We start from the raw sequence: 54200 nt of genomic DNA on the forward strand, positions 1-54200 counted from the left end.
CCAAGGTAGACAATAGGATAAGGTGTGACGCATGCGCCAGGAAATGTCTCATTGGTGAAGGACAAATAGGTTTCTGCGGAGTCAGGTCAGTCTCCAACGGCAAACTTTACCTGAACGTCTACGGAAAGGTTGCAGCGGCTCATATTGACCCCATAGAGAAGAAACCCTTGGTTCACTTCTATCCCGGCTCCAGGGTTCTATCCTTCTCCACATTTGGATGCAATTGGATGTGTATGTACTGCCAGAACTACGATATAAGTCAGAGGAGAGTCGTGGATGGAGCTGATTTAATGCCCGAGGACATTGTGGATATGGCAAGGGCGTATGAGGTTGAGGGGATAACCTATACATATAATGAGCCGGCAATATTTGCTGAGTTCGCCCATGACACTGGGGTGCTTGCCAGAAGGTATGGATTGCTTAACACCATGGTCACCAACGGATACTGGAGCGAGGAGCTTGTGGAATACGTTAAGGACTTTCTGGACGCGGTTACTGTTGATTTCAAGGGTAATGGGGAGCCAAAGTTTATGAGAAGGTATACTGGCGCCTCCGGTCCTGATCCCATTTTTCAGACCATATCGGAGCTGATTCGCAGGAGGATTCATGTGGAGATTACAGATCTAATCATCCCTGAGATAGGGGATAGCCTAGAGTACGCAAGGGGATTTCTTAAGAGGCTATACGACATCGTGGGACCTGACGTGCCGATACATTTCCTTAGGTTCCACCCGGACTACAAGCTGAACAACCTTCCCTTGACTCCTGTAGAGACCCTTGAGGCGCACTACAAGATTGCCAAAGAAGTGGGATTTAGATTCGCATATGTTGGGAACGTACCTGGCCATCCTCTAGAAAACACATACTGCCCCCAGTGCGGTAATGTGGCCATAAGGCGGTACGGCTTTAGAATACTGGAGTGGAATTTGACGGAGGACATGAGATGTGTGCGATGCGGTTACAAACTTCCAATAGAGGGTAAAAGATCCAAACATTATCGCGAGGACAGATTTGAATCAATTTATATTTGACTTTTTGCTATACAGTGACGGAACCCCCATCATAAGTGATAGAAACTCCTCTCAGTAAACTCCTCTCCGTATAGAACATAGCACCAGCCCTGGAAAAGGGAATAAAATAGAACATCAGTATGAAATTGAGAGCTTCATATCGGCAGTATCGTTATTGGATATTATTACCTCCACTATGATGTCGCCACATCTCCTCCTCATAGTTATTTTGTTTTCTGAAAGGGATACCTTGAGGTTGGAACAGTTATTGAGGGATTTTAGCTTGAAGTTATAGTAAGGATTTCTCACTCTTCTAATAGCCTTGCTCACCACTCTCTCAAAAAGCGAGTTGGGATCTATAACCTGGTCACTCAACAGCGGAACCTTAAGCTTAACCTCTATGTAGTACTCGTTCACGTTAATTTCCATGGAGTCAAACTTCTTTGAGAAAGCGTAGGCGAAAAGCAGTGGAGAAACCAAGGAGTAGATAGTTGCTATCAGCAGGAAATGTTTCATGTACTCAAAGGTGAAAAGTACGGTTGAGGCGAAGGAGAGAGGGGTTATGTAGAGTAGGTACGGAAGAGAGTTCCAAAAGTCCCTCATTCTCCTCGCTACGAGTAAGGTTGAGACCGCAGGACCTGCCCACGGAATTATTACGGAAAAAGACTGCAGTAACGTACCCCTCTCGTAACTGACCATATTAGATATTACTTAACTCGGGAATTAAAGCATTAATACTACTCCATTTAATAACTCTACTCGTATCAACCATGGAATTTGAAACAATAGAAACTAAAAAAGAAGGAAACTTGTTCTGGATTACATTAAACAGGCCCGATAAACTGAACGCCCTCAACGCTAAATTGCTTGAGGAGTTGCATAGAGCGGTTTCTGAAGCGGAGTCCGACCCTGATACAAGGGTAATAATCATCACAGGCAAGGGTAAAGCTTTCTGTGCAGGAGCTGACATAACTCAGTTTAACCAGTTAACTCCTGCCGACGCCTGGAAGTTCTCGAAAAAGGGGAGGGAGATCATGGACAAAATAGAGGCTTTGAGCAAACCCACGATAGCTATGATCAATGGATATGCCCTTGGAGGTGGATTGGAACTGGCCCTGGCCTGTGACATCAGGATTGCTGCGGAGGAGGCACAGCTTGGTCTTCCTGAGATAAACCTCGGAATCTATCCAGGATATGGAGGTACTCAGAGACTTACTAGGGTAGTGGGAAAGGGAAGGGCACTGGAGATGATGATGACGGGTGATCGTATACCTAGCAGAGATGCGGAGAGATATGGACTGGTGAACAGGGTTGTTCCCCTTGCTAACCTGGAGCAAGAGACAAGGAAGTTGGCCGAAAAAATAGCCAAGAAGTCCCCCATATCTCTGGCACTAATCAAGGAGGTGGTAAATAAGGGACTTGACTCTCCCCTACCCTCAGGTTTAGCACTGGAAAGCGTAGGATGGGGTGTTGTGTTCTCCACAGAGGACAAGAAAGAGGGAGTCAACGCGTTCTTGGAGAAGAGGGAACCAACATTCAAGGGAAAGTGAACAAAGGTATCTTGTGGCAGATTTAAGCACTAAACAACAAGTTAGCCTTGCTTTTTAGATCAACCTGGTAATTATGATCAAAATCAGCAGAATGGCCAGATAAGGCGAGGAGAACTTAAATGACCTCCACGCCTCCTCCCCGGTTGGATTTCTCATCAACCTTACACTGAAGTACATCTGTATGGCAGAGAGGATTAACGCAACTATCCCGTAGACCAGGCCTGCGTAGAGATAAAGGGCCAGGGCAAAGGGTATCATAAGTGCATTGGAGAGAGCTATCATCTTCGCGGAGAAGTTCTCAGACATTATCACAGGCAACATGGGTATCCCAGCCCGGGAATAGTCCTCCTTGAACTTCAGGGCTAGAGCCCAGAAGTGACCGGGAGTCCACATGAAAATCAGGAGGCCAAGAAGTAGGGAAGATATAGTGAAAGAAGACGTTGTGGATGCGTAACCTGCCCAAGCAGCTGCGCTCCCTGCTAGTCCACCTATTACTATGTTCAGTGGACTTCTTGGTTTTAGCCAGACAGTGTAAACCAGAACGTAAACCAGACCTCCAAGAAGAATGAAGAACGAGGTAAGAGGGTTATCCAAGAGTCCCATCAGTGTACCTAGGGCTAGAAGGGCAACTCCCACATAGATAGCCTCCTTCTGTGAAACGTAGCCCATGACTGTAGGTCTCTTGGAGGTCCTCTTCATAACCTTATCCTTGTCTATCTCTACTCCCTCGTTAATTATCATGGATCCAGCCGAAGCAAATGTTCCCCCTACCAACACTGCTAGGATGTTCAAGGGCATAAGCTTGCCTGAAAGAAATGCACCTGAGAGGGCAGCTAAATCCAGCAACCAAATAATCCTTGGCTTGCTCAGCTTAGCGTAATATATCAGCCTGGCTGAAATGGAAGTAGCCAACTTAATCCCGTTTTTTATTGTAGTATTCGCCACTTATAAATGTAAATCTAGAATGTTGGAATCAAATCAACCCCCTGCTCATGAGTACCATATCAGAGAACACCCCAAAGGCTGCGTTCTGTGGACCGGCACCTGGCCCTGTGATAACCACTTCCTGGATATCGGAGTGAATGTCCAGCGTATTGGTCACCCCATCAACGTGATATAGTGGATCCTCAGGTGAAACCTCCGTCAAGCTGACCCTGCTGGTTTTACCCTCAGAGACGGCAACCAGCTTAAGCTTCCTCGATCTACGTTTAGCTTCCTCTATCCTTGAAGGGGTTACGTTAACTATTCCGGAGAAGTCCACATCCTTGATGGAGATATTTCTGTTCATTGCAAAATTGGTCAGGATGGTGAGCTTTGCGGCTGCATCAAACCCGTTAACGTCATGCTCCGGGTTTGCCTCGGCATATCCCTTTTCCTGTGCTTCCCTTAGGGCTTGAGAGTAATCCAGCCCCTGATCCATGCGCGTGAGGATGTAGTTTGTGGTCCCATTCAGGATCCCCCTTATCTTCAAGATGGTGGACCCTTGCAACAGGCGAATAAGGTTTATTGAGGGTGTCCCGCTCATAACCGTTGCCTGAAACCCTATGGAGGCTCCATGCTTTCTGGCCTGGTTCATGATATCTCCATATTTCAAGGCTAGTGGAGCCTTGTTCGCCGTTATCACTGAGGTCCCCCGTGAAAGAGCCTCCATGTAAAGAGATACTGAGGGTTCCCCAGTTTCGTAATTAGCTGAGCTCACATCCACCACCAAGTCTGGATTCACAAGATTCAACGCATCCAGGGGCGTTCCTTCCCTTGTCTTCCTGAATTCCTCTGAGTCTCCCAGCATGATACCTCTCCTTGTGACAACTCCCTCTATAGTCACGTTTAACCCCAGCGAGGGCGCTCTCTCCTTGATCATCCTTCTGAGTGCCTTGCCCACATTTCCATATCCCAGAAGGAGAACCTTCAAGCTACTGGACTTCATGGGCAATCTTACCACCTATCTTACTTAATAGCTTAGCAGTGAGCCTCACTGCTTCTTCCACCAGTGATGGATCTATTCCCGCTACGCCTGCACCCACGATCAGGACATCCCTAGTGGACATGTCCACACTGGTGAGAACTGAGTCCCTGTGGGGAAAGATATGCATAACCTTGCCTTCACCATCAACCATGATGGGGATAGCAGGGGGTAAGATCTCCACCTTGTTTCCTATCCCCTCAAACTTCTCCCCGCCCGAACTGAGCACCAGCATGGGTTCGCCCTTCATCTTATTCATATCGTATATGCCTATGGAAATGAGGGTCTCTGCACTTACCACGTTTCCCGCATCCACTATGTCGTTGATCCTGGGGAGCTTCCCGGTTCTAACCACTCTTCTCCTCAGCGCCTCACCGCTGGGCCTGGTCTTAGTGGGGTCAATACCCAGCTTCCAGTAAAAATCGCGGTACGCCCTTATCACAGGTATTTCCTTGAGCGATTCAGGGTTATCGGACCTGTACCTGCTTTCCACTGACGAGAGTTCGCCCTCAAACCTTCCCTGACCGTTGATGATATCCAGGACTTCAGTGTGCTTGAGGAAGATACCCATGGATGCGCATTTCTCCTGGACTGTGATCCTCACGATCACACCTCAAGGGATATGAGGAGTTTAGCCTTTTTCACCTTACCAATGGCGCTGAGCCTTCTTGCCAGGTTCTCAAGCTCGTATCTCTTCCCCTTCACCGCTATTGCCTCCATGCATAGCCTCTCGTTAACGTGAACATGTAAGGTTGAGATAATTGTGGCCTCATACTGATGCTCCACGGAAGTTATCTCCTCACTGCCGTCCTCCTCGTATACCAGGTTAAGGATACCGAAAACCTCCTCGTCCTTGCCCGTGAACTCTGCCAGGTACTCCGAGACTGCCATCTGGATTAATCTAGACCTGCTAACTCCCTCACTCTCGGCCCTCATCTGGAGCCTCCTCAGGGTCTCCTTATCCAGGGCCACGCTAATCTTTTCAACGTTCATGAATCAAATTTAGGGAGGAGGTTTATATCTTGCATGAACTTTTGAAGAGGAGTGAGGACCTTGGGGCCACCTTTTCAGACCTCAGGCTTTACGACGTGGATGAGCTGAGCCTTTTCGCCAGTGAAACCATGAGGCAGGTCACTTCCATGGGCAAGGATAAGGGTGGTTCCCTCAGGGTGCTGGTGTCAGGTAACTGGGGTTACGCTCACTTCACCAAGCTGAACCAAGACATTGTCAGGACTGCCGTTGAATCCGCATATGGAGATGAGAGGGTTAACATTGTGTTGCTTCCGCCCCTTCACGACAGGGTTGAGATAAGGACTAAGAAACCTGTAACCAAATCACCAGAGGAGATAATGAACGATATGATCAGGTTGAGGGATGATATAATGAGGGCTGATCCCAGAATAAGAAGCGTAAATGTGAGGTTTACCAACTCAAGGATACACAAGGAATACTTCAGTTCTGAGGACAGGGAGATAACTCTTGACTACGAGTTGAGCAACATCTCCGTTAGGGCGATAGCAAGGGAGGGAGACGTTGTGGCCTCCGCCAGCACATCGATGGCTACCTACCTGGGTTACCCGCTGGAGGTCTTTGACCCCAACGAGATAGTGGAGACAATCAAGAGGAGAATTGGAAATCAGCTCAGGGGTAAGGTTCCAAAGGGAGGTGACTCAGATGTTGTGCTGGCCCCAGATGTGGTTGGGGTATTCTCCCATGAAGCCCTAGGGCATCTCTCTGAGGCCGATTTAGCCATCAACGGTATCCTGGGGAACTTGAGAGGGAAGAGGATAGCGGAGGATTTCGTTACAGTGGTGGACTCGGGTAGATCGGATTATCCCATGGCTCACGGCATCGTGCCCTATGACGATGAGGGAGTGGAATCGCGGGACGTGAAGATAGTGGACAGGGGAGTTGTATCAGAATTCCTGGTGGACAGATACTACTCTGCCTATCTGGGAGAGAGACCCACGGGTAACGCCAGGGCAGAGGACTTCAGGAGCCCCATGCTCATCAGGATGAGGAACACCTACATGATGCCAGGGGATTGGAGTAAGGAGGAATTAATACGTGAAATCAAGGATGGGTATCTCCTGGTGTCTCCACTTGGAGGGCAAACCAGCCCCGATGGGACATTTCAGTTCGGAATTCAGGAAGGCTACAGGATAGTGAAGGGGGAAGTTACGGAACCTCTCAGGAACGTTGGTATCTCTGGCTACACCCTTGAGACCCTGGGAAGGATAAGCGGCGTCTCCAAGGACTTTGGGATGTGGCCAGGGTACTGCGGAAAGGGAGGACAGAGCGTCCCAGTGGGTACGGGAGGTCCTTACATCAAGGTCAGGGTTAAGGTGGGAGGAAATGAGTGATCCCTTCTCCTTGGTTAACAGGGCAAAGAACCTAGGTTACGCGTGCGAGATATATTACGTGGAAAGATGGGAGTATAGCCTGGCTAAGGAGAAGCAGTACCAATCCAGTAATCTGAAAGAGATGGGTTACGGTGTCAGGATTTTCAAGGATGGAAGGGTTGGTTTCGCGTTCAGCACAGACCTGACTGACGAAGTTCTGGATAGGGCCATCTCCGTGCTCAGGGTCTCAGAGAGAGATCCGAACAATGAGATACCTCCGGCCAGCAAACCGTCATTGCTGTCCCTGGATCGCGGGGAGGATTTGGTTGAACCCTCCAAGGAGACCTTAAAGCCATTGGAGGACCTGCAGGAAAAGGTCAATGTTGTGGGACTCTACGCCTCTGCAACGAGGGTGAAGGTGGGTGTTGTTAATACGGAAGGTCTGGACGTGAGTGAGATTAGATCCTCGGTCCATGCTGGGGTAACAGCCAACTACAAGGACCAGGCCATTGTCACCCCTGAGATTTACGAGTCGAGATCGGGTAGATCTTTCAAGGAGATCCAGATAGACGAACTCAAGGAGAGTGTCGTGGAGAAGGTAAGCGTCACGAAGAGCAGAATCAAGCTTGAGACTAAACCCAGCAGGATTGTTCTGAACACCAAGGCTATCTCCGAGTTACTCTATCCGCTCCTCTCCTACTCCGTGAATGGGGAGAACGTGTACAGGAAAAGATCTCCACTGGATTTAGGACAGGTTTATGGAATGATAACCGTAGTGGACAATCCAAGGAATGAGAAGTCGGAACTAAGCAGATCATTTGATGGAGAGGGTCAGGCCACTTCAGAGAGGACCCTTATTGGGAAGGGCGTCTTTCAGGGAGTTCTAACGAACTGGTACTGGTCAAGGAAGATGAGAGTTCCCAATTCTGCCTCTGCAGTTAGATCTTACATGTCAACTCCCAGTGTGGGCCCATCTCTCATGCAGATATTCTGCGATGAAAAACAGGAACTGGAGGAAAATGACTTGGTAGTGGACCAAGTCCAGGGAGTCCACACCAGTAACTGGGATACTGGAGAGTTCGGAGTTGTGGTTCCAGTTGCGTGGGTTGTGAGAAAGGGAGAGAAAGTGGGAGTCAGGGAGGTTGTGCTATCAGGTGACTTAAAGACTCTACTGAGGGGAGTCAAGGGAGAGGTAGGCTCCCGTAAGCGCGTATGGGCAATTGAGTCTCCTGATCTGGCCGTAGAGGGACTTACCATTGTCTCTTAACAGTGTTAATAAGTGCGTAGGAACCGAAAATCGCGAAGATTTAAAAGATTCCTTTCCTATTTTTGGCTGAGAATATGTTTAAACATATTTTAGTTGCGTTTGACGGGTCCGAGAACGCCAAGAGAGCTCTAAATGTGGCAATAGACCTCTCAAAGAAGTATGAGGCCAAGCTGGATGTTGTGGAAGTGGTGGACACTTCGGTGCTTCTGGGCGCGGGAATAGGTCCAGTGCCGCCTGATGTAATTGAGTCCCTCTACAACAAGGCTAAAGCTGACATTGAAACCGCAAAGAAGATGGCAGATCAGGCCGGTGTAAAGGCTGAGGGCGTGATAGTGGAGGGAGACCCGGCAACGGCCATCATGGATTACGCCTCCAAGAACGGAGTGGATCTCATAGTGACTGGGAGCAGGGGATTATCCACAATAAAGAGGATGTTCCTAGGTAGTGTTTCATCTAGAATTATTCACGAGGCCAAGATGCCCGTCCTCGTGGTAAAGTAAACCTTTATTCCTGTTTTTATTCAGATCTAGCATGAAACTAACTGTAGTTGGTTCTGGACCTGCAGGCCTTTATTCCGCATTGACAGCCTCTGAACAGGGGGCTAAGGTTACACTGGTGGACAGGTCAGAAAGGCTTGGCGGTACATGTGTTTTATTCGGCTGTATACCCTCTAAGGCGATGATGTCGCCCCTCTTCCTGAGTTACGCTGCCCGAAAATATGGTAAATCGGTGGAATTCTCATACTCCGAACTTGAGGACCTCGCTAGGTCTGTAGTCCAGCGGGTTAGCAAGGGTGTAGAGTACATGTTGGAGTCCGCTGGGGTGGAGGTTGTTAGGGGAGAGGCCGAACTGCACTCTGGAAAGGTACAGGTAGGCGGACAATCCCTTGAGTCGGATGCTGTAGTGGTGGCAACTGGGACGGAGAAACCTAATATTCCGGGTACTATAGCATCAGACGACCTTCACTTTCTGGACAGGGGCTTTAACTCCGTTCTCCTGATAGGCGGTGGAGTAGGTGGTGTGGAATACGGGTGGTTACTCCACCTGGCTGGGAAGAAGGTAACCATAGTGGAGAGGGAGGATCAACTTCTTCCGGGCCACGATAGGGATCTCAGGGTCAGCGTGACCTCCCATTTCAAAAGGCTGGGGATAGACGTCAGGACTAACTCCACGGCAGAAATCTCAGAAAGGGTGAAAATAAACGGACAACCAGGAGATTTTGACCTCGTGGTATTTACCTTTGGCCGTAAACCTGCAGTAAAGGGTTTCGAAGACCTAGTTGGTAACAAGTGGATAAGCGTGAACGAATACATGGAAACCAAGGTTAATAGGGTCTATGCGGCGGGAGATGTTACTGGAACGTTCACAGCCCATGAGGCAATTCACAAGGGAATAGTTGCGGGCCTTAACGCCACCGGGTTAAGAAGGAGATATAGGGGCGATGCTGTGCCCAAGGTCCTTTACACCCACCCTGAAATAGCCTACGTCGGAGCAACTGAAGGAAAATGCGTTAAACTTTCGATGACGGAAGTGGTAAGGGCAGTTGCTGAGAAATCAACCGAGGGTTTCATCAAGGTCTGCGTGAATGAGGATGGAACATTAAGGGGCGGAGTGGCCTTCAGTGAAAGAGCTGAGGACATAATTTCCATGCTAGCCCTTCTCATGCAACTCCACGTCAATGTACAGGACGCCAGGGAACTGATGGTACCCCATCCGTCATACCTGGAGGGTTTATGGGAGGCACTACGGCGTCTCAAGCCTTAGAACCTCTTCCACCTCAAAAATTCCACATTCGGTAACCAGTCTTCCCAATTTGTCCACGAAGAGAGCCGTGCATCTCTTTTCCCAATCCTTTCCCTTCAGGATAACTTCCCTTTCTGCTATTGATAGATTCTCATTGAGCTCAGCAACAATCCTGTCCGTATCCCTGACCATATACCCCCCTATCTTGTCAAGTATCTGTTCAAGGAGGGAGTCATTATCGACTTCATGTCCCAGCTCCAGTTTGAGTGAAGTGGCAACTATCCCCTGAGGAAATGAGGTTACGTTCGTGTTCACCCCAAAACCAATGAAACCTGTGCCCCTTTCTCCCATGGTGATAGCCTCCAGCAGAACACCAGATACCTTCTTGTCATTTATCACAATGTCATTGGGCCACCTTATCTTGGCATTAACATACCTTGAGAGGACATTCCTGATCGAGAGCGCCACCTTCAGGGTGGAGATCCCAATTTCCTCTACGTTAAAGTTCTTGATGACATAAGTCACCCACAATCCACCTCTAGGGGAATACCACTCCCTTCCATATCTTCCCCTGGCCTTTGTCTGTTCCTGAGCAACAACTACGAAATCCCCATCCACCATTTCGCTTACTGCTTCAGCGAAGTCCTGTGTGGACGTGACCCTTTCAAGCCTAATTACCTGCAATTTGCCTGGCCTCCTCAACTGAGTGTATTATTATGTGAGCTGAGGCCTTCTTTGCCCTGTTCATTATGGCAAGTCCTATTCCCTTCTCAGGAAAGGGTTCCATAACGCCCATCTCCACGTCTATGGAATCAAGTTCCCTGAAGGACTTAAACAGATTCTTGGCCACAGTGTATAGATTTTCACTGGTCCCCAGGATTATCTTTGGCTCCTCTACATCCTCACAGGTTTCCTGGGAACAGAGAGCTGCTACCCTCTTTCTCTGTCTCAGTGTTTTAACCACTTCCTTGAAGATGGACTTCTTCTCCACCAAGTAAAGGGGCTTACTGGGCGCATAATGCTTGTACTTCATTCCTGGGGCCAAGGCCACGCTAAATTGTCCCCCCTCGGTAACTTCCCTTGGAACCACAATCTCACCCAGCAGGGAGTTAAGCTCTTCCACCGTGAACGGACCAGGTCTAAGAAGAACTGGAGGAGATACAGTGAGGTTTATGATCGTAGACTCTACCCCGAAAAAGGTCTCTCCGCCATCAATTACCACGTCCACCGAACCGTCTAAGTCCTGAATAACGTGCTCCGCAAGGGTCGGGCTTGGCTTAGTGGCCAGATTAGCACTGGGTGCGGCAATAGGTACCCCGCTTTCCCTAATTAGCTGAAGCGCAATTGGATGAGCTGGCATTCTCACCGCCACAGTGTCAAGTCCGCCAGTCGTTTCAAGGGGAACCTTGGGGTTTCTCTTGAGTATGAAGGTTAGCGGACCAGGCCAGACTCTCTGCGCAAAATCCAGGACCTCAGGTGGAACTTCCACGCTCACCTCCTCCAGTTGATTGAGGTCAGCTATATGCACTATGAGAGGATTATCCATGGGTCTTCTCTTAGCCTTAAAGACCTTCTCTGCGGCCTTTGGATCGAACGCATTACCGCCCAGTCCGTATACGGTCTCTGTGGGGAAGGCAACTAGACCGCCAGACTTGATCACTTCAGCGGCCTTCCTGATGAGGTCTATTTCCGGATTGAGAGGATCAACCTTCAGCACAATCATTTAGGCTTTTATGGATAATCTCTGTTTTATGTTTGAGTGATGAGGAACCTCCGAGGCTAATTGATGGCATAGGCGCTCTTTACTGACGCATGACCGATGATAGATGAGGTGATCTCTGAAGAGTGATGAGCCTCAAACCGTAAATAACATAGAACAGGTCTAAAGAAATTTAAAAACTAAGAATTAAATTTGGTCACTATTTTCAACTTCTAAAATAGAATACTTATTAGGACCTAAAGCCACTTCTATCGTGATCAACAATGAGCGATCAATTACTTCTCACAGGAAACTTGGAGGAATCGGCCCGCAAGGCTGCGCAGTGGTTACTCAACAGGAAACCGGTGAAAACCCTAAGGGATTGGGGAATAGCGTTCTCGTTGTGGCCCCCGCATTTCACCACTAGCTGTTGCGGAACTGAGTTCGGGGCGTTCGCCGCAGCAAGGTTTGATGCAGAGAGATTTGGAATGCTTCCCTTCGCTTCCTCTAGGCAGTCAAATATCTTGACAATTGAGGGAACTTTAACCAGGAAGATGGCTCGAGCAGCTAGGATTGTATACGATCAGATGCCGGAGCCCAAGTACGTTATTGCCCTAGGCGCGTGCATCCTTGAGGGAGGAATATTCTGGAATTCCTACAATACGGTACTTCCCTCTGACGTGGGAATACCGGTTGACCTCTACCTACCGGGATGCCCCACAAGACCTGAGGCCATTGCTAGAGGTCTTCTGATGTTACAGAAGAAGATAAGGACTCAGGGAGCCATAAGAACGTAGACGTTATTTACGTTAGTTCCAGTGGGCCCAGTGGCAATCACGGCTCCCATTTTCTCAAGTAACTCGTACGATGAGTGAGCCTCCAAGGCTTTCCTTATTTCCCTCTTGGACACATTCGTTCCCCCTGAAACCACGCAGCCCGCGTACTCGCTATTTCCATCAACACCGTCTGTGGCTATAGCGTATAGCTTAACCTCTGGCACCCTCACCCATTCCAAGAAGGATAGGCAAACCTCACCGTTCCTTCCGCCCTTGCCTGCAGGACCCCTCACCGTCACCTCAGGCTCTCCGCCCAAGAGGAGAGTGAATGGCCTCTTGAGACCGGAATTCCTGGTATTCACAATAGAGGCAAGAAATGCCCCTAAGGATCTGGCCTCTCCCCTAACTTCGCTGGAAAGTATAGTTGCTCCAGGCATATCAGTAAGGCCTTGGAGAACGTCATCCACACTTTGAATGAGAAAGGCCCAGGAGTTGTCCAGCCTTTTTGGTGTTTCCTCTAGATATTCTGACAGGTCTAGGTTCAACTGTTCCAAGAGTTCCTTCGCCTCATCCACGGTAGAGGAATCTGGGAGTGTGGGCCCGCTTCCCACCACCGATAGATCATTTCCTGGAACGTCACTCACAACCAGAGTAACCACTGGAGATCTGCTCAGGGTGGCAAGTCTTCCACCCTTGACCCTTGAGAGATGTTTCCTGACCACGTTAATCTCATCTATTCCAAGTCCAGATATCACAAGCCTCTTCATGGCCTCCACGTAACTGGAGGGTGGAGGAATTGGATCCTCCATAAGGGAGGACGCGCCTCCAGACAGGAGAAAGATAACAAGATCGTAGTCCCAGGATGTGAGGGCTTCTCTCACCTGCCTCCCAGCCCTGAAGCTATCCTCATCTGGGTAGGGATGGGAAGACTGTATAACCGTGGCATTGCCCTCAACGTTGAGGCCATCTCCCTTGGGCTTAATCACAATTGCCTGATAACTGCTCAACCTTTCCAAGAAGAAGTTGGCCATCCTCACTGAGGCTTTGCCCACTGATATCACGAGAGGTTTGGAGAAGCGAAACCTCGCCCCCTCCACTACCAACTCGTTACTCCTTACCTGTACTTTCCTCTCTAATGCTCTCCTCGGATCCGAAAGAGCCAGCACCCTCTCTACTACCTGATCCACGATACATCATGAGGAACCCTACAGTTAAAAGGGCTAATCCCACCAGAACAACCGGAAGCCTGGTCCCAACCACGCCAACAATGAATGAGTAGGAAAGCGCAAGCGTGGAGGCCACAAGCGACGAGATGGTGGTGATGAGACCCCAGGTTCTTCCCATCAGGCTATTGGGAACCCTGAGCCTGAGATCTGATCTGATGGAAATGGACTGAATAGAGCTCAGAAGCCCCCTGATCACCAGCAACGCATAAACCAGGTCAAGGGGAGATAGGGCTATCATTACAAGAACTAAGCCTAGGAGCAGTGAACCAGCCCTGGCCCATACCTTCACCGAACTTTCCCTTATCTTCTCGCCGCTCAGAATCGCCCCTATTCCGTTCCCCATTGTGGTTAGCAGGCTCACCAGCGCAAGTGAAGGTTCAATTGATGACACCACGAAAACCAGGCTGTTCATCATTACCGGGATTACGTCGAGAAAAGAGAAAACTAGTACTGGATAAAGCAGTAACCCCTTGGGAATCTTCCCCCTGTGCTCCTCTTTCCTGGCTCTGACCCTGACATTTCCTATGAAGAGCACCGTCAATCCTCTCATCAGTGACGCAATGGAGAGAAATAGCGTAATCCCCAGAGCCGGATAGGAAAGGCTAACTAGACCTCCTATGACGGAGGAAATGGAGATGGTAAGCGAGTTAAGCGAAGTCCCTCCCAGAACCTGCCTTCTCTCCATAACGGATTGCACAAGACCTGCGGAGAGAGGACCGTTGAGAGAGGTGAGTAGGTTGAAAGCGATGTAGGAAACTGGGGTTAGCTTGAGACTCAGGATGGGCAGCAGCATGAGCCCTGCCTGAGATAGCCTTGTCAGCATGAGGGCTTTCCTCCTGTCAAGCGAATCACTGATATACCCGGAGGGAAGGCGTATCAAGGCACCTGCCAGCATGGTTCCTCCGACGACCAGAGAGTAAAAGGAAGGAGAGACCAGCAAAAGGATGTAAGCTGTTATTACATTGAACATTATTCCAGAGATGTGGGAAAGGGAGATGGAAGCCCAATAAAACCTGAAGCTCTTGTTCTCGCTCAGTATCTTACCAAGTCTCAACCCTTCTTCAACTCCTTATAGAGCTGAGATGCAACCTTTCTCCCTTCCTTGCTGAGGTCGTAATATATCCCCTTGGGCTTGGTTCCCATCTCCTTGGCTTTCACCTTCAGCCAAGGCTTTACCGAGGACGTAACTGACCTCTTTAGTGAGCCCTGAAATCTAACCAAGTAACCCAGCCTCTCCAGCTCCACGCACTCCTTCTCCACAAGATCAGGATCATACTTTGGGGCCCATCCACTTTCTCCCATGAGACGTCTGGCCATATACCAGGGGTTATCTGGTCCGAACTTGTAGATATGTGTCAGGATCAGCTTTTGAAGGTCATTGAGTTCCACGGACTATCACCTGTTCCGTGAGCGATCTGGGCACAACGCTCTCCCTATCATCGTTCTGAATCTTAACCTCTCCGCGTGAGTTTTGCACCACCCTCACCTTTCTCCCGGGTAAGAGTCCGAGAGAATCCGCCATTCTCAGTATCCACTCCTTTTCCTTCACAATCATGAGCACCGTGTATTCTCCGGGCTTCGCTTCACTCAGCTGTATCCCCTCAACCTGCTCTTCCCTACCTGGAATTGGATGCCCATGGGGACAGGTCTTGGGATGACCCACAACCTCGTCTATCTTATCCAGTACGTCCTCCGGCCAGATGTGTTCCAGCCTGTGAGCGAGCTCGTGAGCTCTGATCCAGTCCAGACCAATTACGTCTGTGAGGAGTCTCTCAGAAAGGCGATGAGATCTAATCAGCCTCACGGCAAGTCTCTTTCCATCCTCGGTGAGCCTAATCCTCCTGGATTTCCTGTCTATAAACCCTAAGGATTCAAGCCTATCCAATGCCTTACTTATGGTACCTGGGGATATTGAGAAAGCCTCTATCAGATCCACGACCTTGGCATTACCCTTAGTTTCCTCAAGCTCGTAGATCTCCTTAAGGTAATTTTCCAGTGGCTCAGATAATTCTGACATAAACTCTATTTCTCACGCCTTGATTTTAGTCTTTATACTTTCAATGAGTCTGGTGACCGATTCCTCCTTGGCGAATACCTCAATATGGGCGTTAAACTTCCCCATAATCCCCTGGTCCTTAAGGTAGGCCTTTACGTTATTGATAACCTCGTCAACCGCAGATGAGATATGGTCGTGGAGGCCGGTCTTGGACAAACCATCAGGAACCTCCACGTTATCTACTTTCACAATTGCATAGAATTTCTTACTATCTCCCGTCAATGGGATCGCCAAATATGATAGAGTAGTACGTTGGTAAAAAGATTAAGGTACGAAGCTCGAATCAACAAAAATATTTAAGCGTGAGGATAAACAATTCTTTGATGTTTAAGGTAATTTTTAGAGTGACCACGGAAAGAAGGGACACGGAAGGGTTGGCAGGAATCAGGAGGGCTGGTTTTATCCCCTATATGGCTAAGAGAAACGGAGACGAAGAGATATACTCAACGGTTTACAGGACAAACGATATTGAGGAGCTTAGAGAGGCAATTAGTGAGGCTGCATTTTTCCTAGGAAAGGCTGGGAGGAAGGGCGGACAGAACTTTGCCACTGTTTTTAAGGTTAACGACAGTTACCTGGGAAAGGGTATAGGAGGCGTGCTGGGAGCGTCTCTTGGGCTGAAGTTGGGTGGTATCCCTGGTTTATTCATAGGCGCACTGGGAGGACTTCTCCTAGGGGAGGTTTTTGACATAGAGTTAAATGAAACCTATGCAGGTGTATACACATGGCCAATGTCGATAGGGCAGTAACGAGGAGAGTAGTCAGCATACTGATAGGTTCGATGATGTTTTTCTCCTCAGTATACCTTGTGGACAAAGTACCCTTTAATCTCTTTGAAATGATAGCTACCTTCAATCCCTACATCCTGTATTACGTCGGCCTTATACTGGGAGCGGAGAGAATTATTTTCGGGATAACTAATAACAAGAGGCTATATTACCTTCTCATGGGCGAAGGTGATCTAGCAGCTTACGTTGTGTTCAGCATGTTCTTCTTTGGTATATTCATGGGCCTTTACATAGGCATATACGCCCTCTTCCTTCAGGGTTTACTTGTTAAGATTGCAGAGGTCGTGAATGGGGTCTCGTACATACTGTTTGCCATAGCCCTGTGGTCCCTACCCTGATGTTTTTACGCAATTTATTAAGGACCATGGACCCATCTGCCTGATGCTTGAAGTTTTGAGCTCAAACCTTTCCGAAATGCCCACGTAGAAGCTCTCCGGCCTCAACTCCAGTTTCCACCACTTTGAAAGCAACTCAGCAATCCTACCTCTTCTGGTGAGCACTCCCATTGTGCACTTCCCGTTTCTCTTCAACACCCTAGAGATCTCAGAGACTGGCTTTGATGGGTCGGGGAACATATGTATCACAAACATGGACGTAACGCCGTCAAAGGATTCATCCCCAAAGGGAAGAGATACGGCGTCCCCTCTCACTGCGATAACTCTTGGCCTTCTCTCCTTGAGAATCCTGAGAAATTTCAGAGAAATGTCAAGCCCGTAACAGTTTTCGCATTTAACATATTCAAATATCTTTCCAGGACCGGTTCCCACGTCCAAGAACTCCCTTCCAGAGGAGTGAGAGGCCACATCCCTGAGTACAGACGAGTAGGTGGCTTTCCCCGTGATCAGGAACCCAAGAGGGGCCCATACATCCTCATAAAGTGGTGCCACTTTCTCAAGGATATCATTGCTCTTGGGCTCCTGCTGGAGGAAATCATAGATTCCGTCAACAACCCTGTATGCATGGCCCTTGGGGCATTTGAGATCGTTAGATAGGGGAAGTCTATCAACAGGACAAACGAAAGCCATGCTAAACTTTCATTGAGTACATATAAATATGCTTGATAAGGTCCTTAAGTGTAACAATATATAAACTGTGATCTACAGAAAAGATTAGACTTCCCACACCTTTCTGCATCATGAGCTCCGCACCATCCCTTAAACTGATGCCTGTGTCGCCCTTAACCAGGTAGGGGACCATGACCTGCTTCACTTCCTCCTGAAGAGTTAACTTATCTGAAAATCTATAAACAATGTCCCTTGCAGATATCATTCCCAGTGGTTGATCTTCGACCACAGGCAAGTGCCTTATGGAGTTCCTGACCATTATCTCGGCCGCAGTTGAGAGCCTGGTGAATCCCTCCACGGTAATTGCTCTCACAGCCAGATCGAACATTCTTTCCTCATCGCTCCACTCGTAACCCCTGACCAGGTCCTTTTCTGTCACAATCTTTCCATCCACTATTACAGCATCCACAGAGTTCTGCATCATAGCCTTAGCTATCTCTAGTGGGTCTCCCTTCACCTGGATTATCCTTTTCAGCTTCACGTTACTCAGCTTGTCTTCAACCGACCTCTCCAAGATCTGCCTCATGGCCTCATCAACGGTAAACAGCCCGGCCATCTTGCCCTCACACGTGACCACAATCCTTCTTATTCTGTTAGTTTTCATGAAGAATATTGTGTCTAGAACAGTTGAGGAACAATCCAGCGAGATAATCTCTGAGCCTTCAATCAAGAAGTTTTACCTCTTTAATTCCCCATTTTTTCATTAACCTATAAAGCGTCATGTATACCATTTTATCTTTTTGTTCAGGAAATACCTCAAGGGAGACGCTATGCTTGCATTGAGAGGCCTCTTCCACTATCTCCCTCACTAACTCATCAGCTTCCGAGGGGTTATTCACCAAGAATTTCCTACCCAGATCCCTATCAGCGAAACCCTCCACAAGGATGACATCGGCGGGAATCAGATCTAGGTAATCGGGAGAGGAACATCTCCAGAGGAGAGCGCAATCATTGCTGTGCAACACTGTCACGTCAGATCCAGCACTCATGAAGCGCGCTGTGTCCTTTCCCGAAGGGTTTATCTCGTGATGGGTATGTTTCACCGTAGCTACGGTCAAACCTCTCTCCTTTAGGGCTGAGACAGCTCTCTCTATTACCAGCGTTTTCCCGCTATCCTTCTTTCCCACTATCTGAAAGATGCAATCCATATTAACTGGGAATATCGATGGATTATGAATGCTCATTCCAATCGATGAAGCTAGATCCCTCATTGAGAACATGTCAGTGTCGCCCGTCAGAAGGGCAAGACTGGATCCTATGTCTGCGGTGGGAAAGGTTCTCGCGGAGGACGTGATAGCCCTCAGGGACACGCCTGAAAGGGACATCTCTGCCATGGATGGGTTCGCATTCAGGTTCAGTGACCTGCAGGAAATGAAGGAACTGAGAATAGTTGGGAAACTCTTCCCCTCAACCAGGGAATTGCCTACCCTAGGAAGGGGAGAGGCGTACTACATCACCACCGGCGCACCGCTACCCGTTGGTGCTGACACCGTTGCCAGGGCAGAGTTCACCAGGGTAGTGGGTAATACCCTCACGATTAACGGGCCGGTGAGCAGGGGAAAGGATGTTCGCCAAAGGGGAGAGGACGTGAAGGCGGGAGAGCTTCTTATCCCCAGGGGAACTTACCTGACTCCTTACCACCTTCCAATTCTTCTACAGCAGAGGATAAACGAGGTTGAGGTTCTAGATATCTCCTTCTGTATTTTCGGAAACGGCGACGAGATAGTTCCATGGGGATCCGAAGGGGATGGAATACCTGACTCCATCGGACCAGCGTTCATGAAACTACTCGAGAGGTTCGGGCGAACCCATTATCAGGGGATAGCCAGGGATAACCTTGATGACGTAAAGAAGATGATCTCCAAATGCGCTGGGGGTTTCGATTTCGTTTTGTCAATTGGTGGCTCTTCAGTTGGCGAGAGGGATTTCGTGAAGAGGGCCATCTCTGAGATGGGGAAACTGCTCTTTGAGGGAGTGTCCACCAACGTAATAAAGAGGGGAGCCGTGGGAATAGTCTCGGGTAAACCGATTCTTGTCCTGCCGGGTCAAATAGTGTCAGCGGTTACAACATTTCATGAGCACGGGCTTCACATACTCACGAGGATGACGGGAATGGAATTGAGGGAGTATGTTAAGTGCAGACTGGGAAGCGAGGTCACAGTGGATCACAAGATGGATTCCACGTATCTCGTCAAACTTGATGGAGATAGGGCGTTCCCCCTTAGATGGGGCGTAGGTCTATATAGCGAGCTGGGTAAGGCCTCAGGGTTTACCATATTGAGGAGAGGGACAACATACAGGGAGGGCGAAGAAATAGTTGTTCAGAGATTCCTTTGATGTTGTGATCTTGGCAGGAGGAAATTCCACCAGATTCGGCACGGACAAATGCGAGTTCGAAATTGACGGCAAATCAATGTTGAGGAGAGTGGCTGATCTCTTTCAATCTCCCATTGTTGTCACGGACAGGCCTAGAGATGTTAACGGAAAAATCGTTCATGACAGGTGGAAGGAAGGACCACTTAAGGCGCTCAAACTTGCCCTGGAACATATCTCTGGGGAAAAGGTTTTCGTAACAGGATGCGACTTTCCCTTCCTTTCCAGGGAACTTGTGGAAATGTTATGCTCCAAACAGGAGTATGTGGCCACGACACTCACGTGCGGTAGAATTCAGCCATTGTTATCGTGCTATTCCCTCAGCTATCTGAGGAGTAGTATTAACAGTTTTAACTCCATGACTGATCTCATAGTCAACTCGCCCTCCATCTACATTGCAGGATACAGGGAAGTTACCATGTTGGATCCCAGGTTAAGGTCTCTGCTCAACGTAAATAGGTTGAGCGATCTCTGGAAGGTACAACGTCTCTTCTGGAATACTAGAATTTTAAGTAATACGGAAAGATTATCTGTTCTATAGCTCGAGAACAAGGTGCGACTATGATTACCTCCATGAGATTTGATAATACTCTAGCTAGAGAAAATTAAAAATAATTTCGGACTTACCTATTATAGATCATGTATATATTCAGAGTTTACCCTAAAGTACAAAATAGATATCATTATTATCCTTGTTCTTCTACGTTAGTTTTTAGGATGGTATACGTGAATAATCTTTAAAATACTTCACAGGATACTATTAAATCAGATCCCTAATGGCAAAGGGAAAGGAGAAGAAGGGACAGACACAAGGCCAGCCACAGCAGTCTGGCGAAAAGAAGAAATAATGAGGTAGGAGTACGCTTAATATATTAAAAGTTAGCTCTTTTTTGTTATGAAAGTTTGTTCCCTTTTTTCGGGTGGAAAAGACAGTACTTTTGCTCTGCACTGGGCTATACTGAAGGGATTCGAAGTAGAGTGTCTAGTGACCATTCTACCCAGAAGAAAGGATTCCTGGATGTTTCAGTACAATAACGTAGAGCTTACAGAATATCAGGCAGAGGTCTTGGGGATCTCGCTGGTTACCGTAAGGTCATCAGGGGAAAAAGATGCTGAACTATCTGACCTTAGAATGGCACTGAAAACGGTCAAGTCCAGGGGAGCCATGGGTATAGTCACTGGCGCGCTGTTGTCTGACTACCAGAGAATGAACATCAATATGCTAGCGGACGAGCTGGACCTGAAGGTGTACTCTCCCCTGTGGAGAAAGGACCAAGAACGTTATATGAAAGAGCTCATTGAATACGGATTTGAGTTCATCATAACCTCTGCCACGGCGTATGGCTTTCCCTTTGAACTGGTGGGAAAGGTGATCACGATGGAGGACGTGGAGAGGATAGTGGAAAGGTCCAGGAAGTTCGGGTTCAATCCAGCTTTTGAGGGAGGTGAGGCTGAGACCTTTGTGATCAACGCACCGCTGTTCAAAAGAAAATTAATTGTGGAAGGTAAGGCTGTTAAACTAGGCGAATTTGAGTGGGAATATCGAATAGAACATATACGTTAAGGAACTGCTCCTTTGCCCTAGATCACGATCAGATCTTGAGATCAACTAACATCGTGATTGACAATGGTTACATAAAATACGTAGGCAGGGAGATTGAGGGAGACGAGCTGGATTGCAGTGAATACGTTGTGATACCCGGTCTGGTCAACGCTCATACTCATTCGGCCATGACGGTTCTGAGGGGCGTATTCGACGATGGTGAGCTCCACGAATGGTTGGCCAGAATGTGGGAGGAAGAAAGGAAACTTACAAGGGAGATCATGGCCTTAGGTTCAGAACTGGCAGTAATTGAAATGCTTTCCTCCGGAACCACAGCGTTCGTGGACATGTATTTCAACCCTGACCAGGTCAGGGATCTCGCAACCAGATACGGGATAAGGGCGATGGCTGGACCGACACTCATGCGGGAGAAGAGTGTAGATGAAACCATAAGGGAAATGAAAGGACTGGAGGAGAGCGAGCTCTTCAGGCCCATAGTGAACGTTCATAGCCTCTATGCTACAGAACTCAAGAAACTCAGGGAGTTAAGGGATAGCCTGACTCAAGAATACCATCTTCACATTCACCTCTCAGAGACTAGGGAAGAGGTATTTCAGATCAAGAAGAAGTATGGAATGTTCCCGGTTGAGTTAATACACAAGGAGGGCCTAGTTCCGCACGTGCATGGGGTCCACCTGGGATGGGTAACATCATGGGAGCTAAACTATCTAAGGGAGTCCATCGCAGTAACACACTGTCCCACATCCAACATGAAACTTGCCACCGGGGGAGCTTTTCCCATGAAGGAGGCATTGGATCAGGGACTCAATGTTACCATAGGAACTGATGGCGCGGCAAGTAATAACTCGCTCAACATGTTCCATGAGATGAAGACGGCTGTTTTACTTCAGAGACATAACTACTGGTCCACGGGGATAACGGCTACTGACGTGTTTAAGGCTTCAACCATCAACGGGTACAAGATGTTGGGCATACGTGGTGGAGGGATCAAGCCGGGATACGTTGCTGACCTTGTCCTGCTCAATAAGGATGATCTATACCCCCTGGTAAGAGAGAGGCTCCTCTCCCACCTGGTTTACAACCCTCCCAGGGAAGTTGAAAAGGTGATAATTCAAGGAAAAGTGGTATATCAAAAGAATGACTTTAAGGAAAGGTTAAAGAAACTCCTGGAGAAGTTAAGCTTTTACCTCTAAGGGCTTGAATTCCTGGTTAACAAGTTCAGCCATCTTCTCTGAGCAATCTCTTATATCGCTCAACATTTTTCCCTTGAGGTCGTTATACTCCTTCGCCTTGTAAAGATATCTAGGCCTTCCAGCCTTATTTCCTGGCTCCTTAATCCTCATGACTAGGTTCATTTCAAGCAACTTGTTAAGGCTCCTGTTTATTGAAGCCTTGGACAGCTTCAGTTCCTTTTCCAGTTCCTCAGTTCCTCTGGCTCCTCCCCTCATTAACCCCATCAAAACCTGAACGTCAGTCTCGGACAATCCGTAACAAAAGGAGAGTATATCTACTAAACCAGCATCTTTCCCTGAAGGTAGTTTTATTCTAGCTCCACTTATCTGACTTTGAGACATTATAACCACAAATAAAGAATGTAATCACGAGCTATATATATTTTTTCCTAACGATTTATGGATATCATTTGAACTACCCCTTGGAGAAAAGGCGTTATACAAAATAAGAGATAATAGGAGTAAATATAATTATGTGAATTCTTCCACTAGAGACCATATTCTCACTTAAAGACCTAGAACATTTAATTACACATTTAGAAAAGATTTATATACCTCTTCCAATAGATAGGTATCATAGTGATCTAAATGGAAGTTGAAGAGATAGTAAAGGTCAGCAGGAATTATCAAGTAACGATTCCTGCAAAGATCAGGCAAAAATTCCAGATAAAGGAAGGGGATCTTGTAAAGGTAATTTATGACGAGAAGGAAAATGCTGTAAAGATTTCCATAATGGGGGAGCCGTGGAAATAATTTTTAATCTTCAAAATTTTTAATCTTTTTTATGCTTCTAGATGCTCACGCTCATATTGATGTGAAAGAGTTTGATTCCGACAGAGATCAAGTTCTCTCCAGGTGCGAGATTCTGATTGTGAATGCTGGTGTGGACCTTACCACTAACTTAACTACGCTGGAATTATCTAAGAGATATAGAAATGTTATACCTGCGATTGGTTTTCATCCTGAATTCATAGAAAGGGTTGAGCAGGAACTGGAACAAATAAAGGCATTGGTGAACATTGCTCCCATAATCAGTGAAGTTGGTTTAGATTACTTCTGGATTAAGGATGAGACTTTGAGGAAAAAGCAGAGAGAGGTTTTAGAGATTTTCATGCAACTGGGACAGGCTCAAAATAAACCTCTCATAATCCATTCTAGGGGTGGAATGAGGGAGATTCTGGACCTAGTCCCCAGTTATGGGGTGAGGTTTGCAATTCACGGGTATGAGGGCAGTGTAAGGGATGCTTTAAAGATCGTGGAATTGGGTGGCTTCGTGTCTTTTCCACCTATAATCGTGAGGGACAAGGGGAGAAGAGAGATAGCGAAGCATGTGCATGAGGATCACATTCTCACAGAGACCGATTCACCTTTCATGGGACCTGACAAGAGCAGAAATGAACCCTGTAACGTAAGGATAACCATTGAAACCCTCACAGAAATAAGGAAAGCAAAAAGAGAGGAAATTGAAGAAAAAATTATGAATAACTTCAGGAGGTTACTTGGACCTCATTTCTCCTCGCTGGGAGCGAATCTGACGAATAGATAGAATGCTATGAATCCCAGGAATGCCATGGCCGTAAACAGGCCTGTGTAAGGCGCTGCCGCTGAGTGTAGGGTTATATCTACGAGCTCCCAGACAAGGAGGAGAATGGCCAGTACGTAGCCTATACCCAATAGCTTGAAGAAGCTCACCATTTAGCTCCCCTCCACAAGAATTGTCCCCCAGGCTCCCATGACGTAGCCCTTATCCTGTCCTATGAAATTGTTGGACATTCCCTGGGGATTATAGACGTTGTAGACTGGGGTATCTATTCCATACACGTATGCAGGGGCCGTTGCGTTGAAGGTGAAGGTTATTGGAGTGCTGTAGGTTATGGGCTTTTGAGCGACCGGAGTTATGGTACCGTTCCACCAGACTGCATAGACTCCAACCATCACGTTGGACACGGGACTGGCAACACCGCTGGACGAGTAGTTGTACAGGTAATTGTGGTCGCTGGCGGGAGTGGTGAACACCAGGTTGAGAGTCACCTGTTTGCCTGCCTGAGCTACCAGTGTTGGACCTGGAACAGAGCTGTTGAACAAACCGTACTTATCCGTGACTAGGGTGACTGGTCCGTTTATTGTTACTATGGGCGGATTGTAGGGATCTCCCACTAAACCATTAGTCTGAGCTCTAGTGTCCTGGGCTTGTAGCTGTGAAATTGAGGTTGAAGAGAAGTAACCGTTTGTGGGAAGGACTAGCAGTTCGCCCTCCTGATAGCTGAACCATGGCCCGTTATATTCACCATTGAGGAAAACGAAGGGTCCTGTAATATTGGGCACCCTCAATGCATCGTAAGTGGTTAGCCCGGGAACTATCTGGTCGTCCACGACCTGGTCCGCGTAGTCCGGGAAGTAGAAGTTTCCTGTAACGTCAGCGGAAGTGATGGTAAGGTTCAGCCAGTCGCCCGGATGAGCCACTATCAGGTTATAGAGAACTGGGGATCCCAGTTCCTGAGCATTAACTGCACCACTTTCCTGAGTCTTGAATACGTATTGTTCCGCTACTATCCTAGTGTTGATAATATCCTGAGACGACACCTTGCTCAGAACTGAGAGTGTATTGGGAACTCCTCCCACTGTGAAGTCCTGAGGGAGAGTACCAACTATAACAACAGCGAATAAAATAATCACGAATAAAGCCCAAGCCAACTCATATTTCTCCTTTTTGTCCATTTTTATCACCTCAACTAAAAACACACGAAATTAAAAAAACATGATCATAAACTTTTGGCTCCCTTTAATACGGGGTAGGAGATCAGTACTATCCCTATGGACAGCAGAACTATCCACACCCAAGGCATGGCATTGTAGGTGTTGCCGGAGAAGGCCAGCGGGAACATGCTAACTACTATGATCAGTGCGCCCACTATTCCCAGCGTCCACAGACCGCTCAATCCTTTCTTTATCATGTTTTTACTGAATAAACTTGGGATATTAATATTTTCTCCATTCCACTCCAGAGCTGCTCCCACGGTTCCAATGAGTTGGCCAAGACCTACTCCCTCCAAGTTCATGTTTCTGCCCTTGACTAAGGTTAGAACTAGATTAAGGAACCAGACCAGTGTGGCTAGCTCCGCAATAACAGCACCAACAGTTGATATCACTTCTGCAGTAACTAGAGATGGAACTCTTGGATAAATCTCTGCCCTTCTCACAAGGCCCTCAAATCCCTGCAACTCATAGCCTACTATGAAGAGAACCGATCCAAGCACGTAACCTATCCAGTGAAGCCATGCCATCTTGGATGAGAACCACTGCTTTCCCGTCATCATGGGTATCATGAAGTAGAGCACTGCCATTGCGGCCGGGACAATTGAGAGCAATATCATTGCATGGAAGTGAGAGACCACCCAGTCAGTGTTGTGAACAATTGCGTCAAATGCAATGGTCGCATTGGATATACCCGTAACTCCTGCAGCTATGGCACCCGAGAAGGAGGTTACCGTAAATGCGGTTATCACGTTAAACTTGACCTGCGCACCTTTTACCGTGGCCCATAGATTGAAGAACGTTAGCATTGAGGGAACGACCACAGCATACGTGAGAACTTCCTGTAATATCTTGATAGAAACTGGAAGGTTAACCATGTACAGGTGATGGATAGGAACATTATTGGAGAATATTAGATAGAGAAGAGCGGAGATCCTACCCATTCTGTCGCTGTAGAGAGGCTTGTTAGCTAGAGTTGGTATAAGTAGATACAAGGCGCCAACTGCAGGCATCCACGCCATGTATACCACTGCATGCCCGAAAATCCAGAAGGCTATCTGGTTAGCAATAGCGTTGAGAGGCACTAGGTTGTAGAAAGCCAGTACATCCCATACGTCTGCCGCGGTCACCCCGGAATACCCTATCATGAAAAGCAGCGTATTCATGAGGAAAAATACCAGGGGGACGGGTAGTTTCTCCTTAAGCTGCTTGGATGCAATGTAGTAATGATAGACGATCCAAATGCCAGCTAGATAAGTGAAAGCATCTAGAAGAAGCCAGCCATAGAAGAAGAGAGGAGATACAACGTAGTTGGAGTAGTTAGGTATCCCCATGGGAGATATATAGTACCAGTCAGTAGCGCTGAAGTAATTGTCATTAAAAGTTGGGGCTATTACTATTGGGCCCTCCATGAACATCATGGAAATGTTGATTAGAATGAAGGAAATGTTGAGCAACCACTTGGCCCTAGGTTGGAGATTGAGAAGCTTTATGGTGAAGTAGATGAAGATAGCGTATATCACCTGCTGGGCGAACCCAAACAGGTCCCTCTCGGCGTGTAGTGTTATGCTCGCGAAATACTCCTGTGGGGTGAACACGAGAGTACCGCTTAACCCCCACATGGTTTCCTGGATCCTCACCATGAGGGAATCTATTACTCCCAGCAATCCCCAAATTACTCCCATGACTAGCATTGCCATAACAATCCTAGTAGTCCAATCCTTGTCTAATTGGAACAGCGAGACAACAAACTCCTTAAGTCCCATATCAATTCACAATGATAGTCATGTAGAGCTTAATTCTTATCCTTATTTTTAGTAGAACGACGGATATTGATTTTAACATAGTTTATCCCAGAATTATCTACTAATTAAATTTAGTTAATAGAGTTTGATAAACCTTAAATAGATCTCTGTTTTAGGCAATTGATTCTGGTATTGTCCAATACTTGACAGGTGTCAGACTGGAGGGGATGTAAGACTTGAATAAATGGACTCTGATACATGTTAAACCCAACAATGTGAACCGTAGCTTGACTGCAGACGTTATTTGGTAACTCTTTATCATGTCGATAATCTGTCTTGAGCAATACCGAAATTCTAACCCTGAGCTTACACATGAGAGGTTTGGTATCCTGCTGAGTGTTGGTAAAAGATATTTCTTTATCTTTATTCTAATCTAATGTGCAGATCGTGTGGTTCCCAACATCTTGTATGATATTATTTCTCGGAAGACCTGTTGAGACGCGAAGTATCATCGTGAAAGTTTTTTAATCGTGTTTCTCTTTTTACATAGTGCCGGGATCGCCTAGCCTGGTTAGGGCGGCGGCCTGCTAATCCATGCAGGTAGCCGTTGGGGGAAACCCCGCGTGGGTTCAAATCCCACTCCCGGCGCCTCTCACGTTGACATGCAACAATAATAAACCATTTTTCACTCCTGTACATGGGTGTAGTTTCATCCCAGTAGACAAATCAATTCTCTTGAAAAGGGCATTGGAGGTAGTAAATGCAGGAAATGAACAAGGCCTCACATTAAGGCTAATAGGGGGTGCAGCTGTTGCTGCTATAGCACCAGAGGGAGCTACTCTTTTCCCGAGAACGTATAAGGACGCTGATTACTTTGGTCTATCCTCGCAAAGGAAGGCTATTATTGATCTCCTCCAGAAACTGGGAATGGAGCCGGACAAGAGATTTAACGCCTTACACGGATATAATCGCCTTTTATTCTTCGACCCTGTTCTCAACACAAACGTAGACGTCTTCCTAGACGAGTTTGTAATGTGTCACAAACTGATTTTGAAGGATAGGCTTAAGCTCTATTCACCTTCCATACCCCCATCGGACCTCCTCCTGACCAAGATGCAAATCGTGAATCTCACCGAGAACGATAGAAAGGACATAGCAGCACTGCTTTATGAGTTTAAGGTGTCGAATAGGGACTATGATAAGGAATTGGACTCCAATTATATTGCTGAACTCCTGTCAGATGACTGGGGTTTCTACAAAACCTTTACAATAAACTTCGATAGAATGAGAGAGTTTCTCTCTTCCATTCCTCAAGAATATGGAAAGGTTATTCTTGATAAGCTGGAGACTATTATGAAACTAATTGAATCTCATCCTAAGTCCATGAAATGGAAACTTAGGGCAAAAGTCGGCGAAAAGGTAAAATGGTATGAGGAACCTGAAGAAGTAAAAGCTGCCGGAGGAACTGACCAGTAAGGCCATGATGTTCTCGCATAACTCTGCTGAACCCATGTCATGATTTTGCGCTCGGATCCGTTACACAGGGAGGAGTAGACTTTCCAGTTGGGGAAAGCTCACTCTCTGGTTGAGGGTATTAACTTGCCTCGCCTTCATTACTAGTAAGAACTGTGACATGAACATGCGGGGGGCGGGATTTGAACCCGCGCAGGACTGCTCCAGTAGGGCCTAAGCCTACCCCCTTTGGCCTAGCTCGGGCACCCCCGCTCAACACTCTCTTAAAACGCGCACTTTAAAAAACTAGTCTCTTATGGTCTCGAGAATCGAAACAACGTTCCAGATGGAAATCCTAGTCTGTGAAGGCATGTTTGGATCTTGACTTATTTCGTCCAGTATCGCCGTCGCATTAGCTGCCCTAACTGCCGGGCTTAATGACGGATCCTGAAGGTTTCTTATTGCGTCGCTAGCGGCTCTCCTAATGTTTCTGGGAACGCTTGTGTCATTAACCACCTTCTGAAGCAGAACTATTGCTTGCTTAATCTTCGCCTCATTGTCATAAAGGGTTGCCAACATTTTCACCCGATATACTTTTTATGTTACCAAATTTAGGTTTATGCTGAATTTAATGTCTTCGGAACAGAGCGTAAAAAGAGCAGCGGAACTTTTGAGGCAAGGCGCGACCATGTTAAGCGAGTCGTGCCCTCTATGCAACAGCCCTCTTTATAAGTTGAAGAATGGGGAGATAGTGTGCCCCGTTCACGGGAGGGTAATAATAGCTAGAGATGAAGAGGAAGAGAAAAAGCTGAAGCGTGGAATATCGCTGGATTACACGGAGCAGATCCTAGTTGACTCCATGTCCGTCGTTGTGGAGAAGTTGAAGAACGATCCCATGAACTCTGAGGTAATTGTCCAGCTGATCAGGTATCTGGACTCCTTGGAGAGGTTGAAGAGGATAAGAGATCTCGCACAAACTCAAGAGAAATAGACAGGAGTTTTTCCAAGGGAAGAGTTCCATCCAGTACCTTGAAGTTATATCTCTTGGACAGGGACAGGTAGTTCTCCCTCACCCGATCCAGCGATCTTCTCTTTTCCTCAAAATCTAGGGAGTCGCGTTTACTCCTGAGTCTCTCTAGTGCAACAGATACTGGCACGTCAAGGAGTATTGTGAGGCTCGGAAGGGGAAAGATTGAGCTAAGAGATTCAAGCCATTCCTGATCCGCCCCAACCCCCTGATATGCCAGCGTCGAGAAGAAATATCTATCGCTAATGATTAGATCAACGTTCTGCGACTCCATCCACTTCACGTGAATTCGTCTGTCCGCGGAGAATAGTAGGGCCAGGAGCACTTGGTCATTCCACTTATACTTCTCAAGAAGTTGCTTAATATCGTCAGTGAAAGGTTCTTGAGTAAGTAATACTCTGAACCTAGGGGAAAGCGATTCGGCGAGCTTGGTAGCTAACGTGGTCTTGCCAGATGCATCGATGCCCTCTATGACAACTAGTTTCATTAAATCATGTTTGCCTCCATGAATTATTTAAGAGAGGGGCCCCTCAATCCTAGGTTAATCTGCGTTCCATCCATCCCTCATCCAATGAAATAAAGCCTGGGACGAAATCATCGAAAAAGGGTACTGGCGTCCTGATGAGGAGCTCGTCGTCTACCTTCATAAGGCCTGCACCAACTATCCTTCCATTTATGATGACGGCAGTCATGAGGCCGTTGAGATAGTTATTAAGATAGCAGGAGTTTCCAGTAATCCCCAGCCTTCCTCCGAATCCGTTCACCTTTATTTCCCTAGCTTTTGTGAAATATCTCTGATAGAGCTCTCTCCTGTTGTTCCGCCTGTTGATTCTTGTCTTCCTGAACCTGATTTGAGGGGTTCTAAGCAGGATAGTTCTCTGCCTGTACTCTCTTGGGATAAGCCTCAGCGACTCAGTACCCAAGGCTATAACGTAATCTGGATCCGTGAGCTCAATTATTTTTCTCTTGTGTCCCACACCCGAGGATCTGGTCCAGCCGTCCGTGTCCACGACCAGGTTTCCAATATCCCTGATCAGCTTCAACGAAAGCTCTAAATGCAAGCCTGGGGCCCTTGATGGCGAGATATCCCCAAAGAACTCAGCCCTAGAGAAGGAGAGTGGATTTTGAAACCAGAGTTTACTTCCCTCTATCATGGAAATGAATGACGGAAGGAAAAGGCTAGACTGACCCACGTCTAGGTCAGCGTAGGCGAAATTGCCGGTTAGATTGTACAGCATCCTTGAAAAGTAGCTTTTTCCGGAGTCCTGCTCTCCCACCACTATAACCCTTCCTCCCGTCGCAGAAATGAGTTCCGCGACGTTCTCCCATCCAGCGGACGGTGATACGAGTAGCGTTTCACAGTCGGACTCAATCTCAGCTCCCCTCTCACTATAGACCGTGAACGTGGTCTCTGGAATCAGGTAAATCTCCTGGCTTAGCCCAAGTATACTGATCTCTCCTCTATTAACTCTGACCTCACATGGGCCTCTCATGATTACGTACGTGTGTGGGGGAACCCTCATGTGGTAGACCTGAGAGCAATAACGTAAGCGGCCCTTAGGTCCTTATCCTTAATGGAAACATATGGGGTCCTGTAGTTGGTTCGGGACTCATTAACCTTCTTGGCATATGGGAAATATCTCCTGAGATATTCGTATGCGCGCCTTCCTCCGCCATTTCCCACTCCAACACCTATGTAAACCCTTCTGTGCGGATATCGCTCAATCACCCCCATGATATAACCTGGAGTTTCCTCTAGTTCCAGTTCCTCTGACTCCACAAGCTCTCCATCTGCTACCACTGCCAGAGTTAACCTGTCCTGATTGGTGTCGATGCCAATGAGTAGCTCATCAAACCTCTCCTTGTTCAGCAGTTTTAGGTAGATGGAAACTACAGTATCCGAGGGATCCACTGCACTGGAAACGGGTATGTCGCCTGCCCCAGAGTCCGAGACAATCAGGGCACCTGAATCCGAGGATACGTTCACCCCTAAGCTCTTGAGCCTCTTGTACAACACGGTGAAAAGTTTAGGGTCCTCGAGCTTGAGGACTACCTTTTTATCTTTCACAAATATAGCACATATTAGTGGGATATAAACATTTATCAGTAATAGATTTCCTTTTCAATAGAGGTAGTATTATCTCAGTATTTGGCGGTTCCGGAACAGGGAAAACTGCACTGGCACTTCACGTGATCAAGGAGATAGGCGACGGGGTGTTCATCTCCACCACCGGTCATGAATACAAGGGTAGGATAAAGGGTAGATGGAGTGGCATGTTTGTGGACGTGAGCGGGGAATACGAGCTTTTCATGGCTATAATAGAGGCCGTTGAGATGGACCCAAGAGTTATCGCGGTTGATGCCATAAACAGATTTTATAGGATTAACAGAAAAGTCTCTCAGTTTCTGATGACACTGAACCTGCTTAAGTTAGCCAGGGGAAGAGTGCTCATGACCTGGGAAATGTCCACCAATAACAGGGTGAGCGGACATAAGATCATGACCTTCTACTCGGATGACGTCTTCAGGACAACTGGAAGGTACATAATTGGCAACGGTAGAAGATGTAAATTCGCCATAAGGGAGAATGGGGTAATGGGATGTACCTAGTGGAGTTACTGCTGGGTTTAGTTTATTATCTCCCAGCCTTTGTGGCCAACGGATCTGGGCCCATGGTTAAAAGGGGAAGTCCGATAGACTTTGGGAAAAATTTTCTTGACGGCAGGAGGATTCTTGGAGACGGTAAGACCTTTGAGGGTTTAATAATGGGATTAACCTATGGTACCACTGTGGGCGTTGTTCTTTCCTCTTTCCTGGGTACGCACTGGATCCTGATCTCCTTCATGGAATCTCTAGGGGCCATGGTGGGGGACATGGTGGGAGCTTTCATCAAGAGAAGGATGAATATACCCCGAGGAGGAAGAGCCCTTTTCCTGGATCAACTGGACTTCATTTTTGGATCCACGATGTTGGCATATCCGGTGGGACTTTCAGTGACAGTGTACCAGTTTCTCTTGGTTATAGTTGTCGCCTTCGTGGCTCACGTCCTCACCAACATGGCAGCATTTCGATTAAGAATAAAAAGCGTGCCGTGGTAATTGTATTATGGTAAATCCGCAAAGAACTCTGTCGCAAATTCTTGAAACCTATGTAACAATAATCCTTGTAATAATCCTGATAGTTGGAATCGCAGGAGTTCTGGCCATTCCCTACTATATCTCTCCCATAACCTATTCTCAGGGAGGTCCCACCAACGGAGGATACCTGGTGCTGGGAATAATACTGGTGGGCATGTTGCTGGCCGGAACTTTCCTCCTAGAAAGAAAGCAGGTTGAACTTGGGGCCTTTACCATCATCTTCTCCGTCTTAATTCTATCCATAATAGTCTGGGAACTGTATGGCGTGTCCAGCGTTAACAACATAATACACAACATCTAGAAGAGAAAGTTATTTTAGGCAACACATCATTCTTTCGAATCATGGAAACGATTAAGGTAAAACTTTCCACGGGAAAGGAGGTCACAATAGACGAAAATGCAGTTTCAGTTCTTAACAGATACGCAAGGACCTTGCTCACCCTTGAGGGTGTAGCTAAGGAGCTTAACTTGGCTGGATGGGAGGAAGCATACGAATTAATTAAGGCAGTGCCCTCGTGGGTTCTCTGGACACCACTGGAGATATACAAGAGATCCGCCTAGGAAACTTTCTTGAAGCATTCTGTTGATGCTTCATAAATCAGGCCACTTTTCTTCATGTCCGAAATTATCTTTTCCGCGCTACTCTTCTCTATTCCTTCCCTTTCCGCTTCCTTCACTACCTCCTTAAGCTTTGCGCATCCCTTGTCGTTAGAAAGCTGTTCTATAATCTCCATTATCTTTACCATCTTCTCCCTAGCGCTCTTGGGCTTCCCGGTCATTATGGTGTCTATATCCAGGGAACCGGACTCGACGTCTATCCCGACTTTCTCAAGGAATATTCTCATGATATTGATGGCCCTCTCTGCGTCCTCCCTTGTGGCCTCTAAACGCAGAGCCATTCTGGCATAGGCCTCTGTAATCCTTATGAGTGCCTCCAATTGCCTAGGAGTAATGAGTATGGGTGAACTGGGGTTTTCGCTACTTTTCCTTCTCATCTCCACGTAAAAGTCGGCCAAGAGTTGTTTTGCCTCATCATTCAACTTTGGATTAACGAACTTTCTAGCGAAGGCAATGTATTTCTTCAGGTCCTCTACAGGAATGAAGTTTCTCACTTCCTTCCCTCCATGCATATCCAAGATGTGGTTCGCCAGGTTCTGGTCCTCAGAACCGGGTTTATCCACCAAGATAAAGATGAGATCAAACCTTGAGAGGATCGTGGGCGGAAGTTCTATATTTTCCGCCACCGCCCTCTCCTGAATGTATCTCCCGAACTTCGGGTTTCCGGCAGCTATAATTGTAGCTCTAGCGTTAAGCTTAGCTAGTATTCCTGCCTTGGCAATGGATACGGTCTGTTGCTCCATTGCCTCGTGTATGGCTACCCTGTCCTCCTCCCTCATCTTATCTATTTCATCTATGACTGCTATACCTCCGTCGGCGAGGACCAGTGCACCGGCCTCCAGATAGTAATCACCCGTGTTTTTCTCCCTCACCACCGCCGCGGTTAGACCGGCCGCAGTAGCTCCCTTACCCGTGGTGTATACGGACCTAGGCGACACCCTTGCCGCAAACTGAAGAATCTGTGACTTTGCTGTACCCGGATCGCCTATGATCAATACATGTATATCCCCCCTTGTCCTTGTTCCGTCCTCCATTACCCTTGATACCCCACCAAAGAGGGCCAAGGCTATGGCCTCCTTGATTTCCCAGTGATCGTAGATAGAGGGAGCTATAGAGGATATTATGGCCTCCCTTATCCATGGGTTTTTGGCCATATTTTCTATCTTTTTCCTATCCTCCTCGGTTATCTCCACCTCGTCCAATACCTTCTGAGAGATCTCTACGTTGATAACCTTCAGGTAAATATCAAATATGGACCTGCTTCCCTTCCTAAGGAAGGAGTCTTGTTTTATCATGAGTATTCCAGTAAACCTGACCCTATCCCCTGGCCTTGCAGAATCCACCAGGTCGTCCTCAAACACAGCCTCCAGCTGTCTAGGAATTTGCCCAGGTGGTACCTCCTCTGGTCTCTCCTGTATTATTACCCTTTGCCAGTCTGTCAACTCTGCCTTCTGGGGGATGATGTCGAACTGGCCTGGCTTGCCACAGACAGGGCACACTGAGGGCATCTTTATGGTTTCGTCCATTTCCTCATCTTCTGGCCACCTGAACTCGGCGTTGCACTCAGGATGGGTATGCTTTAGAACAATCCTGTATGCCCGCTCCTTGATAGGGGTCTGCTTTGTGAGTATTCCCTCCACCACAACAATCTTGTTTATCTCTGAACTCCTTATCCTGCGCAGTTCCACTAGCCTTGGAACGTTTACCAGTCTAAGGTGAACTCTCTGGACCTCAGTCACGAATTGAGGATCCTGCTCCCCCAGTAACTTGAGGATCCTGTCCTCAAGAATAGGCAGAGTTGACAGGGGACTGTTTATTATTTCGGTGGCCAGTCTCTCATCGAACTGGTAGATATCATTGAAGTCAATAACTAGGCTCCTTTTCCTAAATGCCAGTATCTCATTAATCTGCTGAACATATTTCAGGTTTCCATCCTTATCCCTGGAGGTTCTGATGAACTCCTCCAGTCTTTCGCCCAAGTCAAACTGCTGAGTTTCCATCACCTTCACCTATCATGGTAAGTGAACGTCTCAAATCCTGAAATACCAAATTTTCCTCTGGGGTCATCCTGTTTATAAGGATTTGGTCAGATACGTTCAGGCTAGCCAATTGCACTATTTTCCTCATCCTTAGACGTTGCAACTCGTTAACCATGTAAGATAACCTTCTGTAGTTCTCCAGCTCGCTGGGGGAGCTACTCCCAGATAATTTTCTCAGAGTGTATTTTGCTCTGATGTAGAAATCCCATGGTATTTGAACTAGGGATCCCGGTACGGTAGCGTTCTGCTTCTCTTGATAAAGGTACTTGGATATCTCCTCTATGGTAAGGGGAATCTGGGATACATATCCTTCAGTTTCCAAGACCTCTATCAGCCAAGAGGGTAACTCTGACTGGTTTCCCTTCACCAGTTTGATCTCTTCCATTCCAAGGTCAATAGCCGTAATGTCATCTAGAACCTCCACCCTTCTCTTCCAAGTCTTGACAAGCCTTCCAAGAGCCCTGTACTTTGCAGTGATCAAGCCCACTACACTAAGATATTTTGGCGTTACATCCTTTAAAAGGAAAACAATATTTTACAAGTGTATTTTGAGCATGAGCAGAACGTGGTGTAATTCATGGAAGGATTTGACGGAATCAGACTTCTGATCACCACAGCACCCAACAAGGGGAACAGGTGCAGGACAGATATTCTGAATAGATTAATTCCCCATGACGTGGAGGTAAGAGTTGAAGAGCCCGTTAGGAACGTGTTGCTGGTATACTCCAAGTTGTCCAGCATACAGTGTTATGGGTTAGTCATGTCAGCTCCTCCCGCATGTGCCAAGAAGATCTACCCCGTGGACCTAGTGGTTAGATCGGATTACAGGGACATAATTAATTCCTCCTTGTCTGTATTACGAGATAAAAGCGGATCTCTCTACGTGGAGTGCATCCTTAGATCGGGGAACCTGGACTGCAGGACCATTGAGATGGCCGTGGGAGGATACCTGAAGGACAGGTTTAGAATTGATTCGAGAAATTTTGATATAAAGCTTACAATTAATATAATAAGACAGATCTCCGTCATTTCGCTTTTGAAGAGGGGTCAGGAGAAAGTTTCAGTCAAGTCTCTCAGCTAAAATATAAGGTATAACAGCTAATTTTAGGATTAGGTGAAAGTTACGACCAAGCTCGAGGACATAATAGAGAACAGCCTATCTGGAAGCACAATCTTCAAGCAACAGAAGGTGTTATCTCCGGACCACATACCTAGCAGGCTTCCCCACAGGGAAGAGAAGATCAAGGAGTTATCCCTCGCATTTAGGGATCTCAGCACTAACATGGGATCAACGTCTGTCAGAGTTGTTGTGTCTGGGCCCACTGGCACAGGAAAGACTGTAACCACAAAGTCCTTTGGAGACGCCTTAAAGCGAAAGTTCAATGAGAGGGGATTGAGAGTGGAGTATATACATGCCAACTGTCATAGTCAGAGGACGCTGTATCTATTGACCATGGAGATAGCATCACATCTTAAGCTACCAATCCCGGTTAGGGGACTTTCCTCCCAAGAAGCGTTTAAGATAATTCACGATTATCTAGCCAAGAGAAACATTCACCTCATCCTTACCCTCGACGAGTTCGATTATTTAATAAATACCTCCTCTTACGAGGACATCTATTTCCTTGTGAGACTTTATGATGAGCTTTCCTCTCCCTCAAGACACATCAGTTACATCTTTGTCATGAGAGACGAACAGAATCTATACGCGCTGGACAGAAGTATTAGGGATCACATATTACGGAACGTAATAAGGCTGGAGCCATACAAGTCCTATGAACTGAAGGACATACTCATGGACAGGGTAAATGAGGCATTCTACCCCAACGTTGTTCCAGAGGACACTGTTGACTACATTTCCAACCTGTACGGTCACGATAAGGGAGGTAGTGGTAATGCCAGACTGGCTATTGAGGCCTTGGAAGTTGCGGGAAAGATAGCCGAAGTGAAGAACTCTCCCCTCGTTCTTGTTGAACATGCAAAGGAGGCTAATTCGAGAATAAATGTGGAGGCAGGAGAGATTCTAGACGAAATTCCGTTACTTGACCTGCATCTCCTTATCATGTTAAAAGCATTAATAAATTTGCATAAGAGATTAAAAGTGGATTCTGTGCCAATAGGTAAACTGGAAAAGGAGTATGCTGAACTGTGCACGGAACTTGGAGAGGATCCTAGAAGGCATACTCAAATATACGAGTACGTAAGGAGAATGAAACTGATGGGAATCCTAGAAACCCAACAGAGTGGTAAAGGGATGAGGGGTAGAACCACCCTGATATCGCTCTCGGTTCCCATCACTCAGGACTTTGAAGACCTCATAACCAGGAACCTGAGGATGAAACTTGATAACAGAGAGGAGCCTGTATAGGCTGAGGATACTTTCAACCCTTTTAAAGGAGGGAGAAATTCCCATTAGTCTTCTGGCTAGGGAGTCAAGGCTAAGGTTTGACATAGCCAAGAGGGAAATAGCGGAGATGGAAAGAAAGGGACTGGTGGAGGTTCTGGACTCAGGGAGAGTAAAAATTGTAAAGATTAACATGACCAATAGAAAGGTTATAATATTGAGGAACCTAATTGAGGAACTTGAGGATCTTTGAAGGAGGCAATAATGGTAGATATTTCAAACAAGGAAGTGGTGTTGAGGGAGGCTGTAGCCGAGGGTTTCATTAAACTTAGGCCAGAAACACTTCAACTGGTTAGGGAAGGTAAAATAGAGAAAGGTGACGTTATCACCATTGCCAAGACAGCTGGTATTCTTGCTGCCAAGAGAACACCTGATCTACTACCACTGTGTCATCCAATACCACTTGAGAAGGTTGAAATAGAAGTCCTAGTGGAGAACGGAGGGATAAGAGTTAGAGCAAGGGTTATGGCCCATTATAAGACTGGTGTGGAGATGGAGGCCTTGACGTCAGTTTCGGTGGCCCTACTGACCATCTGGGACATGGTGAAAAAGTATGAGAAGGATGAAAGAGGGCAGTACCCATCCACAGCTATCACCGACGTGAAAGTGGTCAGCAAACTCAAGATTTCCTAGATCTCGACCTAGAAGTGGATCTAGACCTAGTGGTTCCTTCAGAGGATTGCGTGCTGGTTCTGGTTTCCCTAGTTATACCTTCCTCGACCTTTGAGGATGAGATAAACTCCATCTCCTCTGGAGTGAGTTCTAGGTACTTTGCCATCTCATCTGAGCTCCTTGATGCCGTGATAAGAAAGAATGGGAATACGTCGTTGTAAATCTTCGCTGACGATGAATGAAGATGGTATCCTATCTTCTTTATTATTTGGTCCCTAACGTCCCTTGTCCTTTTAGATTTGAAAAGTTGCTGTACAAGGGTGGGAAACTGATACTTTTTCCACTTGGCCTTCCAGGAGGGGCTCTTCTTTTCCACCTCGGCCATTGCGACCCCAGGACCCATGAGATCAAAGGTGTAACTTAACATATCCCAGCTGGAGAGCCTTGCCCTAGTGAGGAAGATTGATGCCCTAGCCAGGGCGTCGTAAGCCCTCCATATATCATTTAACGTCTCGTATTGCACAGGTATATTCTCGGATAACCACCTCATCAGAAGATCATATTCCACCTGGGAGTTAGATACAGCTTGCTTGGCCTGCCAGCCGTACCTCGCCCAGAAAACGCTTCTAACTGTCTCAAAGGGATCCAGTTCCCTCTCCTTTCTCCTTACAAGCTCGCTTACCAGCTTCTCGGTAACCTCACCATATCCCTCAGCAATGGATTGAAGAAAATTAATTGCATACCTCGAGTCGCCATCCGACGCCTCGATGATCTCATCCAGCGCGGAGTCCTCACACTTGATCTTCTCTCCCGTACAGATCTTCTTGAGTAATCTCCTCATGGCTATCTTTCCAAGTTTTTTTACCTCCACCATCTTCACAGCATTTCTCAGGTCGCGCAAATTCGGGTTCCATGGATCGTTGGCAGCCATCAATATGGGATACTTTGTGTTTCTAAGTATCTCGAGAATTGCAGAGATAGCTCCAAAATCCTGCTTTGGTTGAATTCCATCAACCTCATCCAGAAAGATTAACTTTCCCCTTATTCCAAAAAGGGAACCACTGACCGAGGCCCGCTCTACTATTGATCTCAACGAACTGAGATTCCTAGTATCGCTGGCATTGGTCTCAACCAGCTCCAGCTTATAGGTATTGGCTAGGGCAATGGCCATGGAAGTTTTCCCAGTACCAGGTGGTCCATACAGCATTACCGCAGTGGATGAGGGAGATCCCTTCAGCCAGGAATCTATCCAGGACCTTAATTCCTCCTTTACGTCCTCTTGATTTTCCACGTCGTCTAGGGTCCTTGGCCTATACTTGACCACCCAAGGAACAGTCATTTCTTCTCGCCTAAGTACTTCTGGCCAAGGAGGGCAAGTTTGGCTAGCATAGCTGAGAGCTGAATTTCGTCATCTGCTCCCTCGATTATCCTGAACTCGACCTCTCCTATATAATCCGTCAGTAGAACCCTGAGCTCTTCCGGTATCTGATACTCGTTGGAGAATATATCCCTGTGTACCTGTTTGACAATATCCTCACCAGATAAACCATAATTGATTATCAAGGAAAGAAGCTTGGAACGGGCATCCATGAATCTACCCTGAAGCGCGGACTTCACCATCTCCCTAACTTCCTTGGGCTGGGCCAGTCCCAGTACCTTGAATACCGACTCCTGCGTTACCTTACCGTATGCCGAGGCAGCCTGAAGTACGTTGATGGCTTTTCTCATGTCCCCGTTTGTAACGTCGTATATTACGTCAAGTGCCTTTGGATCGTACTGTACCCCTTCCTTCTTCAATATGAAATCTAGCCTTGATATCACGTCCTCCTTTTTGAGAGGATAGAACCTAAAGAGGGCAGTACGTGACTGAATAGGATCAATGATTTTACTTAAGTAATTGCAAGCTAGAATAAATCTTGTGGTCTCTGTGTAAAGTTCCATGGTTCTCCTCAATGCCTGCTGGGCATCAGCCGTCATATTGTCAGCCTCGTCCAAGAGTACCGTTTTGAATGGAACGTTTCCCGGGGTGACGGTTCTCGCAAATTCCTTTACCTTGTTCCTGATCACATCTATACCCCTTTCATCGCTGGCGTTCAGTTCGAGGAGATACTGCTCATAGTTTTCGCCATACAGATCGTGAACCAGTGCCAAAGCTGAGGTAGTCTTTCCTGTTCCAGGCGGTCCAGCAAAGAGCAGATGTGGCATATTCTTCTCCTTGACGAAATGCTTCAGGCGCTCCACAATGTCCCTTTGGTTCACAATATCATCCAGACTTCTCGGCCTGTATTTCTCGGCCCATAATATTTCATCCATCATTATCAGTTGTAAAATAGGAAGATCATATATTAAAAAACCGGTCTCCCTGTTCAGCTCTATCTACTGTCAATCCCTCTTGTATTTACCCATCAAGTTACCTACAGCTATGACATGTCCCTCCATAGCGTCCCTTAGATCCTCCGCAGATACCCGCTTGAGTGCCCTGAGCGAGAGCTCAGTGTTGAGAGCGTAAACATTGAAATAATATCTGTGATATCCATGACCCTTTGGAGGACACGGACCGTTGTAGCCAATCCTTCCAAAGTCGTTAACACCCTGCAGACCGTATTGAGTCTTCTCCCTCTTCTCTACTCCCTCTGGAAGCTCGTTATTCTTCACGTCGTAAATTACCCAATGAATAAAGGTACCTCCAGGTGCGTCTGGATCCTCAACTATTATGGCGTAAGTGACGGCACCGGGAACTTTCTCCCATTTAAGAGGAGGAGATACGTCCTTTCCTTCACATGTATATTGGGAGGGAATTACTTCCTCATTCTTGAATACCGAACTAACAAGCATGAAATAAAGTAAACATTAATGTATAAAATCTTTACATGGCTTCCTTCCTGTTAGGATATATCTCCTTCTCCACATGTCCATCCTTTGTTATCTTCGTCACAATTACGCCTGTGCCCGTAAAGGAGTCCCTCTTTATAGCGGACATAACGGCCCTGGCTGCTAAGTCCATTGCTTGATCTCCCGTCAGATCGGGGCTGTAACCATCTTCTAGAACACCCATGGCAACTGGAGAACCAGAGCCAGTTGCTACGTAGGTTTCCTCGGTCATGTCCCCTAGATAGTCAAGATTGAACAGTCTAGGTTGCGTGTCATATCCTCCCATTAGTATCTGAACTAAGTATGGAAAGTATTTGTTCTGGGATAGAATGTTCGTGAGGTACGTAGCTAGAGCCTTAACGGTGACCGGTCTATTCCCTGAAATGAAGTTATAGTGGTAGATATTCTTCATGTAATTATAGATGAATTGAAGATCGGCCACGCTACCAGCTGTGGTCATACCAATACGATCGTCTATATATACTATCTTCCTTACCATCTTATTTGCAACGAAGAACCCTGCGCTGGCTCTCCTATCTGCAGCAAGAATTACAGCGTCTTTGACCACCAGACCTACAGTAGTGGTACCTTTAAGAATCTTGATCTTATCCCTCGAAGGTCTATTCTCAAACTCTCCGAAACCTTCCATTTTACTCGACATCTATTTTATAGCCCTCGTATTTGAAACTTTGTTTAACCAAGGAAAGATAATGAGTGCGGAGAAACGACTAGGTTGAACCACTTATTTTATACATGCGTAAGCTCATCTTCTCTAACATGATTAAAATCAGCCAATTATATAGATAAAACGAAGAAAAGTTTTAAGTGTAATAGTATTATCAATTACAGGTATGGAGAGCTTAACAGGGACAAGACGGAAAATATACTACTATCTGGTGAAGCAGAAGGATCCGGTTCCCCTTAGGAAGATTCAGAGAGAACTGAAGCTGAGCTCTCCTTCACTTGTTCTGTACCATTTGAAGAAACTCGAGGAGAATGGCTTAGTTAAGGAAACTGATGACGGATATGTGGTCACCAAGTTAGTACTAGGTGATTTCGTAAAATTGATGAATGTCCTTATTCCTAGGTCAGCGTTTATGGCTTCTTTTCTTATCGCATCCTTGATATTGCTCTGGGTAATCAACATGATAAACCCCTATTCTGTTACACTTTTCTCCTCCATTGTTATAGCAATACCAGCAAGCATTTTTATTGTGGATGTAGTGAGAAAGTACAACGAAATAAGATAACCTTTCTAGCCTTCTTTCAATATCTGACTAGATAGTAATATAGAATGGACATAGAAAGAGCATCTATGATTGACATTGTAAGTGAAGGATAGACATAAAGAGGATCCTTATCGTGACTCCACATAAAGAATGAGAGGGAATATGTAACCCCTTGAGCGGTGAAAAGTACTGCCAATACAGTCAATATTGCAGATAGCTTACCTCCAAAACTCGTTCTAAGGCGATTGAACTCAAGTAGGGTAAGAATAGAAAGTAGGGCCGCAAATATTGAAAGACCAATAGTGACGTACCAAACCTCAAACATCTACCTGTCTATTTCTACTCACTCCCTAATCCGATAATAAGCATTTGCCCAAATCGTTCTTTCTTAACTTTTCAGTATTTTTACTAGTCAATATACTAATTTTGAAGACTGGTTCTGCTCATAGAGGTGAGATTCTTGACCTTCAATCGTTTACTGTAAGCTACCCCGCCATAAAGGGTGGAGCTTCCTGCTTCATGGATTAGGCTTGCCATGGCAAGCCTCATCTCCACAGGCTCAACGGGTGGCTTCCACCCTGCCCTCCTTAGGAGGTTGAGGGAGGCATTGAGATCGCGGTAAAGAACGCTAGGCCCCATTTTAAATCTGTTTTGTTCGGCGTTCGTTCATCTCCGCCGCAAACGGCGAGGTTTTCAAATCTTTATAAAGACCACAATATTCCATAGCGTCGCCAAACTTGCATAAATTCGTTCCATGGCTTCGTGACTCAGCATCGAATTCCTTGTAACTTAAAATTTACCGACATGGCCACATTATGCACTATTCTAACAATAAAACAAGAATTTCTGGGAACATTATCATTTCCAGAAGTGTTTAAACTATTTAAACTTGAAATGTATGATAGTACTGATGGAGAAGAGGATAAAAGTAGTAGTAGCCAAACTTGGGCTCGATGGTCATGATAGGGGTGCTAAAGTAATTGCTAGGGCCCTTAAGGATGCAGGAATGGAGGTTGTATATACAGGTCTCAGGCAGACACCTGAGCAGATAGTTAGGACAGCCATTCAGGAGGACGCTGATGTAATTGGAATTAGCATATTGAGTGGGGCACATCTGGAACTGATGCCGAAGATCGTTGAGGCCATGAGAAGGGCAGGCCTAGATGACGTAGGTCTCGTGCTAGGAGGAGTTATCCCGCCTGAGGACATTCCTAAGCTAAAGGCTATGGGGGTGGACGAAGTATTTTTACCTGGAACTAGTTTGAAAGAAATCGCACAAAAGGTCTCAAAACTTGCCTCAACTAAGAGAGGTATAAAGGTTGAAGGATGAGCTCCTGAATAGGGCGTTAAATGGAGACGAGCTGGCTATATCGAAAGTTTTGACTAACATAGAATACGCTACAGAAAAGGGGCTCAATTACCTGAGTGAATTGGCTAAACTTTCAGGTAAAGCACACACTGTGGGGATTACTGGTATACCCGGTGCAGGTAAAAGTACGCTAATTTCCAGTCTAATTGAAAGCTATACTGCATCAGGGCACAGGGTTGGCGTGATAATGATAGACCCCTCCAGTCCAATATCCATGGGATCGTTCATGGGCAACAGGATAAGAATGCAGGACAAGAGCCTTCTAAAGAACGTGTTCATCCGTAGTATTGCATCAAGGGGACATCTGGGAGGGTTCTCGTCAGAGGCAATAATGTTAACTGAGGCCCTGGATGGGCTAGGATATGACAGGATAATTGTGGAGACTGTAGGAGCTGGACAGACTGACACAGACGTGATGTCCGTGACTCACTCAGTAGTAGTACTCGTTATACCAGGCACCGGAGATGAGATTCAGGCACTCAAGGCAGGTATAATGGAGATTGGAGACATCTACACCATAAATAAGGCTGACAAACCGGAGGCCGATGCGGTATATGATGCGGTTAAATTCGTTATAGATAGTGGGGAAATGCTGTTCAGAGACGAATGGAAGCCCAGAATTCTAAAGGTAAGCGCACTGAAAAAGACGGGGATAAATGAACTAGTTAATACCCTTGAGGAACATGCGGAGTTTCTAAGGCAGAGAGGTCTGTTTGATCAAAGGGTTAAGAACAGAAGGACCAAGATGGTTGAGCTCTTATTGAGAAGGCGACTTTACGATGTGACCTCCAAGGTCATTGAGAACAACAGCGAAACAATTAACGAGCTGGTTAAGGAAGGTTACATCAATGAACTACTCACCAAGCTATATCACGAAGTGAAGGAGAAGCTTTAGTTAGGGCACTCCAAATATCTTGAGATTTAAACCTGGTAACGTTAATTCTACTCGAAACTCATTTCGGTAATATTCCTCTTCTTTTCATTTCCCTAACAGTTAATTCCCCGATTCTAGTCAAGCCATAATATTTGTGATGAGTTCTTGTCTCTTTTTTTGGTTTAGATTTTCTGTCTCCAAATTTAATAATTTTAGCATTAACCTCTTCCAATAATCCCATTTTAACCAGTTGTTCAAGTTTCGAATTAACCTCCTCCAGGTCCTTTTTTGTGAGCTTAGCGTAAGTTAATGCGTGATCAGCATTCAATTCCTCTGCAAGTCTGACAATATTCAATCCCAGCTCATCTCCCTGAAGGTATTCTATGTAGGCATTTATCAGATCCTTTTCCTCAAGATATCTGAGAAGATGGTCCCCTGTTCTGGTTAATGAATAGTAAGTATGGTGCTTGTGCACCTCTGAGCTCAATTTGAACTTTGCTTCGGTGTTCTTCAGGGTTGCACCTTTTACCCTCTCTATTAAACCTAAGCTTTCTAACTTGTCGAGTATGAGAATTACTTCCTCAATGGGGATCTTCGTATTCAGCATAATTGACTTGCCGTAGTCCACATTTGCCTTCCTCAGATGTTGTAAAACCGTCAGGTATCGCTTGTCTTCAATGAGCTTTTTAAGATAGTCCTTCAGTTCTGGTTCCATTTCAGGTCATTCAGAAACTTCACTAGGGTTTCATTGAACTTCTTCGGATCGTCCAGATAACATGCGTGCTGATTCCCAATGATCTCCAGCCTGGCACTCTTCACACTGCTCATTATTTTCTTGGCATTTTCCAGGGGAGATACGGTGTCCCTCGATCCCCAGATCAGGAGTACTGGTTTACCGTTCAACTTTTCCAAATCCTTTTCCAAATCATCAACGCCTACTGGACCAATGAGTACTAACCCTGAAAACTTCCCCTGATTAACAGCATACCTCAGAACCGCATTGCCTCCCATGGATGGACCAAGAAGCACTGGTTCTCTCAAACCCATCGAGTCCAGAAAGTCTCCTATGAACTCCCCTAGATTACCCCATTTACCTCTCTCAGACTTTCCGTACCCCGGAAAATCTACCGCAATTCCTGGTATACCAGACTCCTTAAGCTGTGACAGCGTGCCCACCTGATTCCACGTTTCAGCGTTAAACCTAGCACCGTGAAACATGACTATTCTAGGACTTTGCGACATATCATTGTCTATATAGTGAATTTTAATACCCTTAACTCTAACGAACCCGTCAGTCATATAGTAATATAGCAGATTGGAAGCTTTAAAGTTTTTGAACTTTATCTTAAAAAATAATAAGTTTACCTATATTAAATAGATATTTTGTTCAGATTTATTGAAATAAAGTTTTTTAAGTGACACGACAAAACGGTAAAAGATCTGAAATGACAAAGGTCCTAGTTTTAGGAGGAAGATTCGGCGGATTAACTGCCGCCTATAACGCGAAGAGACTGTTGGGAAGCAAGGCTGAAGTAAAGTTAATGAACCAGGACAGATTCACCTATTTCAGGCCAGCTTTACCCCACGTAGCTATAGGTGTGAGGGATGTAGAGGAGCTCAGAATTGATTTAGCCAGTGCAATGCCAGAGAAGGGGATATCATTTTCTCAGGGGAAGGTAGAGAAGATAGATGCAGAGTCTAGGATCGTCTACTACAAGAAACCAGACGGTGGAATGGGAGAGGAAGAGTACGATTACCTTATGGTGGGAATAGGAGCTCATCTAGGAACGGAGCTCATCAAGGGATGGGATCAGTTCGGGTATAGTGTGTGCGAGCCTGAGTTCGCCGTCAAGTTAAGGGACAGACTGAAGGACTTCAAGGGAGGTCACATAACCATTGGATCGGGTCCCTTCTATCAAGGAAAGAACCCTAAACCGAAGGTTCCAGAGAACTTTGTGCCTCAGGCAGACTCTGCGTGTGAGGGTCCTGTATTCGAAATGTCTCTCATGCTTCACGGATACTTCACAAGAAAGGGAATGTGGGACAAGGTGAAAATAACAGTATATTCTCCTGGAGAGTATCTTTCAGACCTTTCTCCTGCATCAAGAAAGGCAGTTGCTGAGATTTATAAGGGGCTGGGAATAGAGCTAGTGCACAACTTCAGGCTTAAGGAGTTAAGAGAAAAGGAGATAGTGGATGAGAAGGGTAATAAGCTGGAGTCAGACCTGAGTATATTACTTCCCCCATATACAGGGAATCCTGCACTAAAGGCCTCGACGAAAGACCTGGTAGACGATGGTGGATTTATTCCAACCGACCTGAACATGCAATCCATAAAGTACGATAACATCTATGCTGTGGGTGACTCTAACGCCTTGACTGTGCCCAAGCTGGGATACTTAGCAGTTCAAACTGGTAGAATTGCTGCCCAGCATCTAGCCAACAGACTAGGCATACATACGAAGGTGGAGTCCTATTATCCGACCATAGTGTGCGTAGCCGATAACCCGCTTGAAGGGTATGCCGTCTCTGTGAAGGACGATACCTGGTACGGCGGTCAGGTTTCCGTGGCCCAACCTGCGGCAGTAAACCACCTAAAGAAGGAGTTGTTCACCAAGTACTTCATGTGGACTAAGGGTGATATGGTCCTAGAGAAGTTCCTAGGAAGCTGGTGAGGCTCGTGGAAACCCTTGAGGTTCAGACCATAGACAAGTTGATGAGCCCAGACAACCTAATGACAATTAACAGGGTCTTGGATCTTCTGGGAACCTTAGATAGAATGGGCATACTTGATTTGGTGAACGGTGCGTTACAGGATGAGGAACTAATAGGAAAAATTATGGGGTCCATTATCAACGATAACACCCTTTCGATGATAACACAACTGAATAATTTGGGATCTCTAGTAAAAATTTTCATGGATAAGGATATTACTGATGATCTCCAGTATGTATTTAAATTGTTGTCATCTCTTAGAAATTCTGGTCTCATGGATCCCATAATAGGCATTCTCAACGACCCCGAGACCCTGGGAAAGATAATGGGATCACTGGTGAACGATAAGACTCTCCAACTCATAGAAAACTGGAACGGCACTCTCGACCTAGTAAATGCTGTAGGCAACGCGCTTAAGGAGGAACACAAACCCGTTAAGTCTGTCATAGATATTTACAGAATGATGAAAGATCCTGACGTGCAAAGTGGCTTAGGTCTTCTATTTGGTATTATAAAAGAGCTTGGGAAAATTGCCAAAACTAAATAAACTCCTTTTTCACTAGAAAATCTATAAGAGCAGAACTACGCGAGGTTGCCAGCTCAATTGCGTAGGTCTGTGGTCTTAGGAACTTAAACGCCCCTTCGGATCTGATTAGCCAGGGAGGAAGAGAGGAAAGTTTGAGGAAATTGGAGTATTCCCTTCCATCGAAGACATAAACCCTTCCAGGGACAACTGTAATGACGTAATCAATTCCAGGTGGGTAGTAGGTAGGACAGGAAGCATTGTTATAGGACTCTATGAGGACGTCCTTACGACGAGCTAGGATCCTGACAACGCTCTCATACACTATTTTACCTGCGTTCTCCAGAAATCCCCATACTTCCTGTTCTTCCACGGTAACTGGATTGAATTGCGAGCTCAACCTCTCCAGTACATCCTCCATAGATTGAGGGATGAGGTTGGATGGACCCTGAAGATAGACGCTTCTCTTCTCATCTGTTACCCTAAGCATCACGGGGTAGCCCCTGTCCATCAAGGAGAGGTAGTATGGAAAATTTCTCTCAATGCGCTCAGGATCTACCGGAAAGAGCAGAACGGCAAATGGATTAATTTCCTCGACTCTCTCTCCTGTGCTATCATGATAACTCAACGCGTCATTACCCGCAAGTATTCCCAGTTCTAGGCTCCGCGTCAATGTTGAGTAACTATACCACGCGTTATGGCCTGCAACAGGTTTCAAGGGAAAAAGATCTATGCCAACCTCCTTAAGGAGGGAAATGAGGGTGAGTCCAAACCTAGTCTTTCCGGAATCATGTGGTAGGCCCCCATTTATCAGAAGCCTCATGAGTGAAAATCGTCTCAGGGAAATAAATGCATTAGACAGATAATAAAAGAGACGTAGATTTGGATTAAGTATATAATCCAATGAGGGAAACTTAGGTTTGTGAGAACAGGACTTCTGATGCTTGCTGGCATCGTAACGGCTGTAGCTCTGGCATACCTTTCCATAATGATAGCCAGTCTCCCTTTCTATCCCTTTCACGATAGGGGATTTAGGGATGATATGGAGACAGGAATTTACTTTGGCGGAAGTCAGCACCAGATACTTTTCACTCCCCTGGCAGTGACAGGGAATTCTTCGAACCTGAATTATAGTACCATGGATTTAGCTATCTATGATGCTCCAATAAACGGCACCGAGAATCTGTTCCCGAGGTGTCCCAGCAACATCGATGTGTATCCCATGAACGTAACGTCTTCACCCAACGGCACGGTTAGCTTTACGGTTACGCTTGAAGGTAACGGTTTTGTGCACATGATTGGTGACAATAGATTTTACAGAGTGCTGGAATTCCAGGAGGTATTCACACAAAATAACATTTCAATAAATATAACATTACAGCTAAATAATGTGCCTCCTGGGGAACTTTGGATACCGATTTGGGACAGTTGTCATACCGAATATGTGGAAGTGATTATCAGGTAGATTCGATCGTGTTTCCCAGTTGGGTTGAAAACTTCTTACACTTATGAGGCTAGGGCACGTCCTAACCACCAGATCGTGCTGGCATGAAAAGGCACATTGTCAGCCACGGATCTCTAATCTTTAGGGATTTTTAGTCATAATCGTGTACCAACCCGATTAAGTTCCTTCTTTGGGTCGTGTTCTGCAACAACTTATTATTTGCGATGCTTCCACATACTCTCATGAAACAGATTATAGTTGCCAATGTTACTCCCTTCGACGAGAAGGGTAACCTAGACCTAGAGGGTCTGAAAACCCTTTACAATTTTGACTTAAGCAGGGGCGTTACAGGTTTTTGGGTGATGGGGACGACAGGGGAATGCAAGATGCTTACTACAACCGAGAAATTAACGGTTGCCAAGACCTCAATAGAAATCCTAGGCGAGAAGGCCATAATTGGAATAAATGAAGAGTCTACCGACAACTCGGTGAAACTTGCAAGGGAGATAGTGGACATGGGCGCTTCGAAGATTTTCTCCCTTCCTCCCATATATCATAAACCATCAGAACTTGGGCTCTTCAAGTTCTTCGAATCCCTTTCCAAGATTGGGGTTCCTGTATACGTTTACAATATACCCAGTTACGTGGGATACAACATTGACCTAAATCTCACAAGGAGGATGGCGGAGGAGGGGATAATCCAAGGCATGAAGTACACCACGAACGACCTGGTCTCCTTTCACGAATACACAGGACTGAAGCAGGATCACAGGTTTGAAATATTCATGGGTACCGAACACCTCATTCTGCCCTCGCTAATGTACGGAGGAGACGGCGTGGTGACTGCAGTGGCTAATTTCGCTCCCGAGTTCGTGAGGAATATATTCACCTTCTTTGAGGAGGGTAACCTTCAGAAAGCCATGGAAGAACAGCATAAGGTTATCAGGTTGGCTTCGGCGGTATCAGGAGAGGATTACCCGGCTGGAGTGAAGATAGCCCTAAGATATAGGGGGCTCTACGTGGGAAGAGTGAGGGAACCACTTCAGGAAGATATAAATCGTGAAGGGACAATATACGCAACGTTAAAGGAATTCGGGCTCTGAATGATGAAATCGATGTAGGTTGAGGGATGAAAGGATTATTCCCGGCTGAGAGACCCTAGAGTGAGTTGAGTATTCTCAAAAGCTCCCTTTCATAGATTGTCTGAACTAGCCTTCCCTCCCTATCCACCACAGCTATCACTGCGCTCTCCGTAGATCTGAATTTTCTGAGCGCATCAATGACTCTCTGCGTATCTTCCATGATCACCGTTTCATTCAGTTCAAGATCTCCCGCCCTTAGAACGGAGTACATGGAGGGATCTATCTCCAGTAACTGTTGAACTGTTATATGCCCCATGGGCCTCCTCTCCCCATCAACGACTATTATGGCTCTGGCGCCCCGTTCTGTCATTTTGTTTATTGTCTCCCTTAACGTGGTCTCAGCGTCAACATAAAGCGGGGTTATCCCGGTTAGGGAACCGAGTCTCTGATTAAATCCTGGTCTACTCTCCTCCGCCCCACCTACTCCCCTTACCTTGGCCTTAAAAAGCAACGGCACAACCAGAGCAATCATAGTAATTGCCAGCGCTGAGTATGAGTACTGCGTCTGGCCCAGATAACCGGAAACTAGGGCCGAAATCAACAGAGAGGAGTCCACACCTCCTTTGGTGGTTACACCCAGTCCGTTGACTATTCCATCCTCCTTAACCAGGAATGAAGTGATGTATCCTGAAAGGAACTTTGAGACAAAGACCAGTAAAGCTAGCGTTAAACCCACGGACGCTATATACAGATTCAATGGCGCAAAATAGAGACCTATGCTCACGAAGAATAACGGCTCGAAGAAACCATATGTTAACCCATGCATCTTCTCCCTTAAATCTGGTCTATCTCTCAGGTAATCCCTCAATAGAAAGCCTAGAAAGAGAGCCGCTATGGCCGAGTTGAATCCGAATATCTCTGCAATATATCCAGTCACCATTATGACGGACAACAGGAATGCCAGTTCCACTTCCCTTACCTTTATGAAACCCTCAATCCCCTCTAAAGCCCTTGCGATCCTGGGGCCTACAAAGAAAATTATTAGAAAGAGTATCACAATTTCAAGTGTTTGCCTGATTACCTGTACTGGCTGACCGGACTTGGACACTATGGCAAAAAGAATAACCGAGATTATCTCGACCAGTGTACCCTGGTAAAATAACCTTCTTCCCATGTCCGTTTTTACGAGTCCCGTGTCCATCAACAGCCTGGTGAGAGGACCAACACTTGTCATTATGAGGGGAAAGACTATCACAAGGGGTGATGGAACGTGAACAGCGAATAGGTACGCCGTTACCACAAGTAGAGGAATAGTAAGGAGAACGATGGAAGAGATGAAGACTCTGGAGTCAAACTGTATTTCCCCTCCAAACTCCTCTGCGCCTGCCAGAAAGAGAAGGAAAACTATTCCAAGCGAGGTCACGAAAGAAATGATGTTATTCAGTGTAATGATCCCGAGAACGCCTCTGCCCAGAAGTATGCCAGCAACTATGGCACCAACGAAGGGAGTCAATCCAAGTCGAGAGAACCCAGCCTCCATTAGTTTGGCTGATACAAGCATGATACCGATGTAGAGAAGGGATACTATAACTGAATTCATGTGTAAAGACTTTTTACTTTACTTTACCACTATAAGAGTGATGGACATAAGCGAAAGGGAAATTGTTTACCTTTCAGCAATAAAGGACATTAACGATAAGGGTAAACCCGGGAAGCTCTCCATCATTGCCAAGCAGATTGAAGTCTCGCCAGCAAGTGCCTTCGAAGAGCTGAAACATCTGGAAAGAAAGGGGTTAATATCAAAGGAGAACAACAATATTTACATTACAGAGGAGGGTAGGAAAAGCCTAACAAAGGCCTTAAGAGCCCACAGGGTTCTGGAGTCCCTTCTCGTCAAGGTTGGGATTGATCCAGAGACTGCCTGCAGTTACTCAAAGCAGTTTGAACTGAAGGTTCCAGATGAGATAATAGAGAAGCTATATGAATATCTCGGAAAACCTAATAAGTGCCCACATGGGAATGGAATTCCGTGATAAGCGTACAACCATCTTACATTTACATCTTCGCGTTAATGGTTTTGGAGGGAATGTCACTTCCTATCCCGAGCGAGATAGTGATGCCCCTAGTGGGTTACTATTCAACGAAGGGTTTACTTGATCCATATCTGGGAATTGTGATAGGTACCGTGGGTAGTCTTGTTGGATCACTTATTGATTATTACATTGCATTGGAACTTGGAGTTCCTTTCCTTCACAGATATGGTAAGTTCTTCAAGCTTACGCCCGACAAACTGGATGCCCTCTCAAGATGGTTTGCCAAATACGGTACCCAATCGGTGTTCCTTTTTAGATTCGTTCCAGCGTTCAGGGCTCTCATTTCCTTTCCAGCTGGGCTCAGCAAAATGAGGTTACCCCTCTTTATAGTTGCCACCTTCGCGGGGCATCTGATCTGGGATACCGTACTGGTTTATATTGGAATATACTTCTCAAGCACGTGGCAAGTAATCATTTCGGTTCTTGACAAGTACCTTTATGGAGTGGCAATAGCGACTGCAATTATTATTGTGGTCTACATTTTGATCAAAGGAAACTTTTTAAAGTTTTAACTAGAATAAGGTTTATGATTGAAGTACTACTTTCTCCCTTACAATACTTCCTTGCAGTTATAGCTGGAGTCCTCGTGGGATTCAGTTTAGGGTTGATTGGAGGTGGTGGATCAATTCTAGCTGTTCCGCTCCTTCTCTATTTTGTTGGGCTAGCTACAATCCCTCCCCAATACTCCTCTTCTCCTGCACTGGCAGCCGAGTATACTAACTTCGTGGATCATATAGCTCTAGGTACCACTGCACTGGCGGTGGGTCTAAACGCATATATTAACAGCTACATGCATTTCAGGAGGGGAAACGTAAAGATCCTTGAAGGCGTAACGTTCACAATTCCAGGAGTGGCAGGAGCTACGCTGGGAAGTTACGTGAGCCATATAACCCCGGGTAAATCCCTGCTATTCTTCTTCGGAATCCTAATGATTGGGGTTGCATTATTGATGTTGAGGCAAAGGTCCGCAGATGGGATAAAAGCCAGTTCTGAAGGAGGGCTGGCTAGACTATCACTGGTCAAAGTTATTCCCACAGGACTACTTGTGGGCTTCGCCTCCGGATTCTTCGGCATAGGAGGAGGCTTCCTGATTGTTCCAGGTCTACTATTCAGTACTGGGCTTTGCATGATTAAGGCCGTGGGAACGTCTCTAATTGCTGTGGGAACCTTTGGAATTACTTCTGCAACAGTCTACTCCATATACGGGTACGTTCTACCTGTCATAAGTATCCTCTATCTAGTGGGAGGGATTTTAGGAGGTTACGGAGGAGCCTCTGTAGCCTCCAGATTACCTAGGGGAACACTTAGAAAGGCTTTTGCCCTAATCATCATAGCCGTGGCAATATACATCATGGTCGAAAATTACAAGGGATTGTTTCTTCTCATACATTGACGTTAGAATCAGCCATTTCTCTGTACATTTTTTCTATTTCCTCCTTAAGAAAATTCAGACAAGAATCCACGTTTTTCTTGATTAAATCCCATCTCTCTTCCTTTATGGCCCTGATAATCTCGTCCCCCTGCTCCTTGCAACCTACCTTATCATGTTTACGTTGAAA

The 54200-nt window shown here is 46.3% G+C and carries 70 protein-coding genes and 2 tRNA genes (2 of these 72 running past the window's edge); 36 read left to right on the plus strand and 36 right to left on the minus strand.

All coding sequences use genetic code 11. The features are described 5' to 3' along the window. Positions 1–1031, plus strand: the 3' portion of a protein-coding gene (gene amrS / locus QVC96_RS01315) for an AmmeMemoRadiSam system radical SAM enzyme (protein ID WP_238025878.1). The gene continues 25 nt to the left of window position 1, outside the view; the window shows 1031 of its 1056 coding nt (coding positions 26–1056); its start codon lies off the left edge, out of view; the stop codon is at positions 1029–1031. Between the two features lie 114 nt (positions 1032–1145). On the opposite strand, the gene QVC96_RS01320 is transcribed toward amrS, so the two are convergent. After that, on the minus strand, positions 1146–1709 hold the full coding sequence (locus QVC96_RS01320) for a hypothetical protein (protein ID WP_238025740.1): 564 nt from the start codon (positions 1707–1709) through the stop codon (positions 1146–1148). 71 nt (positions 1710–1780) lie between these two features. On the opposite strand from QVC96_RS01320, the gene QVC96_RS01325 reads away from it, so the two are divergent. Further along, positions 1781–2560, plus strand: coding sequence for a 3-hydroxypropionyl-CoA dehydratase (locus QVC96_RS01325; protein WP_238025738.1), 780 nt, complete (start codon positions 1781–1783; stop codon positions 2558–2560). A 54-nt stretch (positions 2561–2614) separates the two neighbouring features. On the opposite strand, the gene cyoE is transcribed toward QVC96_RS01325, so the two are convergent. The 4 genes from cyoE to QVC96_RS01345 all read right to left on the minus strand — a co-directional run bounded on the left by cyoE (position 2615) and on the right by QVC96_RS01345 (position 5516). Further along, positions 2615–3472: a heme o synthase gene (gene cyoE / locus QVC96_RS01330; protein ID WP_238025736.1), complete on the minus strand. Its 858-nt coding sequence runs from the start codon at positions 3470–3472 to the stop codon at positions 2615–2617. Between the two features lie 61 nt (positions 3473–3533). Further along, entirely contained in the window at positions 3534–4472 is a 939-nt protein-coding gene (locus QVC96_RS01335; protein ID WP_238025877.1) for a homoserine dehydrogenase, read from the minus strand. 1 nt (position 4473) lies between these two features. Then, positions 4474–5130 (minus strand): B3/B4 domain-containing protein, encoded by a 657-nt coding sequence (locus tag QVC96_RS01340; protein ID WP_425598007.1) that lies wholly within the window; start codon positions 5128–5130, stop codon positions 4474–4476. Further along, positions 5130–5516: a CopG family ribbon-helix-helix protein gene (locus tag QVC96_RS01345; protein WP_287689728.1), complete on the minus strand. Its 387-nt coding sequence runs from the start codon at positions 5514–5516 to the stop codon at positions 5130–5132. The genes QVC96_RS01340 and QVC96_RS01345 overlap by 1 nt, the downstream gene beginning before the upstream one ends. A 26-nt stretch (positions 5517–5542) precedes the next feature. On the opposite strand from QVC96_RS01345, the gene tldD reads away from it, so the two are divergent. The 4 genes from tldD (at position 5543) to QVC96_RS01365 (ending at position 9896) form a co-directional block, all read left to right on the plus strand. Further along, positions 5543–6886: a zinc metalloprotease TldD gene (gene tldD / locus QVC96_RS01350; RefSeq protein ID WP_287690536.1), complete on the plus strand. Its 1344-nt coding sequence runs from the start codon at positions 5543–5545 to the stop codon at positions 6884–6886. Further along, on the plus strand, positions 6879–8132 hold the full coding sequence (locus QVC96_RS01355; RefSeq protein WP_287689729.1) for a TldD/PmbA family protein: 1254 nt from the start codon (positions 6879–6881) through the stop codon (positions 8130–8132). The genes tldD and QVC96_RS01355 overlap by 8 nt, the downstream gene beginning before the upstream one ends. 74 nt (positions 8133–8206) lie before the next feature. Beyond that, positions 8207–8632, plus strand: coding sequence for a universal stress protein (locus tag QVC96_RS01360; protein ID WP_238025731.1), 426 nt, complete (start codon positions 8207–8209; stop codon positions 8630–8632). A 31-nt stretch (positions 8633–8663) separates the two neighbouring features. Further along, positions 8664–9896, plus strand: coding sequence for an NAD(P)/FAD-dependent oxidoreductase (locus QVC96_RS01365; RefSeq protein WP_287689730.1), 1233 nt, complete (start codon positions 8664–8666; stop codon positions 9894–9896). Here the strand turns inward: QVC96_RS01365 and QVC96_RS01370 are convergent. Together QVC96_RS01370 and QVC96_RS01375 are read right to left on the minus strand one after the other, a co-directional pair. Further along, a complete protein-coding gene (locus QVC96_RS01370) occupies positions 9876–10559 on the minus strand; it encodes a biotin--[acetyl-CoA-carboxylase] ligase (protein WP_238025729.1) in 684 nt (227 codons plus the stop codon). The two genes, QVC96_RS01365 and QVC96_RS01370, sit on opposite strands and share 21 nt — an antisense overlap. After that, positions 10546–11598 carry an L-threonylcarbamoyladenylate synthase gene (locus QVC96_RS01375; RefSeq protein WP_287689731.1) on the minus strand — a complete coding sequence of 351 codons (1053 nt, stop codon included), beginning with the start codon at positions 11596–11598 and terminating at the stop codon, positions 10546–10548. Before QVC96_RS01375 ends, QVC96_RS01370 begins: the two co-directional genes overlap by 14 nt. A 260-nt stretch (positions 11599–11858) precedes the next feature. Between QVC96_RS01375 and QVC96_RS01380 the strand changes: the two genes are divergently transcribed. Further along, positions 11859–12371 carry an NADH-quinone oxidoreductase subunit B gene (locus tag QVC96_RS01380; protein ID WP_012021939.1) on the plus strand — a complete coding sequence of 171 codons (513 nt, stop codon included), beginning with the start codon at positions 11859–11861 and terminating at the stop codon, positions 12369–12371. Here QVC96_RS01380 and QVC96_RS01385 read toward each other — a convergent pair. From QVC96_RS01385 to QVC96_RS01405, 5 genes are read right to left on the minus strand one after another with little or no spacing between them, the layout of a single operon-like run. Continuing rightward, positions 12350–13537 carry a glycerate 2-kinase gene (locus QVC96_RS01385; RefSeq protein ID WP_287689732.1) on the minus strand — a complete coding sequence of 396 codons (1188 nt, stop codon included), beginning with the start codon at positions 13535–13537 and terminating at the stop codon, positions 12350–12352. The genes QVC96_RS01380 and QVC96_RS01385 overlap by 22 nt on opposite strands. Next, positions 13458–14630: an MFS transporter gene (locus QVC96_RS01390; RefSeq protein WP_238025725.1), complete on the minus strand. Its 1173-nt coding sequence runs from the start codon at positions 14628–14630 to the stop codon at positions 13458–13460. Before QVC96_RS01390 ends, QVC96_RS01385 begins: the two co-directional genes overlap by 80 nt. Further along, positions 14627–14893: a hypothetical protein gene (locus QVC96_RS01395; protein ID WP_425598008.1), complete on the minus strand. Its 267-nt coding sequence runs from the start codon at positions 14891–14893 to the stop codon at positions 14627–14629. Before QVC96_RS01395 ends, QVC96_RS01390 begins: the two co-directional genes overlap by 4 nt. A gap of 58 nt (positions 14894–14951) precedes the next feature. Then, positions 14952–15593: a metal-dependent transcriptional regulator gene (locus tag QVC96_RS01400; protein ID WP_238025722.1), complete on the minus strand. Its 642-nt coding sequence runs from the start codon at positions 15591–15593 to the stop codon at positions 14952–14954. A gap of 12 nt (positions 15594–15605) precedes the next feature. After that, complete coding sequence (locus tag QVC96_RS01405; RefSeq protein ID WP_425597971.1) at positions 15606–15866, minus strand: hypothetical protein; 261 nt, start codon at positions 15864–15866, stop codon at positions 15606–15608. Positions 15867–15955: 89 nt separating this feature from the next. Between QVC96_RS01405 and QVC96_RS01410 the strand changes: the two genes are divergently transcribed. Continuing rightward, positions 15956–16381 (plus strand): hypothetical protein, encoded by a 426-nt coding sequence (locus QVC96_RS01410; RefSeq protein WP_238025721.1) that lies wholly within the window; start codon positions 15956–15958, stop codon positions 16379–16381. After that, on the plus strand, positions 16357–16758 hold the full coding sequence (locus QVC96_RS01415) for a hypothetical protein (protein WP_238025720.1): 402 nt from the start codon (positions 16357–16359) through the stop codon (positions 16756–16758). The genes QVC96_RS01410 and QVC96_RS01415 overlap by 25 nt, the downstream gene beginning before the upstream one ends. Here QVC96_RS01415 and QVC96_RS01420 read toward each other — a convergent pair. From QVC96_RS01420 to mobB, 3 genes are read right to left on the minus strand one after another with little or no spacing between them, the layout of a single operon-like run. Next, on the minus strand, positions 16750–17445 hold the full coding sequence (locus QVC96_RS01420) for a class I SAM-dependent methyltransferase (RefSeq protein ID WP_238025719.1): 696 nt from the start codon (positions 17443–17445) through the stop codon (positions 16750–16752). The genes QVC96_RS01415 and QVC96_RS01420 overlap by 9 nt on opposite strands. 1 nt (position 17446) lies before the next feature. Then, positions 17447–18154 carry a CBS domain-containing protein gene (locus tag QVC96_RS01425; RefSeq protein WP_238025718.1) on the minus strand — a complete coding sequence of 236 codons (708 nt, stop codon included), beginning with the start codon at positions 18152–18154 and terminating at the stop codon, positions 17447–17449. Further along, on the minus strand, positions 18147–18632 hold the full coding sequence (mobB, locus tag QVC96_RS01430) for a molybdopterin-guanine dinucleotide biosynthesis protein B (protein WP_238025717.1): 486 nt from the start codon (positions 18630–18632) through the stop codon (positions 18147–18149). The genes QVC96_RS01425 and mobB overlap by 8 nt, the downstream gene beginning before the upstream one ends. Positions 18633–18660: 28 nt before the next feature. On the opposite strand from mobB, the gene QVC96_RS01435 reads away from it, so the two are divergent. From QVC96_RS01435 to QVC96_RS01450, 4 genes are all read left to right on the plus strand, one after another. Further along, the gene (locus QVC96_RS01435; protein ID WP_287689734.1) at positions 18661–19821 is read left to right on the plus strand and encodes a molybdopterin molybdotransferase MoeA; all 1161 of its coding nucleotides are present in this window, start codon (positions 18661–18663) and stop codon (positions 19819–19821) included. After that, positions 19802–20398 carry a molybdenum cofactor guanylyltransferase gene (gene mobA, locus QVC96_RS01440; RefSeq protein WP_287689735.1) on the plus strand — a complete coding sequence of 199 codons (597 nt, stop codon included), beginning with the start codon at positions 19802–19804 and terminating at the stop codon, positions 20396–20398. Before QVC96_RS01435 ends, mobA begins: the two co-directional genes overlap by 20 nt. A gap of 354 nt (positions 20399–20752) precedes the next feature. Beyond that, positions 20753–21421 carry a diphthine--ammonia ligase gene (locus tag QVC96_RS01445; protein ID WP_287689736.1) on the plus strand — a complete coding sequence of 223 codons (669 nt, stop codon included), beginning with the start codon at positions 20753–20755 and terminating at the stop codon, positions 21419–21421. Continuing rightward, positions 21391–22614, plus strand: a complete 1224-nt coding sequence (locus tag QVC96_RS01450; RefSeq protein WP_287689737.1) for an amidohydrolase — start codon at positions 21391–21393, stop codon at positions 22612–22614. Before QVC96_RS01445 ends, QVC96_RS01450 begins: the two co-directional genes overlap by 31 nt. Here QVC96_RS01450 and lrs14 read toward each other — a convergent pair. Next, on the minus strand, positions 22597–22995 hold the full coding sequence (lrs14, locus tag QVC96_RS01455; protein WP_012021954.1) for an HTH-type transcriptional regulator Lrs14: 399 nt from the start codon (positions 22993–22995) through the stop codon (positions 22597–22599). The genes QVC96_RS01450 and lrs14 overlap by 18 nt on opposite strands. A gap of 246 nt (positions 22996–23241) precedes the next feature. On the opposite strand from lrs14, the gene QVC96_RS01460 reads away from it, so the two are divergent. Continuing rightward, entirely contained in the window at positions 23242–23406 is a 165-nt protein-coding gene (locus tag QVC96_RS01460; RefSeq protein WP_012021955.1) for an AbrB/MazE/SpoVT family DNA-binding domain-containing protein, read from the plus strand. Between the two features lie 31 nt (positions 23407–23437). Then, entirely contained in the window at positions 23438–24199 is a 762-nt protein-coding gene (locus QVC96_RS01465; protein WP_238025710.1) for a TatD family hydrolase, read from the plus strand. Here QVC96_RS01465 and QVC96_RS01470 read toward each other — a convergent pair. Genes QVC96_RS01470 through QVC96_RS01480 form a run of 3 tightly spaced genes read right to left on the minus strand, consistent with a single transcriptional unit; the run spans position 24160 to position 27173 of the window. After that, positions 24160–24348 (minus strand): hypothetical protein, encoded by a 189-nt coding sequence (locus QVC96_RS01470; protein WP_012021957.1) that lies wholly within the window; start codon positions 24346–24348, stop codon positions 24160–24162. The genes QVC96_RS01465 and QVC96_RS01470 overlap by 40 nt on opposite strands. Next, a complete protein-coding gene (locus QVC96_RS01475; protein ID WP_287689738.1) occupies positions 24349–25371 on the minus strand; it encodes an oxidase in 1023 nt (340 codons plus the stop codon). A gap of 44 nt (positions 25372–25415) precedes the next feature. Next, entirely contained in the window at positions 25416–27173 is a 1758-nt protein-coding gene (locus QVC96_RS01480) for a cbb3-type cytochrome c oxidase subunit I (RefSeq protein ID WP_238025708.1), read from the minus strand. A gap of 530 nt (positions 27174–27703) precedes the next feature. Between QVC96_RS01480 and QVC96_RS01485 the strand changes: the two genes are divergently transcribed. Together QVC96_RS01485 and QVC96_RS01490 are read left to right on the plus strand one after the other, a co-directional pair. Next, positions 27704–27800 (plus strand) — tRNA-Ser (locus tag QVC96_RS01485). 63 nt (positions 27801–27863) lie between these two features. Then, positions 27864–28628: a hypothetical protein gene (locus tag QVC96_RS01490; protein WP_425598009.1), complete on the plus strand. Its 765-nt coding sequence runs from the start codon at positions 27864–27866 to the stop codon at positions 28626–28628. A gap of 164 nt (positions 28629–28792) precedes the next feature. Here QVC96_RS01490 and QVC96_RS01495 read toward each other — a convergent pair. Then, positions 28793–28877 (minus strand) — tRNA-Leu (locus QVC96_RS01495). Between the two features lie 33 nt (positions 28878–28910). Then, positions 28911–29180, minus strand: a complete 270-nt coding sequence (locus tag QVC96_RS01500) for a UPF0147 family protein (RefSeq protein WP_012021961.1) — start codon at positions 29178–29180, stop codon at positions 28911–28913. A gap of 55 nt (positions 29181–29235) precedes the next feature. On the opposite strand from QVC96_RS01500, the gene QVC96_RS01505 reads away from it, so the two are divergent. Beyond that, the gene (locus QVC96_RS01505; protein ID WP_238025707.1) at positions 29236–29595 is read left to right on the plus strand and encodes an Sjogren's syndrome/scleroderma autoantigen 1 family protein; all 360 of its coding nucleotides are present in this window, start codon (positions 29236–29238) and stop codon (positions 29593–29595) included. On the opposite strand, the gene tmk is transcribed toward QVC96_RS01505, so the two are convergent. From tmk to QVC96_RS01520, 3 genes are read right to left on the minus strand one after another with little or no spacing between them, the layout of a single operon-like run. Next, on the minus strand, positions 29528–30118 hold the full coding sequence (tmk, locus tag QVC96_RS01510) for a dTMP kinase (RefSeq protein ID WP_238025706.1): 591 nt from the start codon (positions 30116–30118) through the stop codon (positions 29528–29530). The two genes, QVC96_RS01505 and tmk, sit on opposite strands and share 68 nt — an antisense overlap. Before the next feature lie 49 nt (positions 30119–30167). Beyond that, positions 30168–31154, minus strand: coding sequence for a Clp1/GlmU family protein (locus tag QVC96_RS01515; RefSeq protein ID WP_287689740.1), 987 nt, complete (start codon positions 31152–31154; stop codon positions 30168–30170). Then, positions 31151–31699, minus strand: coding sequence for a hypothetical protein (locus tag QVC96_RS01520; protein ID WP_238025704.1), 549 nt, complete (start codon positions 31697–31699; stop codon positions 31151–31153). The genes QVC96_RS01515 and QVC96_RS01520 overlap by 4 nt, the downstream gene beginning before the upstream one ends. 17 nt (positions 31700–31716) lie before the next feature. On the opposite strand from QVC96_RS01520, the gene QVC96_RS01525 reads away from it, so the two are divergent. The 4 genes from QVC96_RS01525 to QVC96_RS01540 are packed head-to-tail and all read left to right on the plus strand — an operon-like array spanning position 31717 to position 33329. Continuing rightward, complete coding sequence (locus tag QVC96_RS01525; RefSeq protein WP_287689741.1) at positions 31717–32241, plus strand: ATP-binding protein; 525 nt, start codon at positions 31717–31719, stop codon at positions 32239–32241. After that, positions 32232–32729 carry a CDP-2,3-bis-(O-geranylgeranyl)-sn-glycerol synthase gene (locus QVC96_RS01530; protein ID WP_238025701.1) on the plus strand — a complete coding sequence of 166 codons (498 nt, stop codon included), beginning with the start codon at positions 32232–32234 and terminating at the stop codon, positions 32727–32729. The genes QVC96_RS01525 and QVC96_RS01530 overlap by 10 nt, the downstream gene beginning before the upstream one ends. Positions 32730–32736: 7 nt before the next feature. Beyond that, on the plus strand, positions 32737–33069 hold the full coding sequence (locus QVC96_RS01535) for a hypothetical protein (RefSeq protein ID WP_238025700.1): 333 nt from the start codon (positions 32737–32739) through the stop codon (positions 33067–33069). 41 nt (positions 33070–33110) lie between these two features. Next, positions 33111–33329 (plus strand): hypothetical protein, encoded by a 219-nt coding sequence (locus QVC96_RS01540; RefSeq protein WP_238025698.1) that lies wholly within the window; start codon positions 33111–33113, stop codon positions 33327–33329. On the opposite strand, the gene mcm is transcribed toward QVC96_RS01540, so the two are convergent. Further along, complete coding sequence (gene mcm, locus QVC96_RS01545) at positions 33326–35386, minus strand: minichromosome maintenance protein MCM (protein ID WP_238025696.1); 2061 nt, start codon at positions 35384–35386, stop codon at positions 33326–33328. The two genes, QVC96_RS01540 and mcm, sit on opposite strands and share 4 nt — an antisense overlap. Next, a complete protein-coding gene (locus tag QVC96_RS01550) occupies positions 35367–35912 on the minus strand; it encodes a DNA replication complex GINS family protein (protein WP_238025695.1) in 546 nt (181 codons plus the stop codon). Before QVC96_RS01550 ends, mcm begins: the two co-directional genes overlap by 20 nt. Before the next feature lie 90 nt (positions 35913–36002). Here QVC96_RS01550 and QVC96_RS01555 point away from each other — a divergent pair, with 90 nt between their 5' ends. Genes QVC96_RS01555 through moaC form a run of 4 tightly spaced genes read left to right on the plus strand, consistent with a single transcriptional unit; the run spans position 36003 to position 38462 of the window. Continuing rightward, positions 36003–36506: a THUMP domain-containing protein gene (locus QVC96_RS01555; protein WP_287689742.1), complete on the plus strand. Its 504-nt coding sequence runs from the start codon at positions 36003–36005 to the stop codon at positions 36504–36506. A gap of 33 nt (positions 36507–36539) precedes the next feature. Then, complete coding sequence (locus tag QVC96_RS01560; protein ID WP_287689743.1) at positions 36540–37793, plus strand: ORC1-type DNA replication protein; 1254 nt, start codon at positions 36540–36542, stop codon at positions 37791–37793. After that, complete coding sequence (locus QVC96_RS01565; protein ID WP_238025692.1) at positions 37768–38022, plus strand: hypothetical protein; 255 nt, start codon at positions 37768–37770, stop codon at positions 38020–38022. Before QVC96_RS01560 ends, QVC96_RS01565 begins: the two co-directional genes overlap by 26 nt. A gap of 11 nt (positions 38023–38033) precedes the next feature. Then, the gene (gene moaC, locus QVC96_RS01570) at positions 38034–38462 is read left to right on the plus strand and encodes a cyclic pyranopterin monophosphate synthase MoaC (RefSeq protein ID WP_287689744.1); all 429 of its coding nucleotides are present in this window, start codon (positions 38034–38036) and stop codon (positions 38460–38462) included. Here moaC and QVC96_RS01575 read toward each other — a convergent pair. From QVC96_RS01575 to psmB, 4 genes are all read right to left on the minus strand, one after another. Further along, positions 38449–39780, minus strand: coding sequence for a replication factor C large subunit (locus QVC96_RS01575; protein WP_287689745.1), 1332 nt, complete (start codon positions 39778–39780; stop codon positions 38449–38451). The genes moaC and QVC96_RS01575 overlap by 14 nt on opposite strands. After that, a complete protein-coding gene (locus tag QVC96_RS01580) occupies positions 39777–40757 on the minus strand; it encodes a replication factor C small subunit (protein ID WP_238025689.1) in 981 nt (326 codons plus the stop codon). The genes QVC96_RS01575 and QVC96_RS01580 overlap by 4 nt, the downstream gene beginning before the upstream one ends. A gap of 66 nt (positions 40758–40823) precedes the next feature. Continuing rightward, positions 40824–41276 carry a YbhB/YbcL family Raf kinase inhibitor-like protein gene (locus QVC96_RS01585; RefSeq protein WP_287689746.1) on the minus strand — a complete coding sequence of 151 codons (453 nt, stop codon included), beginning with the start codon at positions 41274–41276 and terminating at the stop codon, positions 40824–40826. Between the two features lie 31 nt (positions 41277–41307). Then, the gene (gene psmB, locus QVC96_RS01590; protein ID WP_238025872.1) at positions 41308–41961 is read right to left on the minus strand and encodes an archaeal proteasome endopeptidase complex subunit beta; all 654 of its coding nucleotides are present in this window, start codon (positions 41959–41961) and stop codon (positions 41308–41310) included. A gap of 202 nt (positions 41962–42163) precedes the next feature. On the opposite strand from psmB, the gene QVC96_RS01595 reads away from it, so the two are divergent. Beyond that, complete coding sequence (locus QVC96_RS01595; protein WP_238025687.1) at positions 42164–42562, plus strand: winged helix-turn-helix domain-containing protein; 399 nt, start codon at positions 42164–42166, stop codon at positions 42560–42562. Positions 42563–42961: 399 nt separating this feature from the next. Here the strand turns inward: QVC96_RS01595 and QVC96_RS01600 are convergent, their stop codons facing one another. After that, positions 42962–43180 carry a hypothetical protein gene (locus tag QVC96_RS01600; protein WP_287689747.1) on the minus strand — a complete coding sequence of 73 codons (219 nt, stop codon included), beginning with the start codon at positions 43178–43180 and terminating at the stop codon, positions 42962–42964. Positions 43181–43451: 271 nt separating this feature from the next. Here QVC96_RS01600 and QVC96_RS01605 point away from each other — a divergent pair, with 271 nt between their 5' ends. Next, on the plus strand, positions 43452–43871 hold the full coding sequence (locus tag QVC96_RS01605; protein ID WP_255776126.1) for a cobalamin B12-binding domain-containing protein: 420 nt from the start codon (positions 43452–43454) through the stop codon (positions 43869–43871). After that, positions 43861–44805 (plus strand): methylmalonyl Co-A mutase-associated GTPase MeaB, encoded by a 945-nt coding sequence (meaB, locus tag QVC96_RS01610; RefSeq protein ID WP_238025685.1) that lies wholly within the window; start codon positions 43861–43863, stop codon positions 44803–44805. Before QVC96_RS01605 ends, meaB begins: the two co-directional genes overlap by 11 nt. 58 nt (positions 44806–44863) lie before the next feature. Here meaB and QVC96_RS01615 read toward each other — a convergent pair whose 3' ends face one another. Both QVC96_RS01615 and QVC96_RS01620 read right to left on the minus strand, forming a co-directional pair. Further along, the gene (locus QVC96_RS01615; RefSeq protein WP_287689748.1) at positions 44864–45499 is read right to left on the minus strand and encodes a DUF2250 domain-containing protein; all 636 of its coding nucleotides are present in this window, start codon (positions 45497–45499) and stop codon (positions 44864–44866) included. Then, on the minus strand, positions 45484–46083 hold the full coding sequence (locus tag QVC96_RS01620; protein WP_287689749.1) for an alpha/beta fold hydrolase: 600 nt from the start codon (positions 46081–46083) through the stop codon (positions 45484–45486). Before QVC96_RS01620 ends, QVC96_RS01615 begins: the two co-directional genes overlap by 16 nt. Positions 46084–46229: 146 nt before the next feature. Here QVC96_RS01620 and QVC96_RS01625 point away from each other — a divergent pair, with 146 nt between their 5' ends. Next, positions 46230–47459 (plus strand): NAD(P)/FAD-dependent oxidoreductase, encoded by a 1230-nt coding sequence (locus QVC96_RS01625; RefSeq protein WP_238025681.1) that lies wholly within the window; start codon positions 46230–46232, stop codon positions 47457–47459. Between the two features lie 5 nt (positions 47460–47464). Further along, on the plus strand, positions 47465–48046 hold the full coding sequence (locus QVC96_RS01630; RefSeq protein WP_238025680.1) for a DUF1641 domain-containing protein: 582 nt from the start codon (positions 47465–47467) through the stop codon (positions 48044–48046). On the opposite strand, the gene QVC96_RS01635 is transcribed toward QVC96_RS01630, so the two are convergent. After that, the gene (locus QVC96_RS01635; RefSeq protein ID WP_287689750.1) at positions 48039–48845 is read right to left on the minus strand and encodes an ATPase; all 807 of its coding nucleotides are present in this window, start codon (positions 48843–48845) and stop codon (positions 48039–48041) included. The two genes, QVC96_RS01630 and QVC96_RS01635, sit on opposite strands and share 8 nt — an antisense overlap. Before the next feature lie 99 nt (positions 48846–48944). Here QVC96_RS01635 and QVC96_RS01640 point away from each other — a divergent pair, with 99 nt between their 5' ends. After that, positions 48945–49487, plus strand: coding sequence for a hypothetical protein (locus QVC96_RS01640; RefSeq protein WP_287689751.1), 543 nt, complete (start codon positions 48945–48947; stop codon positions 49485–49487). A 221-nt stretch (positions 49488–49708) separates the two neighbouring features. Further along, positions 49709–50569 (plus strand): dihydrodipicolinate synthase family protein, encoded by an 861-nt coding sequence (locus QVC96_RS01645; RefSeq protein WP_238025674.1) that lies wholly within the window; start codon positions 49709–49711, stop codon positions 50567–50569. Between the two features lie 55 nt (positions 50570–50624). Here QVC96_RS01645 and QVC96_RS01650 read toward each other — a convergent pair whose 3' ends face one another. Then, positions 50625–52148, minus strand: coding sequence for a cation:proton antiporter (locus QVC96_RS01650; protein ID WP_287689752.1), 1524 nt, complete (start codon positions 52146–52148; stop codon positions 50625–50627). 40 nt (positions 52149–52188) lie between these two features. Between QVC96_RS01650 and QVC96_RS01655 the strand changes: the two genes are divergently transcribed. Genes QVC96_RS01655 through QVC96_RS01665 form a run of 3 tightly spaced genes read left to right on the plus strand, consistent with a single transcriptional unit; the run spans position 52189 to position 54034 of the window. Then, on the plus strand, positions 52189–52581 hold the full coding sequence (locus QVC96_RS01655; RefSeq protein ID WP_238025672.1) for a metal-dependent transcriptional regulator: 393 nt from the start codon (positions 52189–52191) through the stop codon (positions 52579–52581). Beyond that, positions 52578–53153, plus strand: coding sequence for a DedA family protein (locus QVC96_RS01660; protein ID WP_287689753.1), 576 nt, complete (start codon positions 52578–52580; stop codon positions 53151–53153). The genes QVC96_RS01655 and QVC96_RS01660 overlap by 4 nt, the downstream gene beginning before the upstream one ends. A gap of 14 nt (positions 53154–53167) precedes the next feature. Continuing rightward, positions 53168–54034, plus strand: coding sequence for a sulfite exporter TauE/SafE family protein (locus QVC96_RS01665; RefSeq protein WP_287689754.1), 867 nt, complete (start codon positions 53168–53170; stop codon positions 54032–54034). On the opposite strand, the gene QVC96_RS01670 is transcribed toward QVC96_RS01665, so the two are convergent. Continuing rightward, on the minus strand, positions 54024–54200 hold the 3' portion of the coding sequence (locus QVC96_RS01670; protein ID WP_287689755.1) for a hypothetical protein. Its footprint extends 135 nt past the window's final position; the window shows 177 of its 312 coding nt (coding positions 136–312); the start codon falls outside the window, past its right edge; the stop codon is at positions 54024–54026. The two genes, QVC96_RS01665 and QVC96_RS01670, sit on opposite strands and share 11 nt — an antisense overlap.

Origin of the sequence: Metallosphaera javensis (ex Sakai et al. 2022), from assembly GCA_021654415.1 — an archaeon.
Lineage (GTDB): Archaea > Thermoproteota > Thermoprotei_A > Sulfolobales > Sulfolobaceae > Metallosphaera > Metallosphaera javensis.

Excerpts from the sequence above, each read along its gene's own strand:
- QVC96_RS01480 (WP_238025708.1), bottom strand. The coding sequence starts at position 27,173 with ATGGGACTTAAGGAGTTTGTTGTCTCGCTGTTCCAATTAGACAAGGAT.
- QVC96_RS01415 (WP_238025720.1), top strand. The coding sequence starts at position 16,357 with ATGGCCAATGTCGATAGGGCAGTAACGAGGAGAGTAGTCAGCATACTG.
- QVC96_RS01600 (WP_287689747.1), bottom strand. The coding sequence starts at position 43,180 with ATGGGGCCTAGCGTTCTTTACCGCGATCTCAATGCCTCCCTCAACCTC.
- QVC96_RS01470 (WP_012021957.1), bottom strand. The coding sequence starts at position 24,348 with ATGGTGAGCTTCTTCAAGCTATTGGGTATAGGCTACGTACTGGCCATT.
- QVC96_RS01530 (WP_238025701.1), top strand. The coding sequence starts at position 32,232 with ATGTACCTAGTGGAGTTACTGCTGGGTTTAGTTTATTATCTCCCAGCC.
- QVC96_RS01650 (WP_287689752.1), bottom strand. The coding sequence starts at position 52,148 with ATGAATTCAGTTATAGTATCCCTTCTCTACATCGGTATCATGCTTGTA.
- QVC96_RS01355 (WP_287689729.1), top strand. The coding sequence starts at position 6,879 with ATGAGTGATCCCTTCTCCTTGGTTAACAGGGCAAAGAACCTAGGTTAC.
- QVC96_RS01585 (WP_287689746.1), bottom strand. The coding sequence starts at position 41,276 with ATGCTTGTTAGTTCGGTATTCAAGAATGAGGAAGTAATTCCCTCCCAA.
- QVC96_RS01555 (WP_287689742.1), top strand. The coding sequence starts at position 36,003 with ATGGAAGGATTTGACGGAATCAGACTTCTGATCACCACAGCACCCAAC.
- moaC (WP_287689744.1), top strand. The coding sequence starts at position 38,034 with ATGGTAGATATTTCAAACAAGGAAGTGGTGTTGAGGGAGGCTGTAGCC.
- QVC96_RS01345 (WP_287689728.1), bottom strand. The coding sequence starts at position 5,516 with ATGAACGTTGAAAAGATTAGCGTGGCCCTGGATAAGGAGACCCTGAGG.
- mobB (WP_238025717.1), bottom strand. The coding sequence starts at position 18,632 with ATGGATTGCATCTTTCAGATAGTGGGAAAGAAGGATAGCGGGAAAACG.
- QVC96_RS01615 (WP_287689748.1), bottom strand. The coding sequence starts at position 45,499 with ATGGAACCAGAACTGAAGGACTATCTTAAAAAGCTCATTGAAGACAAG.
- QVC96_RS01665 (WP_287689754.1), top strand. The coding sequence starts at position 53,168 with ATGATTGAAGTACTACTTTCTCCCTTACAATACTTCCTTGCAGTTATA.
- QVC96_RS01395 (WP_425598008.1), bottom strand. The coding sequence starts at position 14,893 with ATGGCCAGACGTCTCATGGGAGAAAGTGGATGGGCCCCAAAGTATGAT.
- QVC96_RS01605 (WP_255776126.1), top strand. The coding sequence starts at position 43,452 with ATGGAGAAGAGGATAAAAGTAGTAGTAGCCAAACTTGGGCTCGATGGT.
- QVC96_RS01625 (WP_238025681.1), top strand. The coding sequence starts at position 46,230 with ATGACAAAGGTCCTAGTTTTAGGAGGAAGATTCGGCGGATTAACTGCC.
- QVC96_RS01410 (WP_238025721.1), top strand. The coding sequence starts at position 15,956 with ATGTTTAAGGTAATTTTTAGAGTGACCACGGAAAGAAGGGACACGGAA.
- QVC96_RS01515 (WP_287689740.1), bottom strand. The coding sequence starts at position 31,154 with ATGAGGGTTCCCCCACACACGTACGTAATCATGAGAGGCCCATGTGAG.
- QVC96_RS01535 (WP_238025700.1), top strand. The coding sequence starts at position 32,737 with ATGGTAAATCCGCAAAGAACTCTGTCGCAAATTCTTGAAACCTATGTA.
- tmk (WP_238025706.1), bottom strand. The coding sequence starts at position 30,118 with ATGAAACTAGTTGTCATAGAGGGCATCGATGCATCTGGCAAGACCACG.
- QVC96_RS01435 (WP_287689734.1), top strand. The coding sequence starts at position 18,661 with ATGCTCATTCCAATCGATGAAGCTAGATCCCTCATTGAGAACATGTCA.
- QVC96_RS01420 (WP_238025719.1), bottom strand. The coding sequence starts at position 17,445 with ATGGCTTTCGTTTGTCCTGTTGATAGACTTCCCCTATCTAACGATCTC.
- lrs14 (WP_012021954.1), bottom strand. The coding sequence starts at position 22,995 with ATGTCTCAAAGTCAGATAAGTGGAGCTAGAATAAAACTACCTTCAGGG.
- QVC96_RS01375 (WP_287689731.1), bottom strand. The coding sequence starts at position 11,598 with ATGATTGTGCTGAAGGTTGATCCTCTCAATCCGGAAATAGACCTCATC.
- QVC96_RS01505 (WP_238025707.1), top strand. The coding sequence starts at position 29,236 with ATGTCTTCGGAACAGAGCGTAAAAAGAGCAGCGGAACTTTTGAGGCAA.
- QVC96_RS01380 (WP_012021939.1), top strand. The coding sequence starts at position 11,859 with ATGAGCGATCAATTACTTCTCACAGGAAACTTGGAGGAATCGGCCCGC.
- QVC96_RS01365 (WP_287689730.1), top strand. The coding sequence starts at position 8,664 with ATGAAACTAACTGTAGTTGGTTCTGGACCTGCAGGCCTTTATTCCGCA.
- QVC96_RS01635 (WP_287689750.1), bottom strand. The coding sequence starts at position 48,845 with ATGAGGCTTCTGATAAATGGGGGCCTACCACATGATTCCGGAAAGACT.
- QVC96_RS01540 (WP_238025698.1), top strand. The coding sequence starts at position 33,111 with ATGGAAACGATTAAGGTAAAACTTTCCACGGGAAAGGAGGTCACAATA.
- QVC96_RS01575 (WP_287689745.1), bottom strand. The coding sequence starts at position 39,780 with ATGACTGTTCCTTGGGTGGTCAAGTATAGGCCAAGGACCCTAGACGAC.
- QVC96_RS01645 (WP_238025674.1), top strand. The coding sequence starts at position 49,709 with ATGAAACAGATTATAGTTGCCAATGTTACTCCCTTCGACGAGAAGGGT.
- QVC96_RS01620 (WP_287689749.1), bottom strand. The coding sequence starts at position 46,083 with ATGACTGACGGGTTCGTTAGAGTTAAGGGTATTAAAATTCACTATATA.
- mcm (WP_238025696.1), bottom strand. The coding sequence starts at position 35,386 with ATGGAAACTCAGCAGTTTGACTTGGGCGAAAGACTGGAGGAGTTCATC.
- QVC96_RS01445 (WP_287689736.1), top strand. The coding sequence starts at position 20,753 with ATGAAAGTTTGTTCCCTTTTTTCGGGTGGAAAAGACAGTACTTTTGCT.
- QVC96_RS01325 (WP_238025738.1), top strand. The coding sequence starts at position 1,781 with ATGGAATTTGAAACAATAGAAACTAAAAAAGAAGGAAACTTGTTCTGG.
- psmB (WP_238025872.1), bottom strand. The coding sequence starts at position 41,961 with ATGGAAGGTTTCGGAGAGTTTGAGAATAGACCTTCGAGGGATAAGATC.
- QVC96_RS01465 (WP_238025710.1), top strand. The coding sequence starts at position 23,438 with ATGCTTCTAGATGCTCACGCTCATATTGATGTGAAAGAGTTTGATTCC.
- QVC96_RS01400 (WP_238025722.1), bottom strand. The coding sequence starts at position 15,593 with ATGTCAGAATTATCTGAGCCACTGGAAAATTACCTTAAGGAGATCTAC.
- QVC96_RS01580 (WP_238025689.1), bottom strand. The coding sequence starts at position 40,757 with ATGATGGATGAAATATTATGGGCCGAGAAATACAGGCCGAGAAGTCTG.
- QVC96_RS01475 (WP_287689738.1), bottom strand. The coding sequence starts at position 25,371 with ATGGACAAAAAGGAGAAATATGAGTTGGCTTGGGCTTTATTCGTGATT.
- QVC96_RS01360 (WP_238025731.1), top strand. The coding sequence starts at position 8,207 with ATGTTTAAACATATTTTAGTTGCGTTTGACGGGTCCGAGAACGCCAAG.
- QVC96_RS01655 (WP_238025672.1), top strand. The coding sequence starts at position 52,189 with ATGGACATAAGCGAAAGGGAAATTGTTTACCTTTCAGCAATAAAGGAC.
- QVC96_RS01320 (WP_238025740.1), bottom strand. The coding sequence starts at position 1,709 with ATGGTCAGTTACGAGAGGGGTACGTTACTGCAGTCTTTTTCCGTAATA.
- QVC96_RS01460 (WP_012021955.1), top strand. The coding sequence starts at position 23,242 with ATGGAAGTTGAAGAGATAGTAAAGGTCAGCAGGAATTATCAAGTAACG.
- QVC96_RS01595 (WP_238025687.1), top strand. The coding sequence starts at position 42,164 with ATGGAGAGCTTAACAGGGACAAGACGGAAAATATACTACTATCTGGTG.